36 protein-coding genes, 1 tRNA gene and 2 pseudogenes (2 of these 39 running past the window's edge) are annotated in these 57,671 nt (G+C 71.5%); 14 read left to right on the forward strand and 25 right to left on the reverse strand.

Going from position 1 to position 57,671, the window contains the following annotated elements; all coding sequences use genetic code 11:
* Both ABD339_RS17215 and ABD339_RS17220 read right to left on the reverse strand, forming a co-directional pair.
* Window positions 1–5,719, reverse strand: partial view of a type I polyketide synthase gene (locus tag ABD339_RS17215; RefSeq protein ID WP_344566962.1) — the 5' portion only. Its footprint begins 4,475 nt before the window's first position; the window shows 5,719 of its 10,194 coding nt (coding positions 1–5,719); its start codon is at window positions 5,717–5,719; its stop codon lies beyond the left edge, outside the window.
* A complete protein-coding gene (locus ABD339_RS17220; protein WP_425576019.1) occupies window positions 5,716–13,431 on the reverse strand; it encodes an SDR family NAD(P)-dependent oxidoreductase in 7,716 nt (2,571 codons plus the stop codon). The genes ABD339_RS17215 and ABD339_RS17220 overlap by 4 nt, the downstream gene beginning before the upstream one ends.
* A gap of 314 nt (window positions 13,432–13,745) precedes the next feature.
* Between ABD339_RS17220 and ABD339_RS17225 the strand changes: the two genes are divergently transcribed.
* Window positions 13,746–14,687, forward strand: a complete 942-nt coding sequence (locus tag ABD339_RS17225) for a phosphotransferase enzyme family protein (RefSeq protein ID WP_344566965.1) — start codon at window positions 13,746–13,748, stop codon at window positions 14,685–14,687.
* A gap of 44 nt (window positions 14,688–14,731) precedes the next feature.
* On the opposite strand, the gene ABD339_RS17230 is transcribed toward ABD339_RS17225, so the two are convergent.
* The 3 genes and pseudogenes from ABD339_RS17230 to ABD339_RS33840 all read right to left on the reverse strand — a co-directional run.
* Entirely contained in the window at window positions 14,732–15,151 is a 420-nt protein-coding gene (locus ABD339_RS17230) for a helix-turn-helix transcriptional regulator (RefSeq protein WP_344566966.1), read from the reverse strand.
* A gap of 22 nt (window positions 15,152–15,173) precedes the next feature.
* A pseudogene (locus tag ABD339_RS33835) lies at window positions 15,174–15,422 on the reverse strand (cupin domain-containing protein); the annotation flags it as partial.
* A 95-nt stretch (window positions 15,423–15,517) separates the two neighbouring features.
* Window positions 15,518–15,820 (reverse strand): annotated as a pseudogene (locus tag ABD339_RS33840) (cupin domain-containing protein); the annotation flags it as partial.
* 177 nt (window positions 15,821–15,997) lie between these two features.
* On the opposite strand from ABD339_RS33840, the gene ABD339_RS33845 reads away from it, so the two are divergent.
* Together ABD339_RS33845 and ABD339_RS17245 are read left to right on the forward strand one after the other, a co-directional pair.
* Window positions 15,998–16,573 (forward strand): alpha/beta fold hydrolase, encoded by a 576-nt coding sequence (locus tag ABD339_RS33845; RefSeq protein ID WP_425576015.1) that lies wholly within the window; start codon window positions 15,998–16,000, stop codon window positions 16,571–16,573.
* A gap of 471 nt (window positions 16,574–17,044) precedes the next feature.
* A complete protein-coding gene (locus tag ABD339_RS17245) occupies window positions 17,045–17,710 on the forward strand; it encodes an NIPSNAP family protein (RefSeq protein ID WP_344566968.1) in 666 nt (221 codons plus the stop codon).
* Window positions 17,711–17,834: 124 nt separating this feature from the next.
* Here the strand turns inward: ABD339_RS17245 and ABD339_RS17250 are convergent, their stop codons facing one another.
* Window positions 17,835–18,584 (reverse strand): dienelactone hydrolase family protein, encoded by a 750-nt coding sequence (locus tag ABD339_RS17250; protein WP_344566969.1) that lies wholly within the window; start codon window positions 18,582–18,584, stop codon window positions 17,835–17,837.
* 371 nt (window positions 18,585–18,955) lie between these two features.
* Window positions 18,956–19,032 (reverse strand) — tRNA-Met (locus ABD339_RS17255).
* Between the two features lie 301 nt (window positions 19,033–19,333).
* Between ABD339_RS17255 and ABD339_RS17260 the strand changes: the two genes are divergently transcribed.
* Complete coding sequence (locus tag ABD339_RS17260) at window positions 19,334–20,737, forward strand: sensor histidine kinase (protein ID WP_344566970.1); 1,404 nt, start codon at window positions 19,334–19,336, stop codon at window positions 20,735–20,737.
* A 1,247-nt stretch (window positions 20,738–21,984) separates the two neighbouring features.
* Here ABD339_RS17260 and ABD339_RS17265 read toward each other — a convergent pair.
* The gene (locus ABD339_RS17265; protein WP_344566972.1) at window positions 21,985–23,859 is read right to left on the reverse strand and encodes a CASTOR/POLLUX-related putative ion channel; all 1,875 of its coding nucleotides are present in this window, start codon (window positions 23,857–23,859) and stop codon (window positions 21,985–21,987) included.
* Between the two features lie 230 nt (window positions 23,860–24,089).
* On the opposite strand from ABD339_RS17265, the gene ABD339_RS17270 reads away from it, so the two are divergent.
* Window positions 24,090–24,659 carry a GrpB family protein gene (locus tag ABD339_RS17270; RefSeq protein ID WP_344566974.1) on the forward strand — a complete coding sequence of 190 codons (570 nt, stop codon included), beginning with the start codon at window positions 24,090–24,092 and terminating at the stop codon, window positions 24,657–24,659.
* A 249-nt stretch (window positions 24,660–24,908) separates the two neighbouring features.
* Here ABD339_RS17270 and ABD339_RS17275 read toward each other — a convergent pair whose 3' ends face one another.
* Together ABD339_RS17275 and ABD339_RS17280 are read right to left on the reverse strand one after the other, a co-directional pair.
* Entirely contained in the window at window positions 24,909–27,098 is a 2,190-nt protein-coding gene (locus tag ABD339_RS17275) for a glycoside hydrolase family 6 protein (RefSeq protein WP_344566976.1), read from the reverse strand.
* Between the two features lie 873 nt (window positions 27,099–27,971).
* Window positions 27,972–28,565, reverse strand: coding sequence for a helix-turn-helix domain-containing protein (locus ABD339_RS17280; RefSeq protein ID WP_344566978.1), 594 nt, complete (start codon window positions 28,563–28,565; stop codon window positions 27,972–27,974).
* Between the two features lie 109 nt (window positions 28,566–28,674).
* Here ABD339_RS17280 and ABD339_RS17285 point away from each other — a divergent pair, with 109 nt between their 5' ends.
* Window positions 28,675–28,809, forward strand: coding sequence for a hypothetical protein (locus ABD339_RS17285; RefSeq protein WP_344566980.1), 135 nt, complete (start codon window positions 28,675–28,677; stop codon window positions 28,807–28,809).
* 262 nt (window positions 28,810–29,071) lie between these two features.
* Window positions 29,072–30,583, forward strand: coding sequence for a carotenoid oxygenase family protein (locus tag ABD339_RS17290; protein ID WP_344566982.1), 1,512 nt, complete (start codon window positions 29,072–29,074; stop codon window positions 30,581–30,583).
* A gap of 27 nt (window positions 30,584–30,610) precedes the next feature.
* On the opposite strand, the gene ABD339_RS17295 is transcribed toward ABD339_RS17290, so the two are convergent.
* Together ABD339_RS17295 and ABD339_RS17300 are read right to left on the reverse strand one after the other, a co-directional pair.
* Window positions 30,611–30,811, reverse strand: coding sequence for a hypothetical protein (locus ABD339_RS17295; RefSeq protein WP_344566984.1), 201 nt, complete (start codon window positions 30,809–30,811; stop codon window positions 30,611–30,613).
* Between the two features lie 295 nt (window positions 30,812–31,106).
* Complete coding sequence (locus ABD339_RS17300; protein ID WP_344566986.1) at window positions 31,107–32,036, reverse strand: SDR family NAD(P)-dependent oxidoreductase; 930 nt, start codon at window positions 32,034–32,036, stop codon at window positions 31,107–31,109.
* Window positions 32,037–32,112: 76 nt separating this feature from the next.
* Between ABD339_RS17300 and ABD339_RS17305 the strand changes: the two genes are divergently transcribed.
* Window positions 32,113–33,102: an AraC family transcriptional regulator gene (locus tag ABD339_RS17305; protein WP_344566988.1), complete on the forward strand. Its 990-nt coding sequence runs from the start codon at window positions 32,113–32,115 to the stop codon at window positions 33,100–33,102.
* 95 nt (window positions 33,103–33,197) lie between these two features.
* Here ABD339_RS17305 and ABD339_RS17310 read toward each other — a convergent pair whose 3' ends face one another.
* The 12 genes from ABD339_RS17310 to ABD339_RS17365 form a co-directional block, all read right to left on the reverse strand.
* Window positions 33,198–33,323: a hypothetical protein gene (locus tag ABD339_RS17310; protein WP_344566990.1), complete on the reverse strand. Its 126-nt coding sequence runs from the start codon at window positions 33,321–33,323 to the stop codon at window positions 33,198–33,200.
* A 232-nt stretch (window positions 33,324–33,555) separates the two neighbouring features.
* Window positions 33,556–34,326, reverse strand: a complete 771-nt coding sequence (locus ABD339_RS17315; RefSeq protein WP_344566992.1) for a maleate cis-trans isomerase family protein — start codon at window positions 34,324–34,326, stop codon at window positions 33,556–33,558.
* A 37-nt stretch (window positions 34,327–34,363) separates the two neighbouring features.
* Window positions 34,364–34,858 (reverse strand): MarR family winged helix-turn-helix transcriptional regulator, encoded by a 495-nt coding sequence (locus tag ABD339_RS17320; RefSeq protein ID WP_344566994.1) that lies wholly within the window; start codon window positions 34,856–34,858, stop codon window positions 34,364–34,366.
* 71 nt (window positions 34,859–34,929) lie between these two features.
* Window positions 34,930–35,787 (reverse strand): alpha/beta fold hydrolase, encoded by an 858-nt coding sequence (locus tag ABD339_RS17325; RefSeq protein ID WP_344566997.1) that lies wholly within the window; start codon window positions 35,785–35,787, stop codon window positions 34,930–34,932.
* Window positions 35,788–35,830: 43 nt separating this feature from the next.
* Window positions 35,831–36,484: an isochorismatase family protein gene (locus tag ABD339_RS17330; RefSeq protein ID WP_344567000.1), complete on the reverse strand. Its 654-nt coding sequence runs from the start codon at window positions 36,482–36,484 to the stop codon at window positions 35,831–35,833.
* Complete coding sequence (locus tag ABD339_RS17335) at window positions 36,481–37,239, reverse strand: SRPBCC family protein (protein ID WP_344567002.1); 759 nt, start codon at window positions 37,237–37,239, stop codon at window positions 36,481–36,483. The genes ABD339_RS17330 and ABD339_RS17335 overlap by 4 nt, the downstream gene beginning before the upstream one ends.
* Entirely contained in the window at window positions 37,212–37,763 is a 552-nt protein-coding gene (locus ABD339_RS17340) for a (2Fe-2S)-binding protein (protein WP_344567003.1), read from the reverse strand. Before ABD339_RS17340 ends, ABD339_RS17335 begins: the two co-directional genes overlap by 28 nt.
* Complete coding sequence (locus ABD339_RS17345) at window positions 37,763–40,156, reverse strand: xanthine dehydrogenase family protein molybdopterin-binding subunit (RefSeq protein ID WP_344567004.1); 2,394 nt, start codon at window positions 40,154–40,156, stop codon at window positions 37,763–37,765. The genes ABD339_RS17340 and ABD339_RS17345 overlap by 1 nt, the downstream gene beginning before the upstream one ends.
* Window positions 40,153–41,031 carry an FAD binding domain-containing protein gene (locus ABD339_RS17350; protein WP_344567009.1) on the reverse strand — a complete coding sequence of 293 codons (879 nt, stop codon included), beginning with the start codon at window positions 41,029–41,031 and terminating at the stop codon, window positions 40,153–40,155. Before ABD339_RS17350 ends, ABD339_RS17345 begins: the two co-directional genes overlap by 4 nt.
* 94 nt (window positions 41,032–41,125) lie before the next feature.
* On the reverse strand, window positions 41,126–42,598 hold the full coding sequence (locus ABD339_RS17355; protein ID WP_344567011.1) for an MFS transporter: 1,473 nt from the start codon (window positions 42,596–42,598) through the stop codon (window positions 41,126–41,128).
* A 41-nt stretch (window positions 42,599–42,639) separates the two neighbouring features.
* Window positions 42,640–43,923 carry an FAD-dependent monooxygenase gene (locus tag ABD339_RS17360; protein WP_344567013.1) on the reverse strand — a complete coding sequence of 428 codons (1,284 nt, stop codon included), beginning with the start codon at window positions 43,921–43,923 and terminating at the stop codon, window positions 42,640–42,642.
* A 70-nt stretch (window positions 43,924–43,993) separates the two neighbouring features.
* Window positions 43,994–45,025 carry a 2,5-dihydroxypyridine 5,6-dioxygenase NicX family protein gene (locus ABD339_RS17365; RefSeq protein ID WP_344567015.1) on the reverse strand — a complete coding sequence of 344 codons (1,032 nt, stop codon included), beginning with the start codon at window positions 45,023–45,025 and terminating at the stop codon, window positions 43,994–43,996.
* Between the two features lie 814 nt (window positions 45,026–45,839).
* On the opposite strand from ABD339_RS17365, the gene ABD339_RS17370 reads away from it, so the two are divergent.
* A complete protein-coding gene (locus ABD339_RS17370) occupies window positions 45,840–46,430 on the forward strand; it encodes a GOLPH3/VPS74 family protein (protein ID WP_344567017.1) in 591 nt (196 codons plus the stop codon).
* Between the two features lie 275 nt (window positions 46,431–46,705).
* Here ABD339_RS17370 and ABD339_RS17375 read toward each other — a convergent pair whose 3' ends face one another.
* Window positions 46,706–47,638 (reverse strand): zinc-dependent alcohol dehydrogenase, encoded by a 933-nt coding sequence (locus ABD339_RS17375; protein ID WP_344567019.1) that lies wholly within the window; start codon window positions 47,636–47,638, stop codon window positions 46,706–46,708.
* Window positions 47,639–47,718: 80 nt separating this feature from the next.
* Here ABD339_RS17375 and ABD339_RS17380 point away from each other — a divergent pair, with 80 nt between their 5' ends.
* From ABD339_RS17380 to ABD339_RS17405, 5 genes are all read left to right on the forward strand, one after another.
* Window positions 47,719–48,504: a TetR/AcrR family transcriptional regulator gene (locus ABD339_RS17380; protein ID WP_344567021.1), complete on the forward strand. Its 786-nt coding sequence runs from the start codon at window positions 47,719–47,721 to the stop codon at window positions 48,502–48,504.
* Window positions 48,505–49,375: 871 nt separating this feature from the next.
* Entirely contained in the window at window positions 49,376–50,209 is an 834-nt protein-coding gene (locus ABD339_RS17385; protein WP_344567023.1) for a PIG-L family deacetylase, read from the forward strand.
* A gap of 2,108 nt (window positions 50,210–52,317) precedes the next feature.
* The gene (locus ABD339_RS17395) at window positions 52,318–53,742 is read left to right on the forward strand and encodes a tryptophanase (protein ID WP_344567061.1); all 1,425 of its coding nucleotides are present in this window, start codon (window positions 52,318–52,320) and stop codon (window positions 53,740–53,742) included.
* A 102-nt stretch (window positions 53,743–53,844) separates the two neighbouring features.
* Entirely contained in the window at window positions 53,845–54,888 is a 1,044-nt protein-coding gene (locus ABD339_RS17400; RefSeq protein WP_344567025.1) for a methyltransferase, read from the forward strand.
* Window positions 54,889–54,938: 50 nt separating this feature from the next.
* Window positions 54,939–57,671: the 5' portion of an amino acid adenylation domain-containing protein gene (locus ABD339_RS17405; protein WP_344567026.1), read on the forward strand. Its footprint extends 408 nt past the window's final position; the window shows 2,733 of its 3,141 coding nt (coding positions 1–2,733); its start codon is at window positions 54,939–54,941; its stop codon lies beyond the right edge, outside the window.

Genomic DNA, 57,671 nt, shown 5'->3' on the forward strand with positions numbered 1-57,671 from the left:
TGCGTGTCGCGCGCAGGCTTTCCGGCACGATCCCCGCCGACTCGACGGCCTCCCATGCCGCCTCCAGCAAGAGCCGCTGCTGGGGGTCCATCGCCAGCGCCTCACGAGGGGGGATCCCGAAGAAATCCGCGTCGAACCCCGCCGGGTCGTCCAGGAATCCGCCCTCCCGCGCATAGGTCCTGCCGGTCCGCTCCGGGTCCGGGTCATAGAGGCCGGACAGGTCCCAGCCGCGGTCCGCGGGGAACCCGGTGATCGCGTCGCGGCCCTCGGCGACCAGCCGCCACAGGTCCTCCGGTGTCGCGACGCCGCCCGGATACCGGCAGGCCATACCCACGATCGCGAGGGGCTCATCCACCGCCTCCACCGGCCCGGCGGCAGGGCGCCGCCCCTGGCCGGGGACTGCGGCGAGCAGGCCCTCCAGATGCGTGGCGAGCGCGGCGGACGTCGGATGGTCGAAGGCCAGCGTCGCGGGCAGGCGGATGCCGGTCGCCGCGGCGAGCCGGTCGCGCAGCCGCACCGACATCAGGGAGTCGAAGCCGAGTTCGCGCAGCGGGCGCTCCCAGCCGATACGGGCGGGATCCGGCTGTCCGATGGCGGCGGCGACCTCGGCCCGCACCAGCTCTCGCACGGCCCGCTCGCGGCCCGCCGCGGGGAGGCCGGCCAACTGTCCGGCCGCGGCCGTGACGTCCGCCCCAGCCTGGGCCGTACTCCGCGCCGCGGCCCGGACTTTGCCCGCCAGCCGCTCGAAGAGGGGCGCCGGCCTGGCCGCCGTGAACACCGGCAGGAACCGCGACCATGCCGCGTCCACCAGTACACAGTCCCCGCCCAGCGCAACGGAACGGGCCAGCGCCGCCACGGCGTCCGCGACCGGCAGCGGCACCAGCCCCTGACGGCGAAGCTGCCGCTCCCGTCCGGCATCCACCATGCCGCCGCCGGCCCAAGGGCCCCACGCGAGCGAGGCCGCCGCAAGCCCACGGGCCCGCCGCCGGGCGGCCAGCGCGTCCAGCGCGGCGTTGGCCGCGCCGTATCCGGCCTGGCCGGCCGCGCCCCAGGTGCCGGACACGGAGGAGAAGAGCACGAAGGCGTCCAGCCCGGCATCGGCCAGCACCTCATCCAGCACCTGGGCGCCCCCGGCCTTCGCGGCCATGACCGCGCGCATCTCCTCCCGCCCGGTCTCCAGCAGCGGCGTCTGCGCGGGCAGCCCCGCCGCGTGGAAGACCGCGCGCACGGGCGCCCCGCCCGCCGCCGCCTCGCGCACCAGCGCGGCCATCGCCTCGCGGTCCGTGACATCCGCCGCGACGGCCCGGGCCTCGGTGCCGGTGGCGGCCAGTTCGGCCAGCAGATCCGCCGCGCCGGGAGCCCCGGGACCCCGCCGGGAGACCAGCACGAGCGAGCAGCCGCCGAGCCCGGCCACCCAGCGGGCCACCTGTGCGCCCAGCGCCCCCGTGCCCCCGGTGACCAGGACCGTCCCCGAAGGCCGCCAGTCCGCAAGCCCTCCCGCCGGTCCTGCGGCGACGAGACGCCGGGCGGACACCCCCTCGGGCCCGATACGCACCTGGTCCTCGCCGCTGCTTGCGGACAGCACCCCCGCCAACCTGTCCGCGACCGGTCCGGTGCGGACCTTGGGCACGTCGGCCAACCCGCCCCACTGGCCGGGAAGTTCCAGCGCGGCGGCCCGGCCCGCTCCCCATACGGCAGCCGCTTCCGGGTCGTCCTCGGCGTGGTGGGTGACGCACCAGACCCTGGCGGTCACCCCCGCGTCGGCCAGCGCCTGCAACGCCGTGAGCAGATCCTCCGGGCGACGGACGAAGCACAGGACACCCGCGAACGGTCGGGCGGGCAGCAGCGCGGCGAGTTCGGCACGGCCCCGCTCCGCGTCGAACGTGACGGTGACGGCGTGCTCGACCGGCGCCGCCGCCCAGGAGGGATCGGCGGATGCCGTCATCAGGACCAGCCAGGTGCCCGCGGCCCGTTCGGCGGGCGGGGCGCCGGGCACCTGCTGCCAGGTCACCTCGTACCGCAGCCGGTCCACCTGAGCGGGCAGGCGGACGGCCGGCGGGCCCGTGTCCACCTCCCGTAGTACCAGGCTCTCGACGGTGAGCACCGGCTCCCCGGAAGCGGCGGCGGCATCCAGCCGCACCGCCTCGGAGCCGGTCCGGAGCCGGACACGCAGCTCGCGAGCGCCCGGCGCGTGCACGGTGGTACGGCCGAAAGCGAAGGGCAGCCGGACCTCTCCCGAGCCGTCGGCGGCGACCGCCAGGGGGTGCAGGGCGGCGTCCAGCAGCGCGGGGTGGAGCACGTGGCGCGTATCCCGGCAGTCCTCGGGCAAGGCGACATCGGCGTACAGCTCTGCCTCCGAGCGCCACACGGCGCGCAGCCCGCGGAATGCGGGCCCGTACGCGTAGCCGCGCGCGGCCAGCGACTCGTACAGCTCCTCTGCCGGGATCTGTTCGGCCCCTTCGGGTGGCCATGCGCCGCCGGCCCACCCGGCGTCCGCGCCCGGCGTACCGGCCCCGCCCGGCGCCGCCGCCAGCGTGCCCGTGGCGTGCACCACCCAGCCGGAGCCCCCGCCCTCGCCCCCTTCTCTGACCCCGTTCCCGGTGTACTCGGCTTCCCCGGCTTCCCCGGCTTCCCCGGCTTCCCCGGCTTCCCCGGCTACCTCGGCTACCTCGGCTTCCCCGGCTTCGTTCCGGCCCCCGTGCCGGGCGCGGATCACCAACTCCCGGTCGCCGTCGTCCTCCCCCGGCGCGGCGACCCACACCTGCACCTCGCAGCCCGTGGCGGGCAGCGGCAGCGGGGTCCGGACCACCAACTCGGTGACCTGCTCGCACTCCGCATGCCGTGCGGCCGTGCAGGCGAGTTCCAAGAACCCCGTACCGGCGAGGAGGACGGTGCCCGAGACGGCGTGGTCGGCGAGCCACGGCTCCGTCGAGGGCGACACCCTGCCGCTGAGCACCAGGCCACCCGCGGCGGGCAGTTCCATGGCACTGGACAGGAAGGGGTGGCCGACAGCATCGCCCCCGGTCCCCTCCGGCGGCGCCGAGGGGAGCCAGTAGCGCTGCCGCTGGAAGGCGTAGGAGGGCAGGGCGACAGGCGCGGCGGGCGGAAAGAGCGCGGGCCAGTCCACGCCGATGCCATGGGTGTGGACCTCGGCGAGGGCGTGGAGGAAGGCGCGGGTCTCCTCCTGGTCGCGCTGCGCCGCTGCCACGGTGGTGTGCCCGGTGGCGATGAGGGGGGTGAGGGCGGCGTCCGGCCCGATCTCTAGCAGGAGGTGGGTTTCGGGGAGCTGGGTGAGGGCGCGGTGGAAGCGGACGGTGCCGCGCGCGTGGTCGCGCCAGTAGGCGGCGGCGGTGACGGGGTGGGCACTGTCGGCGGTGGGAACGAGCGGGATGCCGGGTGTGCGGAAGCTGAGCTGTTCGAGGACGGCGGTGAACTCGTCGAGTACGGGTTCCATGAGCGGGGAGTGGAAGGCGTGGCTGACGCGCAGCCGGGTGGTACGCCGTCCGTCACGCTGCCAGCGGGCGTCCAGCGGCCCGATCTCCTCCCGCGGACCGGAGACGACGACGGCCCGGGGGCCGTTGACGGCGGCGAGGGCGACACCGGGGGTGAGGGTGGGAGCCACCTCCTCCTCTCCGGCGGCGATGGCGAGCATGGTTCCGCCTGGGGGGAGGTGTTGCATGAGGCGGGCGCGGGTGGTGATGAGGCGGGCGGCGTCGGCGGGCGTGAGGATCCCGGCGGTGGTGGCGGCGGTGATCTCGCCGATGGAGTGGCCGACGAGCGCGGCCGGGGCGAGGCCGAACGCGCGGCAGAGCTGCGTGAGGGCGTATTGGTGGGCGAAGAGGGCGGGCTGGGCGTAGTGGGTCTGGTTGAGCAGGGTGGGGTCGGGGTCCCACATGATGTCGCGCAGTGGGCGGGGAAGGTGCGGGTCGAGGTGGGCGCACACTTCGTCGAGAGCTGTCGCGAACTCCGGGAAGTGCTGGGCGAGTTGCTGCCCCATCCCGGGACGCTGGGCACCCTGCCCCGAGTAGAGGGCGGTGAGGTGTCCGAAGCCGGCCTGGGCGGTGTCTTGGGTGGGAGCCAGGTTGTTGAGGTTGTCCAGGATGTGGGTGGGGTTGCCGGTGATGGCGGCTCGGTGGGGGAAGTGGGTGCGGTGGCAGGCCAGGGTGCGGGCGGTGTGGTGGAGGGGGAGGTCGGGGTGGTGGGTGAGGTGGTGGTGGAGTGCGGCTGCCTGGTCGTGGAGTGCTTGGGGTGTCTTGGCGGACAGGAGGAGGGGGAGGGCCGTCTGTGCCCAGGGTGGGGCGTCGCCGGGTGGGGGAGAGGTGTCGGCGGGGTCGGGTACGTGCTCTTCGATGATCACGTGTGCGTTGGTTCCGCTCATCCCGAAGGAGGAGATTCCGGCTCGGCGGGGGTGGTTGGTGGGTTTCCAGGGTTGTGGGTGGGTGAGGAGGTGGAGGGTGCCTGGTGTCCAGTCGATGTGGGTGCTGGGGTGGTCGGTGTGGAGGGTTGGGGGGAGTGTGCGGTGGTGGATGGCCTGGATGGTTTTGATGATGCCTGCGATGCCTGCGGCGGCTTGGGTGTGGCCGATGTTGGATTTGAGGGAGCCGAGGTGGAGGGGGTGTTGGGGGGTGTGGGCTTGGCCGTAGGTGGCTTGGAGTGCTTGGGCTTCGATGGGGTCGCCGAGTCGGGTGCCGGTGCCGTGTGCTTCGAGGAGGTCGATTTCGTCGGGGGGGAGGTGTGCGTGGTGGAGTGCTGCTTGGATGACGCGTTGTTGGGCGGGGCTGCTGGGTGCGGTGAGGCCGTTGGAGGCGCCGTCCTGGTTGACGGCGGAGCCGCGTACGAGGGCGAGGATGTGGTGGCCGAGGCGCCGTGCGTCCGACAACCGCTCCACCACCAACACCCCCACCCCCTCCGACCACCCCGTGCCCTTCCCGTCGTCCGAGAACGAACGGCACCGGCCGTCGGGGGAGAGCACCCGCTGGCGGCTGTACTCGATGAAGAACGTCGGCGTGGCCATGACCGCCACCCCGCCCGCCAGCGCCAGGTCGCACTCCCCGTTGCGCAGCGCCTGGCAGGCCAGATGCAGCGCCACCAGCGAGGACGAACACGCGGTGTCCACCGTCACGGCCGGCCCCTCCAGGCCGAAGAGGTAGGAGACCCGGCCCACGGCCATGCTGCCCGCGCTGCCCGTGTGGATGTAGCCCTCGAACCCCTCGGGGGCCTTGGCGAACCGGCCGCCGTAGTCGTGGTGCATCACACCGGTGAACACACCGGTACGGCTGCCGCGCAGGGTGCCGGGCACGAGGCCCGCGTCCTCCATCGCCTCCCAGGTCGTCTCCAGCAGCAGCCGCTGCTGCGGGTCCATCGCCAGCGCCTCACGGGGGCTGAGCCCGAAGAACTCCGCGTCGAAGAGGTCGATACCGGTGAGGAATCCCCCCTCGCGGGTGCAGGACTTGCCCACGGCCTCCGGATCCGGGTCGTAGAGGTTGGCCACGTCCCAGCCCCGGTCCGTGGGGAACCGGGTGATCGCATCCCGGCCCTCGGCGACCAGCCGCCACAGATCCTCGGCGCGGCGCACCCCGCCCGGGTAGCGGCAGCCGATGCCGACGACCGCGACGGGCTCGGCATCGCGCGTCTGGGCCTCCCGCAGCCGGGAGCGGGTCTTGTGCAGGTCGGTGGTGACCTTGCGGAGATACTCGACGAGCCGGCTTTCCTCTGTCATGTGTCGCACCTGCCCGAGGAGGAGGGGTCGGGTGTCCCGAACTCGGAGTCGATGAACCGCATCAGTTCATCCGCGCCCGCCGACTCCAAGACGTCGGTGGCCGGGACGGGAACGGCGTCCAGCTCCGCGAGCCGTCCCCGCAGCGACTCCAGCCGGGTGGCGAGTGCCATGCGCTGGCCCCGCCCCGTGGACGGGGACAGCGCATCGCGCTCGATCCGGTCGAACGCCGCCAGCAGCGAGCCGTCCACGGGCCCGCTCTCCCCGGCGTCGAGGCGCGAGCGGAGATAGGCGGCCAGCGCGTTGGGCGTCGGATGGTCGAAGACCAGCGTGGCGGGCAGCTTGCCGCCGATGAGACCGGCGAACCTGTTGCGCAGTTCCACGGACATCAGCGAGTCGAAGCCGACATCCTTCAGGGCCCGGCCCGCGTCCACCCGCTGCGGGTCGGACTCCCCGATGAGCGACGCCACATGGGTGAGGACCTCCTCCAGCACTGCTGCCTCACGTTCGTCCGGGGACAAGGCGGCGAGCCGCTCGTGGAGGGATCCCGCGCCCGTCACCGGATCCCTTGCGGGCGGCGGGTCGGCGAACCCGGCCAGCAGCGGACTGGGCCGCGCGGCGGTGAAAGCGGGCAAGAAGCGCGACCAGGTCACGTTCACGAGCACCGTGTCGGTACCCGCGGTGACGCTCTGCCCGAGGGCGTGCAGCGCGCCCGGCACCGACAGCGGAGCGAGCCCCCGCCTGCGCAACTCGCGCTCGTCGCGCTCGGTCAGCATGCCCCTGCCCGACCATGGTCCCCAGGCGAGGGCCGTCGCCGGCCGCCCCCGCTCGCGGCGGCGCCGGGCGAGCGCGTCGAGGCAGGCGTTGCCCGCGGCGTAACCGGCATGGCCCGCCGCGCCCCAGATCCCGGAGATCGAGGAGAACAGGACGAAGTCGTCGAGGTCGGGAAGCAGTTCATCGAGCAGCAGGGCCCCCTCCACCTTGGCCGCCGTCTGCGCCGAGAGCTGCGCGGGGCTCGCCTCGCGCAGCGGCACCTCGCTCACCACCCCGGCGGCGTGCACCACCGTGCGCACCGGCGCGCCCTCCGCCTCCAGCCCGGACAGCAGCGCCGACAGCGCCCGGCGGTCCGTGACATCAACAGCGCTCGCCACGGCCGGGACCCCGGCCGACGTCAGCTCCGCCAGCAGATCCGCCGCGCCCGGGGCCGCCGCGCCCCGCCGGGACAGCAGTACGAGACGCCCCGCGCCGCCCCGGGCGGCCAGCCACCGGGCCACGTGCCCGCCCAGCGCTCCGGTGCCGCCGGTGATCAGCACGGTTCCCTTCGGTTCCCAGGCGGTGGCCGGTGCCGGCGCCGGTGCGGGGACCAGTCGCCGGGCCCACAACGCACCGTCCCGCACGGCCAGTTGGTCCTCGGAACCGTGCCCGGTGAGGACTCGGGCGAGCAGCCGTCCGGCCGTCTCGTCGATCTCCGCCGGAAGATCCACCAGACCGCCCCACTCCTCGGGCAGCTCCAGGCCGGCCACCCGTCCCAGCCCCCACACCCCGGCCGCGTGCACCTCGGTCTCCGGATCGTCGGCCGCCCCGACCCCGACCGCACCACGGGTGACGCACCAGAGCGGGGCCCGCACACCGGCAACCTCGTGGAGCGCGCCGAGCAGCTCCTCCGCGCGGGCCGCGTACACCAGGATCCCGTCCGGGGCGGCCGAGCGGTCCCAGGAGGCGAGGCTGAGCGTGCGCCGGCACACCGGGCCGAGGCCGGGCGGCGGCTCGCCCAGCACCAGCCAGCATCCGGGCACCTGCCAACTCCCCGGCCCCTGCCCGCTACCGGGCGCCCCCGGACTTCCGGCAGCCGCCTCGCCCGCCGTTCCAGGACCGGGCAGCCGCTCCCAGACGACGGCGAACCGACCCGCTTCCCCGGCCGCACCCGCCGCCGCCAACTGCGCCCGCTCCACGGCCCGCAGCGTCAGCGACTCCAGGCTGAGGACCGGCGCCCCAAAGGAGTCGGTGATTCTCACCGTGGCCGTGCCCCCGCCCGACCGGGCCGCCCGCACCCGCACCCGCAGCCGCTGGGCGTCGGCGGCGAACAGCGCCACCCCGTTGAACGAGAACGGCAGCCGCACCTCGTCGCCGTCGTAGAGGCGGCCGGTCAGCGGCAGTGTGTGCAATGCGGCGTCCAGCAGCGCCGGATGGATACCGAAACCCCTCGGCTGCCCCTCGGGCAGCACGACCTCGGCGAACAGGTCCTCACCCCGCTCCCACAGGGCGCGCGTCCCCCGGAAGGCCGGGCCGTACTCGTAGCCGCGTGCGGCGAGGTCCGCGTAGAAGTTCTCCCCGGGCACCGGTTCGGCGCCCTCCGGCGGCCAGTTGGGGCCGGCCCAGTCAGCGGTGAACGCGCCCGTCCCGGCGGTACGCGCCGCCAGCGTCCCCGTCGCGTGCAGCGTCCAGTCCTCACCCTTCCCGCGGGTGCGGACGCGCAGCTCGCGCTCGGCGCCCTCGTCCGGCGGCGAGACCCACACCTGGAGGTCGCGCGCCTTGCGCCCGGGGAAGACCATGGGCGCGCGGAGCACCAGTTCGTCCACCGACGCCGCGCCCACCGCGCGGGCGGCTTCGAGCGCCAGCTCGACGAATCCCGTGCCGGGCAGCAGTACGGTGCCCATCACCACATGGTCCGGCAGCCACGCGTCACCGGCCGGATCCAGCCGCCCCGAGAGCAGGACGCCGCCCGTATCCGGCAGTTCGGTACGCAGCGCCAGCACCGGGTGCGACCGCGCGTCCGCCCCGGGCGAGGGACCGGTCCCGGCCGGTGCGCTGCTCCAGTAGCGCTGCCGCTGGAAGGGATAGGTGGGCAGATCGGCGGGCGGGACGGGCAGGCCGGAGGGACCGGGTGGGAAGAGCGCCGGCCAGTTGACGGCGGCGCCGTGGGCGTGCGCCCGGGCGAGGGCGTCCAGCACGCCGTGGGTCTCGCCGTGGTCGCGGCGGGCGCTGGGCAGCACGAGATGGCCCGTCTCCACCATGGGGGTGAGCGTGGCACCGGGGCCGATCTCCAGCAGGACCTCGGTCTCCGGCAGCGCGGCGACCGCTTCGTGGAAGAGCACCGCCTTGCGTACGTGGTCCACCCAGTAGTCCGGGCTGGTGACCGGGTGGGGACTGTCGGCCGAGGCGCTGACCGGAATGACGGGCTGGGCGAACCGCAGGCTCTCCACCGTGGCCCTGAACTCTTCCAGCATGGGTTCCATGAGCGGGGAGTGGAAGGCGTGGCTGACGCGCAGCCGGGCCGTACGCCGCCCGCGCTCGCGCCACAGGCTGCCGATCCGCTCCACACTCTCCTCGGTCCCGGAGACCACGACTCCGCTCGGGCCGTTCACCGCGGCGATCCCCGCCTCGCCGGGACCTGCCGACTCGGTCAGCGACGCGGCGACCTCCTCCTTCCCGGCGGCGATGGCGAGCATGGTTCCGCCTGGGGGGAGGTGTTGCATGAGGCGGGCGCGGGTGGTGATGAGGCGGGCGGCGTCGGCGGGCGTGAGGATCCCGGCGGTGGTGGCGGCGGTGATCTCGCCGATGGAGTGGCCGACGAGGGTGGTGAACGTGAGGCCGAGGGACTGGTAGAGGCGGGTGAGGGCGTATTGGTGGGCGAAGAGGGCGGGCTGGGCGTAGTGGGTCTGGTTGAGCAGGGTGGGGTCGGGGTCCCACATGATGTCGCGCAGTGGGCGGGGAAGGTGCGGGTCGAGGTGGGCGCACACTTCGTCGAGAGCTGTCGCGAACTCCGGGAAGTGCTGGGCGAGTTGCTGCCCCATCCCGGGACGCTGGGCACCCTGTCCCGAGTAGAGGGCGGTGAGGTGTCCGAAGCCGGCCTGGGCGGTGTCTTGGGTGGGAGCCAGGTTGTTGAGGTTGTCCAGGATGTGGGTGGGGTTGCCGGTGATGGCGGCTCGGTGGGGGAAGTGGGTGCGGTGGCAGGCCAGGGTGCGGGCGGTGTGGTGGAGGGGGAGGTCGGGGTGGTGGGTGAGGTGGTGGTGGAGTGCGGCTGCCTGGTCGTGGAGTGCTTGGGGTGTCTTGGCGGACAGGAGGAGGGGGAGGGCCGTCTGTGCCCAGGGTGGGGCGTCGCCGGGTGGGGGAGAGGTGTCGGCGGGGTCGGGTACGTGCTCTTCGATGATCACGTGTGCGTTGGTTCCGCTCATCCCGAAGGAGGAGATTCCGGCTCGGCGGGGGTGGTTGGTGGGTTTCCAGGGTTGTGGGTGGGTGAGGAGGTGGAGGGTGCCTGGTGTCCAGTCGATGTGGGTGCTGGGGTGGTCGGTGTGGAGGGTTGGGGGGAGTGTGCGGTGGTGGATGGCCTGGATGGTTTTGATGATGCCTGCGATGCCTGCGGCGGCTTGGGTGTGGCCGATGTTGGATTTGAGGGAGCCGAGGTGGAGGGGGTGTTGGGGGGTGTGGGCTTGGCCGTAGGTGGCTTGGAGTGCTTGGGCTTCGATGGGGTCGCCGAGTCGGGTGCCGGTGCCGTGTGCTTCGAGGAGGTCGATTTCGTCGGGGGGGAGGTGTGCGTGGTGGAGTGCTGCTTGGATGACGCGTTGTTGGGCGGGGCTGCTGGGTGCGGTGAGGCCGTTGGAGGCGCCGTCCTGGTTGACGGCGGAGCCGCGTACGAGGGCGAGGATGTGGTGGCCGAGGCGCCGCGCGTCCGACAACCGCTCCACCACCAACACCCCCACCCCCTCCGCCATGCCGAAGCCGTCCGCGTCGGCGGAGAACGACTTGCAGCGGCCGTCGGGTGCCAGCGCCCGCAACCTGCTGAATTCGATGAACAATCCGGGCTCGGCCATCACGGTGACCCCGCCCGCCAGGGCCAGGTCGCACTCCCCGTTGCGCAGCGCCTGGCAGGCCAGATGCAGGGCCACCAGCGAGGACGAACACGCGGTGTCCACCGTCACGGCCGGCCCCTCCAGGCCCAGCACATAGGACAGCCGGCCCGAGGCCATGCTGGATGCCGTACCCGTCACCACATAGCCCTCAAGGTCGGGCTGGGCCTGGTGTGCCGGCCGGCCGTAGGGCAGATTCATGACTCCGGTGAACACGCCGGTACGGCTGCCGCGCAACGAGGTGCCCACGAGCCCGCCGCGCTCGATCGCCTCCCACGCCGTCTCCAGCAGCAGCCGCTGCTGCGGGTCCATCGCCAGCGCCTCCCGCCGCGCGATGCCGAAGAAGGCCGCGTCGAACTCGTCCACGCCGTCCAGCAACCCGGCTTCACGCTGGTAGAAGGTGCCCGGCCGGGCGGCGTCCGGATCGTAGAGGGCCGCGAGGTCCCAGCCGCGGTCGGCGGGAAGCGGAGCGATTCCCTCCCGTCCTTCGGCCACCATCTCCCACAGGTCCTGCGGCGAGCGCACCCCGCCGGGCAACCGGCAGGCCATGCCGACGACGGCGACCGGCTCACTCCACGGGACCGGCGCACTCGGGCCGGAAGCGGCTGCGGGCCCGCCCCGCCACGCCGCGACCGCCGCGGACGAGGAGGCAGCCGTGGCGGCCGTCGCCGCCGCTGATCCCGGCGCGGCGGGCGCCCCGGCGTCGCCGTCGAACAGCAGGCGCAGCAATTCCTCCGCCAGCGCGCGCGGGCTGGGATGGTCGAACAGCGCTGTCGCGGGCAGCCGCAGCCCGGTGCTGTCCACCAGACGGTGCCGGACGCGCAGCGCTTCGACCGAGTCCACGCCGAGCGACCTGAAGTCCGCTTCCACCTCGTGGGGGGAGAGCGCCTCGTGGGGGGAGCGTGCTGCCTCGTGAGGGGAGAGGGCCGCCTCCTCGGGACAAGGGGCGCCGCCCGCCCCCTCCCCGGCCGCACCCCGCCGGGACAGCGCGGCGGTGACCAGTCGGACGACCGCGGACAACCGGCCCGCCTCCTCCAGCCCGGCCAGCCGCTCCCGCAGCGGGTCGGCCCGCTCGTCCGCCGAGTCGCGGCCGAAGCGGTAGGGCGGCAGCGGGACACGCTCGGCGCCGGGGAGGGCCGTGGCCCAATCGGGCGCCGCGCCGTGCAGCTGGGCCTCGGCCAGCGCGCCCAGGAACCGGCCGTGGCCCGCCTCCTGGCGGCGCATCGTGTCCAGCACGACCACGCTCCGGTCGGCCCGCGCCGCCGTCTCCTCGATCGGCATGGCCAGCACGGGGTGCGGGCTGATCTCCACGAACAGCCGGTGCCCCTGTGCGAGCAGTGCTTCCGTGACCTGCTGGAAGTGCGCCGTCCTGCGCAGGCCGAGGAACCAGTGCTCGGGGCCGAGGCCCGCCGTGTCCAGCGGCGCGGCCGTGGTCGAGCCAAAGACCGGTACGGCGGAGGCGCGCGGCCGGACCGACGCTGTCTGGCTCACCATCCGCTCGCGGATGCCGTCCATGTGCCGCGAATGTCCGGCGATCCCGATCGGCAGCCGCCGCGCCCACACCCCCCGTTCGGCCAGCCTTTCCAGCAGCGTGGCCGCCGCCTCGCACGGGCCGGAGACCACCGTCGAACGCGGCCCGTTGACGACGGCGCTCTCCAGCTCCAGGCCCCACCCGGTGATCAGGCCGCCCAGTTCCCCGGCCCCCAGCGCCACCGCGACCATGTCGCCCTCGCCTTCGAGGAGGGCCAGCGCCTTGCTGACCACGGCGACCAGCCGGGCGCCCTCCGGCAGGGACAGGCCACCGGCGGCGGTCACCGCCGCGATCTCGCCGAAGCTGTGCCCCACCATCGCGGACGGGGTGACGCCGTGCGCCTGCCACAGCTTCGCCAGCGAGACCATGACGGCGAACAGGGCGGGCTGGATGACATCGACCCGGTCCATGGGCACAGCACCCGAGAGGATGTCGTCGAGTTCGACGTCCAGGTGGGGACGGAGCGCGCGCCCGCACTCCGCCAGGTGCTCCCTGAAGACCGGTGCCGTCCCGGCCAGTTCCCGCGCCATGCCACGCCACTGGGCCCCCTGACCGGGAAAGACGAACACGGCGCCCGACTCGCGCCCGGACTCGGAGCACACTGTCACCTCGCCCGCTGTGCCGGCCGCCACCGCGCGCAGCGCCGCGATGGCCGAGTCCCTGCCGGTGGCCGTGACCACGGTGCGGTACGGCCACAGGGTGCGGGCGGAGGCCAGGGTGAAGGCGACATCGGGCAACCGGATGCCCGGGTGGTCCAGCAGATGACCCGCCAGATCCCCGGCGAAGGCCCGCAGACCGGCCTGGCTGCGGCCCGATACGAGCAGCGGCACCGGGACCTCGCGGCCTCCGGCGTCACCGGACGGGGCAGCGGGTCCAGCGGGCCCGGCACCGGAACCGGAGCGTGGCACGGGTCGCGCACGGGGGGCCGGTGCGTCGCGCGGGACGCGTGGGGTGAGGGCGGCGAGCCATGCCGTACGTTCCCCGGGGGAGAGGCGCAGGGGACCGTAGCCGCCGGAGCCGGATGCCGCCCGGGACAGCGCCACCGCGGTGGCGCTGGGCCCGTCGTACACGACCGCCAGGCTCACCCGTTCCTCGCCCAGAGCGCCGACGGCGGCCTCGAACAGGTCCCCGTCCGCCACCGGGCGGATCCACAGCCCGGGGAGCCCCGCCCACTCCGGCGGACCTTCCGGCTGCGTGCCGAGGAACACGGCCACCGGATGCGCGGGGGAGGGGACGGCACCGGCGTCCTCGATCGCCCGCCAGGCGGTTTCCCAGACCGAACAAAGTTCCTCGCGGTGCGCGATACCGGTAACGAGGACGTCACGAGTTTCTTCCACCACGAAAGAACTCTCCTGAAGGGGTGAAATCGGATCGTGCGGGATCTGGCCCCGAACGGGAGCACAGACAGATAACCAAGTTCGCGCGGCCCGTCACCACCCCTAGGTCCCCCTAGGGAATCCCCTGTTCGCCGTAGAGGCGATGTGCGATTCCTGCTCCTCTTCGTGGGGTGCGACTTTCCGCAATAGCATGAGCCGTGGGCGGGTATCGGCTGCCGTGCTGCCTTGTAGGTGTTGTCGCGGCCGATGTGGCGGAAGTCGGAAGCGTGGCCCGACGGAAAAGGAACGTGGCTCGACGGAAAATGGGGAGAACTATGCCGATCTTTGACCCACTGCCGCAGGCCCCGGCCACCGACGAGTTGCCGCTGCATTTGTGGGAGGCCGAGGGTTTCACGGTGGCGCCCTGGCCCGAGGGCACCTGGCAGACCGGCTACAACTCGCACACCTGGCTGCTGGAGCGGTCCGGCGCGCGCGTCGTGCTGAAGGCCGTACCGAAGGCGCAGGCGGTCAAGTTCGCCTCCGGTCTGCGCGCGGCGGAGCTGGCCGAGCAGGCGGGCATCCCGGCCGGCGCCCCCCGGCGGACCCGGGCGGGTGACCTCGTCGCCGAGCACGGGCCCTGGTGCTGGGGGCTGCTGGAGTACGTCGCGGGCCGGCCCCCCGAACCCGGCAATCCGCAGGATCTGGCGCGGGCCGGGCACACCCTCGGCCGGATCCACGCCGCACTGCGCGACATCCCGCCGCTGCCGCAGACCCTCGTGTGGCCACATCTGGACTGGCTGCTCGCCGAACAGCCGTTCCTTGAGGGGCGCGAATGGATTCAGCAGGCGATCCGCGAAGGACTGGAAACAGCGGCCTCGGAAAATCTTTCTTCCGGTGTGATCCACTGCGACCCACGGCTCACCGAATTCCGTTTCGAGGAAGACCGTGCGGGTCTTCTCGACTGGGGTGAAGTGATGCACGGACCGCACGTCTTCGACCTCGCGGGCACATTGAGTTTCCTCGACGAAGAAACGGACCCCGCGACTTTCCTGGCCGGCTACCTGGAAACCTCGCCCGCCCCGGCCTGTGACTTCACCAGTCTCCCCGTCATGCTCAAGGTGCGGGCCGCCACGGAAGGCTGGATCTACGCCAGCCGCGAGTACCACGGAGTCGATCTCGGACAGAGCCTGGAGTACAGCAACGCCAAACTGATCGAACGGGCCCGGGACAACGTCCGCGCGGCCGGGGAACTGCCCCCGGACGCCTATCTGCCGTAGCGGCGCGAGCGAGCGGGACACGAGGGACACGGGGTACGCGACGCTCAGGAAAGGCAGGCACGCGGAACGCCCTCCGCGACGCGGTGGGCCGCGCGGTAGTGGCTGGGCGCGATCCCGCGGATGCGGGTGAACGCGCGGGAGAGCGCGAAGGGCGAGGTGTAGCCGACACGGCGGGCTATGGCGGGCAACGGCTCGTCGCCCTCGCGCAGATACGCCGCGGCGAGGTCGATGCGCCACCGTGTGAGGTAGGTCAGCGGCGGCTTTCCCATGGCGCGTGCGAACCGCCTGGAGAGCGTGGCGCGGGAGGTGCCCGATTCGCGGGCGAGATCTTCGAGCGTCCACGGATGGGCGGGGCAGCGGTGCACCACGGCCAGGGCCCGCGGTACTTCGCCGTCCCGGAGAGACGGGGGCACCCCGCAGCCGCCGCCCCCGCTGCCCGCTCCGCGCGCCGCCGCCGTCGTCATCTTCGGCGCTGAGCCAGGCTCGCAATACCTGAATGAACAGGACGTCCACCAGCCTGCTCACCACGACATCCGCACCGGGAGAGCCCCGGTGGGTCTCGGCCGCCAGGAGCCCCACCGTCGCATCAAGTCCCGTGCTCGCGCCCGGCTCTCGGCCGGGCCCGGCGGACACGCGCAGCACGGGCGGCAGCAGGCGCGCCAGCGGACGGGCGGCCCCCGTCTCGTGCCGGTAGCCGCCGCACAGCACCGTGGTCGCGGGGCCGCCCCCCGACAGCCCCGCACTCTCCGGTGCCGGTGCCGGTGCCGGTGCCGGTGCTGCGGTGCCGGGGCCGCACCGACACCGGGAGCGTACGGCTCGCCCGGCCGCGCCCCAGGTGCCGTCTGCATACGGCCCCGCCGGGTGGCGGCCAGGCCATGGCCTCGGCCCTCCGGCAGCAGCACGAGGTCCCCGGCCGTGAGGCGGAGCGGTTCGGCGCCGGGTCGGCGCAGCCAGCACGACCCGGCGGTGACCGCGTGGAAGACGGTCGCGGAGACCGGCCGTGCGCGTATTCCCCAGGGCCCGGACGCCTGGAAGGTGGCCGCTCCCGCGGTACCGCCCCGGGGGCTCGCGGCCAGCTCACTGATGAGGTCCATGATGAGATCCTCGGCCATGGGGATGACAAGCACGGCCATGGCTCCGGCCGGTCCCGCATCCCTACCGTGCTTCCCGTGAACCACTCCAGCGGCAATCCTCCGCACCAGACCACCGGCACTCCCGTGGACAACACCCCGGGCTGCCCCGCGAACGGCCCAACTGGCCCATCACTTACCGGCGTTACCCACCGGCACCTCCGCGTCGGCGGCCTGCGTATGCACCTGGCCGAGGCAGGATCGGGCCCACTGGTCGTGCTGCTCCACGGCTTCCCCGAGTCGTGGTACTCCTGGCGTCATCAGCTGACCGCACTGGCCGCCGCGGGATTCCATGCCGTAGCCCCCGACCAGCGCGGCTACGGCAGCACCGATCGCCCCCACGGCGTCGAGGAATACACCCTGCTGCACACCGTCGGGGACGCCGTGAGTCTCCTGGACGCACTCGAAGAGCGCACCGCCGTGCTCGTGGGCCATGACTGGGGCGGCGCCGTGGCGCTGGAACACCGCGCTGCTCAGGCCCGACAGACTCCGCGCTGTGGTCGCAGTGGGTACCCCGCACGGGCCGCGCCCCGTCACCCCGCCGGTCGCCGCTCTGCGCGCCGCCGCCGGGGACAACCACTACACCGTCTACTTCCAGCAGCCCGGAACAGCCGACGAAGAACTGGCCCGCGACCCGTACGCCACCATCCGGCGAGCCCTGTGGGGCGCCTCGGGCGACGCCAATCCCTGGCGCCACCTCCTCCCCGAGGACGGCGGACTGCTGGACACCTGGCCCGAACCCGCACAGCTGCCTGACTGGTTCACCGAAGCCGACGTCCACACCTACGCGGAGAGCTTCGGCCCCCAGGGCTTCACCGGCGCGCTCAACTGGTTCCGCAACATGGACCGCAACTGGACCCTCACCCGCGCCTGGCCCCAGCAGGTGATACCCACGCCCGCGCTGTACATGACAGGAGACCGTGACCTCGCCCCCAGCCTGCCCGGCGGCGCGGAACTCCTGTCCGGCCGCTCCCCCTACGTCCCCCGCCTGCGCGCGACCGTGCTGCTCCCCGGCTGCGGACACTGGACACAGCAGGACCGTCCGGCCGAAGTCAACGCGGCACTGCTGGACTTCCTCCACGCCCTGTGACCGGGCCCCGACACACTCCGGACGGCACGCTCCCGGCGGGCGAGGGGGCACCCCGCGCGATGATCGCCGGCTGCCGTATGTTCGGTGGCCGCGGCGCGCTCGTGCCGTGACTGGGCCACCTGTCGGAAGGAGGAGGGATGGCAAGGCAAGCGCCCATCACCTCTGAAGACGTTCCCGCGCACCAGCGGGCCGTCGGGTACGAATGGACAACGGTCTCCAGCGCTCTGGTCAACGGCGCACGCGTCGCCGAAGCCGTGGGTTCATGGGCCGGTGACGCGCGAGACGGCGGACGCTGGCTCGGCGGGTGGACCTCGGAGAACGGCGAACTCGGACGCATCTGGGTCCTGCGGTCGTTCCCCGACGAGGAAGCTCTCCTCGCCGCCCGGCACGCCATGCGGCTCGGCGGGCACCCCCTCTCCGCGACCGGCGAGGTCACCGGCATCGACGTCGCGAGCTTCGCCGGGCTTCCGATGATGCCGAAGGTGGAGGTGGGCGCGCTCGGGCCGGTCTACGAGATCCGTGACTACACCCTGGTCCCCGGCGGCCTGCCCGGAACGATCGAGGGCTGGCGCCGGGCACTCCCCGCCCGCGACCCCGTCGATCCGGTCACGGTGGTGATGTACGCACTCGACGGCCCCGAACGCATCGTGCACGTATGGCCGTTCCACGGCCTCGACGAACGCGTCCGCATCCGCCGGGAACTCTACGCCGAAGGGACCTGGCCGCCGCCCGGCGCCCCGGAACTCATCGAAAGAGCGACCTCCGCGATCGCATGGCCCATCCCGGGCTCGCCCCTGTCCTGACCCCGGGCCCGCCCCTGCCCTTGACGCCACGCGGGCCGCCGAGCGCCCCCTGGGCGAGCCGGGGCATCCCGGACGAGCCGCGTATACGGCGGCCGGGATTCCGGCCGCCCCGAGCGTCAGCCTGTCAGCCGTCGGCCAGGGCACGGTCCAGAAGAGGAAGCAGCCGGTCCCAGTGGCGCTGCAGCCCCGAGGGACTGAAGGCGTCGGTGTCGGACATGGTGAAGCCGTGGATGGTCTCCGGGTAGACCTCGGTGGTGTACGCGACACCCGCGGCATCCAGGGCCTGGTTGAGTTCGCCGATGGCCTCGGGGGTCAGATCGCCTTCGGCGAGACCGAGATGGACTCGGGCGGTGAGGCTGGAGACGAGCCGGTGCGGGCTGTCGGCCGCGTCGGTGACCAGGAAGCCGGGGTGGAAGCCGGCGACGGCGGCCACCTGACCGGGGTGGGCCGCGGCCGTGCGCATCGCCAAGGCGGCCCCCATGCAGTAGCCGATCGTGGCAACCGGCCCGGCGCTGACCTCCGGCTGAGAAGTGAGGAACCCGAGATAGGCGTCGGCGTCGCGCAGGACACGCTCTGTCGTGTGCGCCTCGATCAACGGCATCAGCTCGGCGAAGACCGTGGCCCGGACCTCTTCTCCGATGTGCTCGGGAAGGTCGATCACCGGCGCCGGACCGTGCCGGTAGTAGAGGTTGGGGACGAGTACGTAGTAGCCGTGCCCGGCCAGCTCGCCGGCCATCTCCTCCAGCACGGGCCGCACACCGAAGGCGTCCGGGTACAGCAGCACTCCGGGGTGCCGCTCGCCGCCGTCGGGGAAGGCGGCGAACGCGTCCGCCTGCCCGTCCGCGGTGGGAATCTGCAGTGCCTTGGTGGGCATGGCGGATCTTCCTTCCTTGGATTGAGGCCGGTGCACGGCCTCAGTCGGAGTCGAGGGCGGTCGGCGGCCGACCGGCATCGACCTATCACCGGGCAGACCGGCATGAACGTAGCAGTGCCGATCAGCCCGGCCGACGGCGGGAGGCGGCCCAGACGCGTCCCCTGGCCCCCGGACAACGAACGGCCCGCCGCTGCGGACGAGACCTCCCTCTCATGCGGAAGTCCGGCCCGCTCCGGGTCAGTTGGGGGAGCGCCGAGAGTGCGGAGCGGCAGCCTCCACAGGAGGCCGGCCGGACCCTTGTGCGGTCCTGGCTCAGGTTGCGCCCACATGCTTCCGGCCCCCACGACACGTTGTCGTGGGGGCCGGAAATTTGGTAGCGGGGACAGGATTTGAACCTGCGACCTCTGGGTTATGAGCCCAGCGAGCTACCGAGCTGCTCCACCCCGCGCTGTGAGACCCACTCTACGGCACGGAAGGGGGTGGTCTCGACCGGCGAAGCCCGGACCAGCGACCGGAATCACGGGAGCGGGATCACGGGGCGGGATCGGGGGATCGGGATCGGGATCGGAGGCGGCCACGAACGCGTCCCCAGTCCGCGGATCCCGCGCAGGACCCTCGAAGGAACCGGGCGCCCGGGAACCGTGTACCGACTGCTCCTCTCCACACGAGCGAACCGGGGGTATCGCCCGGAGCCAGGACCTGGCCCGCCCACCGTCCGGGGCACGCGCGCTGCCGTATACGCTCGGCCGGTGACCTTGGGGAGCCTTGCCGGAGAGACCAGGACGGCGCGCTGGCCGAAGCTGCGTCGCCTCCTGCGCCGCCCCGTGGTGGGCGACTGTCTGACCACAGCGATCGCCGTGTGGCTGTCGGTGGTCGAAACCCTCGACAATCCCCGCCTGGGACCGCTGACACCGTGGCTCAACCTCACGGTCGGGATCCTCGTCGCCTTGACGTTGCTGGCCCGAAGGCGCGCGCCCGAAATGGTGCTCGCGGTATGTCTCGCCGCACACTCCGTGCAGCTTTCCGTCTTCACACTCTTCTTCGCCCTGTACGCGGAAGGCGCCTACCGGGGCCCGCGGCAGCGCGGCGTGGCCTCAGCCGCGGCGCTGGTCAGTCTCCTGGTCCTCGTCTCGGCGCACACCTCCCTCTGGCACGAACCGCGGCAGCTGGTGAGCCAGCAGAGCTTCGCCTACCTGCTCACGGTGCTGGTCCCGTTGCTGTTCGGCCTGTACACGGGGGAGCGCCGGGCCGCGCTGCGAGCCTGGGTGGACCGGGCCGAGCGGGCCGAGCGCGAACAGACCCTGATCGCCGACGCGGCCGTGGCGGAAGAACGGCGGCGGATCGCCGGCGAGATGCACGATGTGGTCTCCCACCAGGTGAGTTTGATGGTCGTCCACGCGAACGCGCTGCATTATGTCGCCGAGGACCCGTCCGCCGCCAAGGAGGCGTCGGACACCATCGCCACCGCCGGACGGCAGGCCCTGACCGAACTGCGGGAGATGATCGGCGTGCTGCGCCGGCCGCAGCCCGAGGACGAGCACCGCCCGCCCGCCGCGAGTACCGCGCCCGCACCCCCGCAAGCCGCTGCGGGGAGCGCGCCGGGTCCGGCCCCGGCGCCCTTCCCGCAGGAGCCGGACGCCGCGGCACCGGAAGCACTCGGTGCGCCTGTCTCCGGGCCGGGCACCGGAGCCCGGACCGGGGCGGAGACCGGAACCGGCAGTCGCCCGGCACTGGCCCGGGTACCGGCGCTGATCACCTCTTCACGCGGCGCCGGACTGCCGGTGGAGCTGCGTACCACCGGGCAGCCGCGGCCGTTGCCGGAGACGACCGAGCGCGCCGCGTACCGGATCGTCCAAGAGGCCCTGACCAACGTGCACAAACACGCACCGGGCGCCGAGACGGAGGTCAGGATCGACTACCGCGACGACACCGTGCGGGTCAGCGTGCGCAACGACGCTCCGCCCGATGACCGTTCCGGGGAGAGCACGGCCTCGGACGGCACACCGCTGCTGCCCAGCGGCGGCCACGGACTGATCGGGCTGCGGGAACGTGCCCGGCTCGCGGGCGGCGGCATCGAGACGGGGCCCCGGCCGGGCGGCGGTTTCCTGGTGGCGGCCCAACTCCCCGCGAAGGCCGCCGCGAACGCACCATGACGGGCGGGAAGACCAAGGGCGCCCCGAGCACCTGACAGCGGGCGGCCGGGCCGGTGCGATACCGGCCCGGCCATCGACAGCCCCGGCCCGCCCAGCGGGGGATCGCCCCCGTCCCTGTCCCGCACCGCCCCCGGTTGAGGCGCGTGGCAGACCGGTGTGGCGGTGTCAGCCTGAGACGTCGCGGCGGATCCGGGCGGTGATCCGGTGCCAGACCGTGCGGCGCCTTGCGGATGTTCGGGGCGGGGGCTGGGCGGGCTCCTCGGGCGGCGCGGGTGCCTCGGGTTGGGCGGGTTCCGCCGGTTTCCGGCATCCGGCGGCTTCGGCGTGCCGGCGGGGGCGGGGCGGGGCGGGATTTGCGGCGCGGTTCACTTCGGCGCGTGCCAAGGCGGCAATCGCCCGGAAAGGGTCGATGGGCATGGTTCTCCTGCGGCAGATGTGCTGAGGCGGAGCGATCGCAGTCCGGAGCCCCGGTTGGCCGGGGAACCCGGGCGGCGGGCGCCGATCAGCAGCGCAGGATCTGTCGCCGGGTCGCCGGCGGGCGCTGGCCCACCTTCGCGGGCGGCCATCCCGCGGCAGCGGCCGGGCGTGGCGGCAGTTCGCTGACCGGCGGGAAATCGACCGCGGGCAGCGGGGCGTGGCACAGCCTGTGGCCGGCCGAGGCCGCAGGACACACATGAGAGGGGCCGTGGCCAGGGTGGTGGTGGCCGCGCGGCGCGGTGACAACGGCCCTCTCATGGCAGGGGGCCGCGGCAGTGGCCGTGACGCCGGCCCCGCCTTCCGGGCATCCGAGTTCCTCGGCAGCCGGGTAGGGGCCACCGAGGAAGAGCACCGTGAGCAGCAGCACGAATACGGCCGTGAGACCCGCGGCCGACCGGTGCGCGTGGAGGGCGGGGCGGCCACGCATCGCGGGGCGGTGAGGGGCGACGGGCAGCTTTCGAGAGGGCACCGATGCTCGCCTCCCGCCGTCCCGATGGCACCTTCTGCTGCCATGGTGGAGGTGGCGGGGACCGAGCGGCCTGGCAGTCACCCGTACGAGGTCCGCGTTTCACCCACACGACCCAACGCCGCCGGCCGCGACGACCGGCAGTCGGCGAAGTCAACTCCCGGCCTCGGCCCCCGACATCAACTCTCCCGAGTCAGCCCTGCGGACTCTCCGGAGCCGGCCCTGCGGCGCGGAGCGGTGGCCGGCACTTCACCACGCGGACCGCCGCTCGCCCCGGCCGGGATTCCTTGCCGCCGCCCCCTCCTCATGCTTCCTCGGCGAGCACGATGACGTGATCGTCCTCGTGCAGGCTGAGCGGAGCGGACTTGGGCGGATTGAGGTGTACGCCGTAGGACGGGGAGTCGTCGCGCTGCGCGTTCAGCCGGTACCCCAGGGCCGTCTCACCGTGCCGTCGGGCCGCCTCTATGAGGGTGGTGAAGTTGGCGTCGGCGCCGGGGTTCAGGTAGCGCGTCGCCGGTTTCAGGTAGATCTCGGAGCCGGCGGGGTCGAACAAGTCGATCAGCACGTCGTGGAGATGCCGGTTCTCCGTGAGCTGCGTCAGCAACAAGCTGATCAGCTTGGAGCTGACGATGAAGTCGTCCGCCTTGGTGACCTGGGCGACCTCGCGGTTGCTGTCCTCGTTCATCTCCGTGACGATCGAGTACGGGTCGCCGAGCCGGTCTTCTATGTCGCGCAGGTGAAGCAGCGTCACCAACGTGTGGTTGTCGGCCTGCTCGGGATCGGCGCGCTCGTCGGAGAGAACCAGGACGTGCTGGTAGCCGCCGGGATCCAGGGCCTCCAGGGAGCGTCTGCTGGTCGGGCGGCAGTGCTTGTGCGCCACGGTGAGATTGCGGCGCCGCTCTTGTGTGGCCGCCTCGGGACAGTGCGATGCCGCGATGTCCAGCTCCGAGCCGGGCTCGGTGAAGCTGTCGAGCAGGTCGATGATTTTCGGGACGCGGCCGTTCCACCCGATCAGCAAAGTCCGCTCCGGGGCCCGCGCCCGGTCGTGGGCGCAGGCCAGCGCCTCCTCGACGATCTGTGCCGGGCGCCGGTCGGCGAGCCTGATGAACAGGTCGTCCTCGGCGAGCACGATGACGCCGTCCCCGTCACCGATGACCGTGTCGGACGGCGGGTTCACCAGGACCTCCCCGCTCGCGCGGCGCAGCCCCGCGGGCACGCCGAGTTCGTACCGGTGCAGGGCCTCGCCATAGGTCACTCCGGTGAGCGAGGGCTCGGCGCAGATGTAGAACTCGTTGCCGTAGAAGCTGAGCACTTCGTTGCAGACCGTGGACAGCCCCGCCTGCCGGTGGGACTGCACGATGAAGCGGACAGCGATGTCATCGGCGTCGATCACCAGGCCGTGCTCGCCCGCGGCCAGACGGGCCGCCGCGAGATTGTCCGAATCCTGCACAGCGGCTACCACATGCGGCCGAGTGCCCCGCCAGGAACGGTTGTTCAAGACCAGCAGCGTCTTGATGACCATCGTGTCCGCCTCATCGGGATTCGCCGGCGGCAGCACCATGATGGCCTTGCTGGTGTCAGGACTGACCAACTCCAGGTCGGCGCGCTTGAGCGGGTTCCCCGACCGGCAGATCACCCGCGTCCGCCCGGTCGCGGGGACCCGCGCCCGGATCTGGTCCTCCATGTCGATCTTGTCGTGGTCGGCGAGCACCACCACACAGGAGCGACGCTCGCTCTGGTTGGCCTCGACCAGTTCCTCGATCACCGTGAAGATCTGTTCCGACCACCCCAGGACGATCGTGTGGCCCCGCTCGAAGAGCTTCGACTTGCCCTTGCGCAGCCGTTCGATCCGGGCGTTGAGTCCGGCGGTCAGCACACCGATGAGCGCGCTGACGATGAAGATGCCACCGATCGTCACCGTCAGCATGAGGGCCAGGAAGACAGGGCGCCCGGTGTCGCCGCCCATGGTGCCTGGATCGAGGGTGCGCAGCAGGCTCATCCACGCCACGCCGAGCCACCCGCCATGCGCTTCGGTGTCCTCGTCGGTGAACAGCACCACCAGCGAGGCGACCGCCACGATCAGTGCGGCCGAGGCGAGCGCCAGCCAGCCGATCAGAGCGGGCGTCCCACGGTCCATCGTGCCGTCGAACCAGTACCGCAGCCGTTCCCGTAACCGCACGCGAAGTCCTCCACTCCCTTGGCACACCCTGCACCACCAGGGATGTTTTCATGCAAGGGATCTTCACGCAGGGGCCGGCCCAGCGGCGCGACGACGAGCCACGGGCCAAGTCGGCAAGACCACCGCTGCGCGCCACGGGCACGCCTGCCGGCCGGCTGCCGAGATGCCGCGCGCGTTCACGTTGACGCGGCCGGCTCCGGCCCCGCGGGCTGGGGGTAGCGTGGGCCGGCATGCCGTTTCCCGATGAGCGTCAGCAGGCCGAAGTGATCGACTACCAGCCGCAGTGGCCAACGGAGTTCGCACGGTTGGCCGGACAACTGAGCGAGGCCCTGGACGGCCGGTCGGCTGCCATCGATCACGTGGGATCGACCTCGGTGGCGGGTCTGCCGGCCAAGGACTGCATCGATGTGCAGATCCGGGTGGAGAGCCTCGATGAGGTCAAAGATGTAACGCTGCTTGCCGCGCTCGGCTTCCGATGCCGGCCCGAGCCATGGAACCGCTCGGAAGTCTCGGCCGGAGTCCACTGCCGGAAACTTGTCTTCGCCCCACCGGCCGGCGCCCGCCCCTGCAATGTCCACCTCCGCGAGAGCGACGGCCAAAACGCCCGCTACGCCTTGCTGTTCCGTGACTTCCTGCGTGCCGACGAGCTCTCTCGCCGGGCGTGGGGGACGTTCAAGCGGCGACTGGCGACGAGCGTGCCGGACTTGATGGCCTACGGACAGATCAAGGCTCCCGCGACCGACATCTTGATGGCCGCCGCCGAGAGTTGGGCGGCCGACTCCGGCTGGAGCGCCGTGTGATCCCCGCCGGTTCTGCCGAAAGCAGCCCTACGGCGCCGACGGGTTCTCAAGCAGGGGGTCGCGGCCGGCGCGGGGGAACGGAGTCCGGCACAACCGCGCCGGCCAACCGCGCTGGCGCACCCGGCCGCATGAGGGCCCGAGGCCGCATGCGAGAGCGCGGGGCCGTATGAAAGCGCGGCAGCGGGGACGCAGGTGCCGCGTCCCCGCCCGCCGGCGAGGACGAACGAGGACGCGGGGCGTGCGGGCGGTCTACGGCTCGGTGCCGAAGACCAGGGAACCGTTCACATAGACGGTGATCCGCGGCATGTCGGCGTACGACGTACCCGTGCCGTGGCTCCAGTCGTCGCTCTCGTCGAAGTTCGACCAGTCCGTCTTGTTCAGCCGCAGTTGGATGTCGCCGCTGTCCGCACCGGCGGCCAGGCTGCCGGAGGAGAAGGAGACCTGCGCGTAGTGGTCGGCGCCCGTTCTGGCGGACGACAGCGCCGTCACCGAGGACTTCACCGTCGAGCAGCCCAGCTGCGCGTAGTCGCACGAGGTGGAGAACGCAGTGGCGCCGGCCTCCTTGGTGAACCAGTACCGCACGGTGACCTTGCTCAGATCGGCCGCGGACGTGCCACCGTTCACCAGCCGCAGGCCCGGCTTGATCTGCGAGTCCTTGGGGGCGGAGTCGTTGTTCTTGTACTGCGCCTTCAGGCCCGACGGGCCGCCGGGGCCCGACGCCTGTGTCGTGGCCGGCGCGGCGGAGGACGCCGCGGAGACGTTGCCCGCGGCATCCCGCGCCCGCACCGTGTAGCGGTAGGAAGTGGAGGCCGCCAGGCCGGTGTCGGTGTAGGACGTGGTGCTGGTGCCGCCAGCCTTCACACCGTTCCGGTACACGTCGTACCCGGCCACGCCGGTGTCGTCGGTGGAGGCCGACCACGTCAGGGACACGCTGTCCGCGGTGGTGCCCGAGACCGTCAGACCTGTGGGAACGCTCGGCGCGCGGGTGTCGCCGGGCTCGCCGGGGTTCTCCCCGCCGTCACCGGCCGGCGGGTAGGAGTTGGCCAGGAGCTGGCGGAACTGGGCCGAGAACCAGTGACCCGCCAGCGGGGCATCCGCGAGAGCGCCGCTCATGTTGTGTCCGTTGCGGCCGTTGCCGGTGTACGTCGGATCGCACATCCGGTCGAAACCCTTGCCCTCGTCGTTGTCGATGGCCTTGCTCGAACCGTCGGATTCACCCGGCGGCTTGGCCCACACGTACGCGTCGATGCCGGATGCCGGAGCGGCGCTCGGCCGCTCGCCGAGCCCGGCGCCGGACTGGTTGCACCAGTTGCCCGCGTGGATACGACGGTCTACGCGCCCGCCCTCGACATACGCGTCAACGGACGTCGTGGGTCCGGGACCGGAGGGCCGCTGGGCACCGCCCCAGCCGTTGCGGGAGGTGTCGACGAGCATGCCGATACCGGAGTCGAAGCCCTGCGCGACCAGCACCGAACGCAAGCCCTGCGCGTAGGTCTTCTCGTCCACGTACTGGTTCCAGTCCACCCACTTGGACTGGCGCACGGTCGTGCCGTTCACGGTGTCCGTCACCTTGAAGTGGGGTTCTTCGAGCGCCGAGTAGTTGGCGGTGTTCACGATGAAGCCGTGGACATCGTCCACGGTCGCACCGTTGGCGGTGGCGGCCTTCTTGAACTCCTGGGCGGCGGGGACAAGGTTGCTGTCCCAGCCGAGCCAGCCGTGATGGGCGGCATCGACGTAGTTGTAGACATTGGGGATGTCGCCGAGCGAGGCGAGGGCGTAGCCGACGCCCTTCTCGTAGTTCCCGTTCGCCTTCATCGTCGCGCACGCCTCCGTGGACCCCTCGGTGCCACCGGCGTTCGTGACGAGGTTGGGCAGCGAGTCCGGCTCGATGACGGTGACGATGCGCAGGCTCGCGTACTTCGAGTCGCCGAGGATGTCGGCGATGGGGTCGATGTACTCGCTCTGGTAGCGGCCGATCTCGGTGGGTCCGAGCTCGCCGTTGGAAGCGAGAGCCGAACAGTCGCGTCCGGGCAGGTCGTAGATGACCAGCTGGACGAGGTCCGCGCCCTGCGCGAGCGCGGTGTCGAGGTGACCGCGCAGGCCGCGCGCCTCGGACGTGCCCTCGATGGCGGCGATGCGGTCCAACCACACGAACGTGGGCTGGTCGGCGACGGCGTCCCCGCCCGGCTCCGCCGAAGCCTTGGCCGACCAGTCGGGGTTCACATACGGAGTGGCGCCCGCATACGGGTTCTCGACGCGCGCGGCGGCCTGGGCCGGTGCGGCGAGGGCTCCGAGAGCCAGGCCGGAGCTCAGGAGAGCGACGGCGAGACCGAGCGCGGAGGCGCGGCGTCCACGCCGACGCCGCGGACCGGTGGGCGGACGTACGGTCCGGGCCCCGTGCCGGTCTCTTCTGCGTAACGACAAGACGTGCATGAACATGCTTGCTCCTCACATGACGATGCCGCGGTGCGATGGGTGGAAATGCGTCCAGTGCTGTGGTGCGGCGGAACACGCCCCGCCCCGTACCGGAAGCGCGTACGGGACGCAGCGGAATCACGAAGTGTGCTATGGGAGCGCTCCCAAAATCGTCGGAGAGCCGCCTGGTGTCAAGACATGAAGGGGCACCTCACTGAAAGACGCCTTCGCCCCAACGCCCGTGCGTCGCCCCTGAGTCGAGTGCCGGCACGAGGTTCGCGCACGCCACGGGCGGGTCGGAGCCGGGGGTGCCGTGCTCCTGGCCCAGGGGCGGGTTCAGGTCGACTGGGAGGCCGGGCCCCCGGCGGCAGCACGCTGACGAGACCGCGGATCTGCGACCGGGGCCGTCGTCGCGAGCTGTCCGCCCGGGGCGGGCGCACGGGTGGGCGGGCTCGCCCCGATGGGCCGAGGAGGCCGAGGGCTTGGACCGGCCGCACCTCGGCGTTGCCGAACCAGTGGGGTGTGCGGGTATCGAACTCGGCGGCATTCCCGGGGCCCATGATCAGGTCGCTGTCGCCCCGGCCTCGGTACCGGCATCCACGGTGCCGTCAAGGCCGCCCTCGAATCCCTTCCCCGCGTCTGGGCCGCCGAGTACGCCCCCGCCGGTGTCCGCGTCAAAGCCGTCGTCGCGGTCCCACCCGTGCCGACGGCACCGCCGCCTTTCGGGACGCCTTCGAGGCCGCCGGAAACTCGGTGGCTCTCAAGAGGCTCGCCGACGCCGGAGTGCCTCGATCCGGAGAACGGCCAGGCAGGCGGGGCCCGTTCCCAGGCCGACCGGAGGGCCGGAGCGCCACCCACGCGCAAGTACGCGCTCCACACCGTCATTCACGGGCGCCGTCATTCACGGGTGTCTTGAGCGTCGTGGTCGCCGTTTTCGCGCTGGTGACCGCGGCGGGCGTCGCGGTCGAAGATGCCCAGAACTTCGCAGGGGCCGCCCGCGGCGCCGATCGCGTGCGGGAGCATGGTGGGGAACTCGGCGGCCTGATTGGTCTCGATGCGGAAGCGGCGGTTGCCGAGCATGAGCGTCGCGGTGCCGGAGAGGACGACCAGCCATTCGCGCCCGGGATGGGCGCGCATGCGCGCCGGATTCTCGGGTGGTGGTTCGGTCATGCGCTGGCGCATCACGGTCGTACCGGGCTCGTTCTTCATGGGCCAGCGCATCAGGCCGCGGACGCTGTCGATCATCGGGCTGGTGATGATGTCGTCGGCGGCGGTTTCCACGAGCTGGTCCAGCGAGGTGTCCAGAGCACGGGCCAGGGTGACCAGCTGATCCAGCGCGAGACGCCGCTGGCCGTTCTCGATACGGCTCAGTGAGGACTGGCTGAGGTTGGCGCGGGTGGCCAACTCCTCCAGGGACCAGCCCTGGGCGACCCGCAGGGCACGGATGCGTTTGCGTACGAGACTGTCGAGCTCTCCGTCTTCTTGCGCCATGGGCAATATCCTATGCCTTTTATGCATACGGAGTGGCGTCCGCAAGCCCGGCCTGTGCGCCTTCGAGGTGACCTGTGCCCGACTGGGAGCGCGTCCGGAGGACTGTCTGTTGGTCGATGACGTCGCGGTCACCGCCGAGGCCGCCCAGGAGGCGGGCACGCAGGCGCACATATTCGAGAAGAACACAGACACTGTCACCCGCATCGCGGAGCATCTGGGCGGGGCGGGGCCGTTCTCGTGGTGACGGGGATCGCCGGCGGCGGGGGAGCAGGGGGTCAGCAGGCTTGGCCCGTCGCGCCCGGGGCCGAGCGTCCTGGGTGAGAAACCGCGGGCCGCTGTGCCCGCCTTCCGGTGAAGAGTCGCCCTGCGAAGTGGTGGTGTCAGCACCACCTCCGATCCGGGGTCTGGCGCGACTGCTACACGGGCGTCCGGGGAGGAGAGTTGCTCCCGTCACCACGAGTCCGGCCGAGAGAGCCGGGCCTCGATAAGGGGAACGGGGAAGCATGATGGCAAGTCACACGCGGCGGAGACTTCTCAAGGGCACCGCGGTCGCGGCTGCGGGCAGTGTGGTCGGGAGCGGCCTTGGGGCCGGCTTCTTCACCGCTGCGGCGCAGGCGAGTCCGGCAGCCGGGAAGAGCGGAGCGAGCGGAGACACCCCGTTCGTGGAAGGCGCTTTCGCGCCGGCCACCGAGGAGTTGACCGCCTTCGACCTCAAGGTGACCGGCCGCATTCCGCGCGATCTGGACGGCCGTTACCTGCGCAACGGTCCGAACGCACTGGGCCTTGAGGACGTCCGCGCTCACCACTGGATGCTCGGCGACGGAATGGTGCACGGGGTGTGTCTCCGCGGCGGGCGTGCTGAGTGGTACCGCAACCGTTGGGTGCGGTCCTCGCAGGTGACGGAGAAGCTGGGGGAGACCTATCCCGGCCGGGTACCGCCGGACGACTTCGCGTGCAACACACATGTGATCCCGTACAAGGGCCGCATCCTGGCCATGCAAGAAGGCGGGCCGCTGCCGTACGAGCTGGACGGCGAGCTCAACACCGTGCGCCCGTACGACTTCCGCTCCACCCTCAAGGGCGCGTTCACCGCGCACACCAAGTACGACGCGGCGGCCGACGAACTGCACGCGATCGCCTACTACCCGACCTGGGACCATGTGCGGCACGTCATGATCGACCAGAGGGGCCGGGTGGCGCGGACGACACGGGTTCCCGTCGCGGACGCGCCGATGATGCACGACTTCGCGCTCACCGAGAAGTACGTGGTGATCGTGGATGTGCCCATCACTTTCGACGCTCCCGCCGCGGAGGCGGGCGCGCTCGTGCCGTACGTGTGGAACGACAGGCACCCCATGCGCATCGGGCTGCTGCCGCGTACCGGCGGCACCACGCGCTGGTTCGAGATCGACCCGGTGTACTACTCGCACACCCTCAACGCCTATGACGAGGGTGACACGGTAGTGCTGGAGTACATCGGGTTCCCCGCGCCGTTCTACGCCGCCGGCCGAGGCATGGGCGGCCCCTGCGCGACCGGCTCCCCCACGCTCGACCGCTGGACGATCGACCTGCGCGCGGACCGGGTTCACAGCACCCGGCTGGATGACCGTCCGCAGGAGTTCCCCCGCATCAACGAATCCCTGGTCTCACGCCGGCACCGCTATGCCTACACTGCGAGTGCAGCCGAGATGTGGCGCGCGTACGAGACCGCCGACGGGGTGCCGCCGGATGAGAGGTTCACCAACTACCTGGTGAAGCACGACATGCTGCGGGGCAGCAGGCAGCTTCACCGCTTCCCCACGGGCGCGGCGGTCAGCGAGCCGGTGTTCGTGCCCCGGCGCGGGGCGCGGGCCGAGGACGACGGTTACGCCCTGTCGTACGTGAACGATCCCGACCGCGGCGCAACCGACCTGGTGATCCTCTCGGCCCAGGACTTCGGCGGCCCCCCGCTGGCCCGGATCCACCTGCCGGGCCGGGTACCGCTGGGATTCCATGGCAGCTGGATCGCGGATGCTTAGTGCGGCATGCCTGTCGGCGACGGCCTGTCAACACGGGTCGGCGGCAGGAGTGAGGCCGAGGCGCCGCATGAGGAAGCTCAGCCAGTAGGTGTTGTGGAGCACGGCTTCGCAGTCGCCGGATGCCATGCCGTGTCCCACTCCGTCCCAGATGCGCAGAAGGGCGGGTGTACCAGGGCCGGAGGCGGCCCGGGTGCGGGCGACGGACTTGCGGACCCGGCCGGGGGACACGCGGAGTCCACGGCTCCTGCGTACACGTGGAACCACGGGTAGCGGGTGTCGTCATCGACCAGCGGTACGGCGACCTCGTCGCCAGGCCACCCGGAAGCCCGCGAACTGCTGCGCCGGCACCTGCACTCCCGGTTCACCGGGGACTTCGCGGCACGCCTGTCCTCGCGTCGGCCGACCAGGACGACGTGCGTGCGGACTTCCGCAGAGGGGTCACGGCCCTGCCGCACACAGAGGGACCGGCAACAGACGGCTGACCCCGTTCAGCGGGACGGTGGCCGATGCGGGGCTGCGGTCGTCACCCTTTGAGGAGTCGCTCGCTCAGCTCCCACAGCCGCCGTGCCGCGTCCGGGTCGATGGCGTGCGGCACAACGTTGGCCGAGGCGATCGCGGCTGCGTCGAAGACGGCGGGCCCGGCGCTGTCGTCCAGCGGTGAGATGTCGTTGTTTCGCAGGTAGACGCCGCCGATACCAGCGAGCAGGGGGCTGGTCGCCGTGAACACGATGGTGCCGGCGCCCTGCTGCGGCGTCTTCTTGTCGCGGTCGGGATCGATGATCGGCCGCCCCGATGCGTCGGTGAGCCCCATGGCCGAGTGGACGCTGCCGCGGATGTCTTCACCGGCCCCTCGCCGGTCCAGCTCGACTGCGAACAGGATGTTGGCGGTTTTGGACTGCCCGTAGGCGAGCATGGGGTCGTAGCCGGTGGTGAAGTGGGGGTCCTCCCAGCGGATGCCGCTCAAGCGGTGGCCGCCGGAGCTGACGTTGACGACGCGGGCGCCTTGTGCGGCGCGCAGTGCGGGCAGCAGCTCCAGGGTCGGCTGGAAGTGGCCGAGGTGGTTGGTCGCGAACTGCGACTCGTAGCCGCGCGTATCCCGTACCAGAGGGCCGCCCATGATGCCGGCGTTGTTGATCAGGATGTGCAGGGGGCGACCGGAGTCGAGGTAGCGGGCGGTGAAGGCGTCGATCGACGCGGGGTCGAGGAGGTCGAGTTGGCCGACTTCCACGCGTGCGGTTCCGGTCAGCGCGCGGGCGGCCCGGTCGCGGTGGCGCGAGCCCACGGTGACGGACGCGCCGGCGGCGCTGAGCGTGCGGGTGGTCTGCAGGCCGAGTCCGACGTGACCGCCGGTGATGACGACGTTGATGCCGGACAGGTCGATGCCTTCAAGAACGTCCGCGGCCGTCGAGGCCGCGGTGAAGCCGGAACCGAGAGGATGCTGTTTTGGATTCATGCCATCACTGTGGCGGCGCTTGCCCGGACTATGAATAATTGAAGGTCCGGTTTTCTTTCGCGAGAGTATGGACACGATGGCTGATCAACTGTCCGAAGTATTCGACCTCGTGGAGCTCCAGGGGCAGATGACCGGCGGGTTCGAGGTGCGGGGGCGCTGGGTGTCGCACGGTCTCGTCGATGACCCGCTCAAGCTTGTCGCGGTGGCGCGCGGCCAGGTCTGGCTGTCCACCGAGGGCCTCGAAGCTCCACTCAAACTGGAGTCCGGCGATGTCGCGGTCCTGAACAACAGGACGTGGCTGCGCGTTGAGGGTGGTACCGGCGACGGACCACCCCGCGAGATCTTCCCCGACCCGGGCTACCGCACCGTCCGCGACGACACCGGCGGCGGGGTCAGCGGCGACGACAGCCGCGACGGCGACGTCCCGGACATCGTCGTCGGCTGTCGCGTCGATCTCAACCCGACCGGCCGGGCGCTGCTGTTGCAGGCGCTTCCGCCGGTGGGCCATGTCCGGGCATCGACCGCGACCGCCACCGACCTGCGCCGCATCCTCGATGCCCTGGTCGAGGAGGCGGCCGAAAGCCGGATCGGCTCGGCGTTCGCCGTCCGGCAGTTCGGCCAGCTTCTGATCCTCGAAGTGGTGCGCGCCTACCTCGACCAGGCACAGCCACCACCCGGGTGGCTGCGGGTGGTGCGGGACGAGCGGTTGCGCTCGGCGCTCAGTCTCATGCACGCCGATCCGGGGAAGCCGTGGCGACTGGAGGAGCTGGCACGCGCCGCGGCGATGTCGCGGGCCACGTTCGCCGAACGCTTCCGCGCCATGGCGGGCGTACCGCCGTTGACCTATCTCCACCGCTGGCGGATGCTGCTGGCCCAGCGGGCCCTGCGCGATCGGGATGTCCGCATCGGCTCGCTGGCAGCGGAACTGGGCTACGCATCTGACAGTGCCTTCAGCACCGCGTTCAAACGGGAGCTGGGGGAGGCGCCGCTGCGCTACCGCGACCGGGCGCGCGGCGAATCGGCCGCCCGCACCGGCCCGGCAGCCAGTCGGCTGTCTGGTCCATGATCTCGTCGGTCACCGTGCCTGTTCGCACGCCGCCGTGGCCGGCCCCGACGGGTGACCGCGCCGGCTCGCGGCCCCGGTCCGGTCCTGTGGTGGATTCAGCGCCGGTGGTTGTTGCTGGTGTGGTCGCCGCCGAGCCAGCGGGCGAGATCGGCGTGCGCCGTCGCGCGCCGCTCGGCGTCGGTCTTCTCGATGTCGGGATGGTCGACGGTGAACTCCAGCATCAGGCCGTTGGGGTCGGTGATGTACAGCGGGACACAGAACCCTGGTCGATGACGTAGGCGTCCTTGTCGGAGTAACCGGCCGCGGAGATGCGCTTCCGCATGGCCTCCTGGGTCGTGTGCTCGACCTTGAAGGCGATGTGGCCCCAGGGGGAACCACCCCGCCGCAATCCCGGGCCGGAATCCCGCGCGCAACCCCGGGCCGCGATCCCCCGGCCCGGTCCGCGCAGGCGGGTCAGGCGGCAGGCCCGAGCGGTGTGTCACCGCTCAGCAGCCGTCCCGCGCCGGGCACCACCGCCGGCACTCCCAGCTCGGTCAGGAGGCGGTGTGCCGTGGCGGTGGCCGCCGAGAGCACCGGCAGTCCGGAGGCTTCCTCCACGTGCTCGATCGCCGACAGCGAGGGCATCTGCACACAGGCCGACAACACGATCGCCTCCGCGCCCGTCAGGTCCAGCCGCCGCCAGTGCTCGCGCAGGTCGTCCGGGTTCAGCCGGGCCACCGCGAGATTGTCCGGAACCTCCAGGCTGAGCGAGTCCACCACCTCGGTGCCCGCCTCCTCCAGGTAGTCGACCACCATGCCCGTCAGCTCCTTCATGTACGGGGTGATCACCGCGACCCGGCGTGCGCCCAGCGCCTCGACGGCGCTCAGCAGCGCCCCGGCGCTGGAGACCACCGGGGCCGCGCAGCCGCCGGCGTCCAGACCGGCCCTGATCTCCTCCTCGGCGACGCGATGATGCCCGGGGCCCTGCGCCATGATGGCCACCAGGCACGCGGAGGCCACCACGTCGGGCTGGGCGTCGGCGAGTTCGAGGGCGGCCCGCTCGGTCTGCGCGTTCATCCCGCGCAGCTCCTCGGGAGTCACATGCCGCATCCGCATCCGGCTGCTGTGGAAGAGGAAACGGTCCCCGGGCAGGGTCTCCTCGCGGGCCCGCAGCATGCGCGGCAGTTCGGTCTCCATCGTCAGGTTCGAGCTGGGGACGATCATGCCGATGTGGTGGTCTGTCACGGGTTCTCCCTCTGTGGTGCGGGCGCGCTCGTGCGCCCTATACGTTGCCACCGCCCAGCCGCTCCCAGTCGTCGGCGAGGGCGGTCAGCTCCCGTAGGAGCCGGTCGCGGCCGGCCGGGTCGTACTGTTCGAGCAGCCGCTCGTCCAGTTCCCGCGCCCGGCCGTTGGTCTCACGGAGCATGCGTTCGCCCGATTCCGTGAGGTAGAGCAGCTTTCGGCGGCCGTCGGCCGGCGACGTGCGGCGCTCCAGCAGCCCGCGCTTCTCCAGCCGCCGGGCCATGTCCGCCATGGTGGAGGTGTCCAGCGCGACGGCGGAGGCCATCGAACTCTGGTCGCTGCCCGGGTTGGCGTGCACGGTGGTGAGCACCGCGAACTGCGGTCCGGTCAGCGTCGGATCGACGGTGCGGACCCACGCCGCCAGATACGCCTGGTAAAGGCGCCGCACCTGGTATCCGGGCGCGGCCGTGAGCACGGCGGGGGCGACGGGCGGGCCGCCCGTGCCCGGCGCCGTGGAAGGGGTCTTGTCAGCCATGAGCCCACTTAAGCACGACAGTTGAGAGGTCTCGCGGGCACGGGTGGGGTGTGCGGCCGGTCCCCGACGGCTCAGCCCAGGAGCCCACGCAGCGCCTCCCGCAGCAGCCCGAGCGCCGTCTCCGGGTTGTCCCAGAAGAGCATGTGTCCGGCGTCCGGAACCTCGGTGAGCGCGGCCCCGGGCAGGGCTCGGGCCGCCTCCGCCGCGCCCTCGGCGGTGACGACCGGGCTGTCGGCGCCGTACAGCAGTGCCGTCGGGACCGGGACCGAGGGCCACCAGTCGAAGAAGTCCTCCCGCTCGAAGCCCTCGTGGGTGCCCCGGATCGCGGCCTCCCCGCAGCTCGCCAGCCAGCGCGCGCGCAGTTCCCGCTCGCGGGCCGGCCAGCGCGGCCAGGAGCGGCCGACCTCCTCGGCGTCCGTGCCGCGCCGGGCCTGGGCGAGCTGACCCAAGAAGGCGTCGAGCGTCGTCGGATACGGTCCCCGGCCGGGCCCGCTCATCGGCGGGTCCACCAGCACGGCGCCCGAGAGCGCGGCCTTGCCGCGCACGGCGGTGACGGCGGCGATGCGGGCGCCCATCGAGTGCCCGAACAGCAGCGGCTCCCGCAGGCCGAGTCCGGTGACGACGGCCTCGGTGTCTTCGGCGTACGCGCCTAGGCCGTAGCCCTCACCGTCGTCGGAGAAGCCGCGGCCACGTACGTCCAGCACCAGGGGGCGGACGAGATCGGTCAGCTCGCGCGCCACGAAGTCCATGGTGATGGCGGGGCTGGTGATGCCGGGGAGCATCAGGAGGGGGACGCCGGAACCGCCGTAGTCCAAGGCGTGCAGCCGGACGGTGCCGTTGCTCGCCCAGCGGCTGGTCGCCGGTACATCGGCGAGGTCGGCTGCCGCCTGGGGGGTGAGGAAGCGCGCGGGTGCGGGCGCAGAGGACAAGAGTGCTCCTGGTGAGTGTGGTGCGCTGCGGGGTGGTCCGATATCAGCTGGGGGAGGGGAGTCGGCGCAGATACTCCAGTGCGTCCTCCTGGCCGATCACGTCGCCGTACTTGGCCTGGATGTCGAAGAGGGCCGCGTCGTGCGGCCCCTGGGCGCGGTCGCCCGCGCACGCGCGCGGCACCAGCACGGGGAACCCGGACTGCACCGCGTCCACCGCCGTGGCGCGCACGCACCCGCTGGTGGTCGCCCCGCACACCAGCGCCGTATCGACGCCCAGCCCGGTCAGTGAGGCGGCGAGCGAGGTGCCGAAGAACGCCGAGGCCCCCTTCTTGAGGACCAGCAGGTCCTCCGGTCGCCGGGGCAGCCGCGGATCCAGCTCCACCGCTTCGCTGCCCGCCACCAGTGCCCGCATGCCGGTGGCCTTCGCCAGCCAGGTCACCGATCCGCCGGCCGCCTCGGCGGGGCTGTAGGAGATCGCCGTCCAGACCACGGGCACCCCGGCCGGCCGCGCGGCGGCCACCAGCGCCGAGGTGGCCTCCACCACGCCGGTGAGGTCCGAGCCGGTGGGGAAGGTGTCCTGGGTGAAGCCGCGGGTGAGGTCCACGACGATCAGCGCGGGACGTGTGCCGCGCCGCACCGGCGCGCCGAACCCGGCCCGCTCGTAGGTGCTGTCCGTCTCGGTGCCGTACGCGCTCACCTGCCGCACCTGCCCGCCTGCTTCTCGCGGGCCGGCACCCGGCCCAGCAGCCAGCCCTCGAACAGCCCGAAGGCGAAGGCGCCGACGACCGGACCGTACTTCGACAGCGCCGGACCGACGATCATCGACAGCCCGTTCAGCTCGTCCTGACCCGCCGACTGCGCCGCGAGGGCGGGCAGGGGCCGCGTCCGCGGGGCCTGCGCGGCATCCGCCGGCGCGGGTACGGCTCCGGAGCCGGTTCCCGGCGCGTGGACACCGCCCTGCGCCGCCTCCTGTCCGGGGGCGGCTCCCGGTGTGGCTTGCCGCGCGCGGTCCTGGTCGAGCAGCGTGCCCAGGTTGCGGGCGAACTGCTGGAGGATCTTGTCCGAGACCGTGGCCACCGCGCCCTTGCCGAACTGCGCGATCTTGCCCCGGATCACCAGATCCGTCTCCAGCCGCAGCTCCGAGCCCTCGGCCGTCTCCGCGACCTCCAGCCGGACCGCCGCCTCCGCGTCACCGCTCCCGTGGGTATCGGCGCCGCGCGCCTGGACCCGCAGCGTACGGCGCTCCTCGTCCACCTCCACGAAGCGGACCGTGCCGGCGTAGGCCGCGGTGATCGGGCCGACCTTGACCTTCACCCTGCCCTGCCAGGCGTCGCCGTCGCGGCCCTCCAGCGCGGCGCCCGGCATGCAGGAGACGACCCGTTCGACGTCGTTGACGAGCGTGAAGACCTCCCCGGGGGGTGCCTTCACCGGGACGGTGTTGTTGAGCTGCATGAACCCTCCTCGCGGATCGCCGCCCGGCGCCGGGCGGCACAGTCGTCGATCGCCTCGACGATCGTCTGGTAGCCCGTGCACCGGCACAGGTTCGCGGCCACCATCTCGCGGATCTCCTCCTTGGTGACCTCCGGCCGCGCGGCCAGCACACCCTCGGCCAGCATCAGGAAGCCCGGGGTGCAAAAGCCGCACTGGAGTGCGTGGTGCGCGGTGAACGCCTGCTGCAGATCCCCGAGTTCACGTCCGTCCGGGCCCTCGCCGAGCGATTCGACCGTACGGATCTCGCAGCCCTCGGCCTGCGCGGCGAACATCAGACAGGCCCGCGCCGGCGCCCCGTCCACCAGCACCGTGCAGGCGCCGCAGATGCCGTGCTCGCAGCCCACATGGGTGCCGGTCAGGCCCAGGTCGTGCCGCAGCACATCGACCAGGGTGCGCCGCGACTCGGCCAGGACCTCGTGCCGCTCGCCGTTCACGGTGAGGCTCAACAGGTTCTGGTCCGGCGGCTGATGGGTGATCTCCGGCATCAGGCGTGCTCCAGTGCGCTCGCGACGGTCTCGGGGGTGATGGGGGTGTTGTCCAGCTCCACCCCGGTGGGGCGCAGCGCGTCGTTGACGGCGTTCAGTACCGCGGCGGGCGCGCCGATCGTGCCGCCCTCGCCCGCGCCCTTGGCGCCGGTCTCGGTGAAGGCGCAGGGTGTTTCCAGGTGCTGGATGCCGATGTCGGGGATCTCCAGCGCGGTCGGCACCTTGTAGTCCATGAAGCTGGTGGCCGAGGGCTCGCCCTGCGCGTCGTAGGTGACCTGCTCGAACAGCGCTCCGGCAATGCCCTGGGCGATACCGCCCCGGCACTGGCCCTCCACCACCTGCGGGTTGATGGCCACACCGCAGTCCTCCACGCACACATAGCGCAGGATCTCCACCTGCCCGGTGCCCTCGTGCACTTCGACGACGACGCCGTGGGTGGCGTTGGAGAAGGTGCCGTCGTTGAAGACGTCGAAGGACGCCGTCGCCGCCAGGCCGGGCTCCACCCCCTTGGGCAGCAGGTGCGCTTTGAGGTAGGCGATGTCGGCGATCTCCCGGTGGCTCATCCGCCCGCCGCCGTCCGCGCGGCGCACCCCGCCCCGGGCCAGCTCCACCTGGTCGGGCGCCAGGCCCCAGTGCGCCGCCGCGATCAGCCGCAGCTTCTCGCCGAGCTTGGCCGCCGCCAGCCGTACCGCGCTGCCGCCGACCGCGATCGAGCGGCTGGCGAAGGTGCCCCAGCCGTAGGTGATGCGCTCCGTGTCGCCCTGGTGGACGCGGACTCGCGCCAGTTCCAGCCCCAGCTCGTCGGCGGCGATCTGGGCCATCGTCGTCTCATGGCTCTGCCCGTGGCTCATGGTGCCGGTGGTGACGGTCAAAGCGCCGGTGGTGTCCATCCGGACCTCGGAGATGTCGAAGCCGGGAACAACCTCCATCTTCCGCTGTGCGAAGGCCGTGGAGCCGTATCCGGTGCGCTCGCTGAAGCAGGAGTAGCCGATCCCCAGATGGCGGCCCTCGGCGGCGAAAGCGGCGTCTCGCCGCTCGTACCAGCCCTCTTCGCGCAGCGTCCGCTCACACAGGTCCAGCGACTCCAGGTAGGAGCCCGGGTCGTAGGTGACGTTGTTGACGCCCGTGTAGGGGAAGTCGGTGATGAGGTTGCGTCGCCGGATCTCCACCGGATCCATGCCCAGCTCCCGCGCGGCCCGCTCGAAGAGGCGCTCCACCACCATCACGTACTGCGGCCGGCTCACCCCCCGGTAGGGCGCGCTGGGTGCTTTGTTGGTCGTCACCGCGCGGGCCCGCACCCGGTAGGAGGGGACCTTGTAGACACCGGGCATCTCCGCCGACGCCATCAGGGGCTCGATACCGGCGGTGAACGGATAGCACGAGTAGGCGCCCATGTCGCAGACGATGTCCGCGTCCAGGCCCAGGATCCTGCCCTCCGCGTCGAAGGCGGCCCGCACGTCGTAGTGCTGCTCCCGGGCCAGGAAGGAGGCGGTCAGGGCATCCTTGCGATCCTCCGTCCACTTCACCGGCCGGCCGAGCCGCAGCGCCGCCGCGGCCACGGCGATCTCCTCGCGCCCCACCACGCACTTGAGGCCGAAGCCGCCGCCCATGTCGGGCACCAGCACCCGCACCGCCCGCTCGTCCAGGCCCAGGCAGCGGGCCGCGACGGTACGCACCTGGTGCGGGACCTGGGTGGAGGTGCGCACCACCAACTGCTGCTCGCGGTCGTCCCAGGCGGCCACCGCGCCCCGGGTCTCCAGCGGAAGGGCGTTCTGCCGTCCTGTACGGGTCTCGACGTGCACCACGCATGCCGCCTCGTCGAACACCTCGTCGATACCTGCGGAGGCGAACATCGACACATCCAGCAGGGTGTTGGCCGCCGCCTCCTCGTGCACGAGCGGGGCGCCGGGGGCCAGGGCCTGGGCGTCATCGACGACGGCGGTACGCGCGTCGTAGGTGACCTTCGCCGCCTCCAGGCCGTCCTCGGCCGCGTACGGATCCCGGGCGATCACGACCGCCAGCGGCTCCCCAGCGAAACGCACCCTCTCGCCGGCCAGCACCGGCATGCCCGTCGGCACGAACTCCTCGGCCGGCCGCCCCAGCCGCGCCGTGATGTCGCCCAGCGCCAGGTCCTCGGCGTCGAACGCGGCGACCACCCCCGGCACCTCGCGCACCGCCGACAGGTCCAGCGAGGTGACGATGCCGGAGGCGATCGTGGCCCGCACGAACTGGGCGAAGAGCATTCCGGGGAGCCGCAGGTCGTCGGTGAAGGAGCCGCGGCCGGTCAGCAGCCGCGGGTCCTCGCGCCGCCGCGCCGAAGTCCCCACGAGGCGCGCGCCGTCGCCGGCGCGCGGGTGCCCGCTTTCGTTTCCGCCGTGGTTTCCGCCGTTCATTGTGAGACCGCCTCCTCGCAGGCCCGGGCCACCAGGGTGCGGGTGAGCCCTCGCCGGTATTCCGCGCTGCCGCTCGCGTCGCCGGGCGGGTCGATGGCGAGGGCCGCCGCAGCGGCCACCGCCTTGTACAGCGCCGGCCCCGCCCTGCCGCCCTGCGCCAGCACCGCCTCGGCCTCCGGGACCCGCACCGGCAGCGCCGCGACCCCGCCGAGCGCGACCCGGCCGCCGCACACGGTGCGGCCGTCGGCCGCCAGGTCCACATCGACGGCGGCGGCGACGGTCGCGAAGTCGCCGTGCCGCTGTGCGAACTCGGTGAGCGCCGCGTACGGCGCGGGGGAGGGGAAGACGACCTCGGTGAGCACCTCGTCCTCCTCCAGCGCGGTGGTGTAGTAGCCGAGGAAGAAGTCCCGTGCGCCGATCCGGCGCTCGCCGGCCGGCCCGTGGGCGACGAGTACCGCGTCCAGCAGCACCGCCAGCAGGCACCACTCGGCGGTGGCGTCGGCGTGCGCCATGCTGCCGCCGACGGTGCCGCGGGTACGGATCGGCAGATGGCCGACCCAGCGCATTGCCGTGCGCAGCACCGTGAAGCCGGGTCCCAGCAGCGCGTCGGGCGCGGTCTCCACCTCGTGGTGAGTGGTGAGCGCCCCGATGTGCAAGGCGCCCTCGGCGTCGGTCCGCAGGCCGCGCAGCCCGTCGAGGCGGCTGATGTCGACCAGGTGGCCGGGCCGGGCGAGCCGGAAGTTCATCATCGCGACCAGGCTCTGGCCGCCGGCGACCACCTTCGGCTCGCCGCCGGCCGCCGCCAGCTCGGCCAGCAGCCCGGCGGCACCCGCCAGATCCCGGGCCCGGTGGTAGGTGAACGGGGCGGGCTTCATGACCCAGGGCCCTCCTTCGTCGTCCGCGCCGTCATCCCGCGCGGGTGGTGCGTACGGGCGGCGCCGTGGTCCGCGGCGTTCATACGGGCGGCACTCATGTCCGGGTGGTGGGTACGGGCGGTGTGCCGCTGCCGTCCGGAGGGGGAGGGGCGGCGGGTTCGGCACCCTGCCCCGGCGCGGTCTCCACACCCTGCCCCGGCGCGGTCTCCACCGCGTCCAGTTCCCGGCCCTTGGTCTCCGGCGCCGCGACCGCCATCCACACGACCGCGCCGAGGACGACCACGCCGAGCACCGCGAAGGTCAGCGGCAGCCCCAGCAGCGGCCACATCAGCGAGCCGAAGAGCATCGGGGCGAAACCGGTGCTGATCCGGCTCACCGACGAGGCCCAGCCGAAGCCGCTGGCGCGCAGCGTGGTCGGGTACAGCTCGGAGACATACGCGTACAGCGCCGGGATGGTGAGCTGGATCAGGAAACCGAAGACCGCGATCCCGATCATCGCCGCCGTGCGGACCTCCAGCACCAGCGCGAAGCCCACCAGCGCCGCCGTGGCCACCGGCGCGGAGAAGCCGATCAGGCGTTTGCGCCCGACCACGTCCACCAGCCACGTCGAGGCGAGGACCCCGGCGATGCCGACGGCGCTCATCAAGGTGGTGCCGGTGAACGAGGCGGTGTCGCCGTAGCCCTCCTCCTTGAGGATCGAGGGCATCCAGGTCAGCGCCGCGTAGTAGACGAGCATGATGGTGACGAACAGCAGCCAGGCGACCGAGGTGATCCGCGGGCTGTAGCGCCACAGCAGCCGGAACTGCTCGACGCCGGCCCGCAGTCCGCCGGCCCGGCGCCCGTCGGGGGCGGTGGGCTCAGGCGGCGCCGGCGGAATGCCGTAGGGCTCCGGCGCGGCGCCCGTGGCGGCCACCAGGTCGTCGATGACGGCCCGCGCCTCCACCTCCCGGCCCTTCTTGGTGAGGTAGACGGGCGACTCGGGCACCCCGCGCCGCACCCAGAACAGCAGCAGTGCGGGCAGCACCATCGTGCCCATCATCCAGCGCCAGTTGCCTGCCAGGGGGATCAGCACGGTCGCGACCAGCCCGCACAGCGTGACGCCGATGGGCCACCACAGGTCCAGCGCGGTCAGGATCCGCCCCCGGTACTTCTTCGGCGAGAACTCGCTCACCAGCGCGTAGTCGACCGGTATGCAGCCGCCGAGCCCGACCCCCGCCAGAAAGCGGAAGAGCAGGAAGATCCCGTAGTCGGGGGAGAGGGCGCCCAGCACCGAGAACACCGCGAAGATCAGCAGCGTGGCGCTGAACGCTTTCTTCCGGCCGATCCGGTCCGCGATGGCGCCCCAGACGATGGCTCCGACCGCCATGCCGACCAGGTTCGCCGTCGCCACGAAGCCGCGTGCGCTGAGACCGAGGTCGAACTCCTTGCCCAGCAGCGGCATCAGGAAGCCGTTGAGCGCGATGTCCCATGCGTCGAACAGGTAGCCGAGGCCACCGATGATGAAGATCTTTCCTTGGACTCCCCATCTCCACGGGAGTTCCTGGACAATCTGATCGCCTGTCTTCACGCGCTCGCTCCAAAGGGGGTCGGGTCGGCGTGGGGGATGGGTCAGTGCGAGAACTGGTAGGAGAACGCGGTCATGTCGGGGTCACGCAGCGGGGTGCCGCTCCACAGCCAGTCGTAGGAGACGTCGGACTCGCCGGTGAATCCGCCCCGCAGCAGCGCATCGCGCTCGGCCTGCTGAGGGCCGTCCGGGTAGTGGTAGAAGGTCTTGTTGCGCAGTGACGCTTCCTGCACCATCCCGGCATGCTTGGCCCGCCGGTCCACATAGCGGCGCAGCCCCTGCTCGATTCCGCCGGCGGTGACCGTGCCCAATTCCTCGGCCAGCACGGCGGCATCCTCCATCGCCTGTGAGGCGCCCTGCGCCTGGTAGGGCAGCATCGCGTGGCAGGCGTCCCCGAGCAGCGCCACCCGGCCGTCCTGCCAGACCGGGTCGCGCCGGCGGTAGTAGAGCGCGAAGCAGGAGACCGAACCCTCCCCGGCGTGCGCGGCCTTGGACAGCATCGCCGGAACCCGGTCGTCCCACCCGGGGAAGGCGGAGGCCAGCTCCTCGGGCGAGGAGGGCACCGTCCACTTCTCGGCGACCTCCTCGGTGCACGGGACGATGGCGACGATGTTGAGGAACTCGCCGCCCCGGATCATGTAGTGGACCAGATGCCGGTCGGGGCCGTACCAGATCGTGGACTGGAAACGGTCCACCAGCCAGCGGGTCGCGGGATCGGCGGCGATGGAGTCCCCGGGGATCAGCGCGCGATAACACATCTCTCCGGAGAATTCGAGGGTGTCCTCGGCGCCGATGAGGTCCCGCACCCGCGATCGGATGCCGTCCGCGCCGATCAGCACATCGCCCGCGTACCGCCGCCCGTCCCCGGTGACCGCGGCCGGCCGCAGCGGGTCACCGCGGTCCAGCCCGGTCACCCGGCTGCTGGTACGCAGCGTGACCACCGGGCCCGCGCCCGAGGGGTCGGTGCAGGCATCCATCAGGACGCGGTGCAGGTCGGCGCGGTGGTAGTGCCAGTACGGCGCGTTGTAGGTGTCCTTGCAGTGCCGGCCCAGCGGGGTCAGGCCGACGATGCTGCCGTCCTTCCAGCGGCGCCGCACCTGATCGAGCGGCTCGGTGTGGATGGCCTCCAACTGGCTGCGCAGGCCGAGCCCGAGCAGCAGCCGGCTGGCGTTCGGCGCGGTCTGGATACCCGCGCCGACCTCACCGAGCTGGTCCGCCTGCTCCAGCACGGTGACCCGCACCCCGCGCTGCCGCAGCGCCAGCGCGGCGGTGAGACCGCCGAGACCTCCGCCGACGATGGTGGCTTCAAACGACTGACTGGGCGCCAACGCGGTTCTCCTCCTGGCGTGTTCGAACGGGATACGCTGCCGGCCGCCCGTCGGGGGCGTGCCGGATTCCTCAGCGGTCGGTCAGCTCGCCGTCCACGACCACCTCGGTGCTATCCACCGCGACGGTGCAGCCGCGCATCGCGATGTCGAGGTGGGCATAGGACTCCCGGCCGAGCACGGGGTGCGGTCCTGTCGACCACAGGAAGTTGCCGGCGAAGGCGCGGGCGTCCATGCCCATCAGGTCGCCCTTGCCGTACATCGCGGTGGCGAACCAGTCGGCGGAGCGCATCAGTCCCCAGCCCATGTGCGAGAGGAAGCGTCCCCACTGGTCATCGGCGTCCTCGAAGAAGGTCTCCAGCATCCGCGCCTCGGCACCGCCCTCGACCTTCTCGATGTGACCACCCGCGATGTGCAAGGTGACCGGGGTGTGCACGTACTCCTTGAACGGCAGCAGGATGTCGCCCTCCGCCAGCACGATCCGCCCGTCGGAGATCTCCGGCCAGCACAGCACCATCGTGCTCGGCCAGTGGTCCCAGCGGCCCGGGTCGTCGGCGAACCCGGTCTGGAACTCCGGCTTCGACCCGGCCAGTTGCACGGTCAAGTCGGTGCCGGCCGCCGAGGTGACGCGCATGACCTGCGAGGACTTCAGCAGCTCGGTCTCGCGCAGCACGAGCTGCTTGTCGCTCTCCTTGGGCAGGTTGCGGATCAGCACGTCCGGCGCGTCGCAGACGAAGATGATCCGCGTCCCGGCCCGGAGGATCTCCTGCTGCACGGGCGCGTGGATGAAGCCCTCCTGGGTGAGGTCGACGACCAGGTCGGCCGACTTCAGCAGGTCCTGGGCAGCCGTGTCCTCCAGCACGGAGGCCAGCCCGGGCCCGGCACCCGTGTGCGTGCTGGGCATCGGCGCCGGGCTGCCGCCGGGCACGGTCGCCGAGATGACGCGCGCCCCCAGCGACTTGGCGGCGCCGAAGGCCGCGGCGACGTAGTCGCCGCGGCTGTTGGGTTCGGACAGGACGACGACATGCTCACCGTCCGAGACCTTGCACAGCCGCAGCTCGCGGGTGAAGGCGTCCAGGAGATCGACGGAAGACAGGTCAAACACGAGGGATCCCTCCAGGGGTGTGTCCGGGCAGACGTGAGTCACGCGGCACGGAAGAACGGCGGAGAGGGTTGGGCGCAGGCGCGAATCACCCCTGGACAGGGGCTGTGACCAGCGCGGATGTCGGCCGGGAGTGCTTCCCGACAGAGATAATCCGAACACGTACTAACTTGCCTTGGCAAGGGTCGTGCAGCGACTTCACGCAGGGATCTTCCGGCGCGCCCTCGCCCCGCCGGGCGGGAGCGGACCGAGGACGGCGCCGGGACCGGCGACGCGACGAGCACGCGCACACGGCCCCGCAACCCGGAGGTGATGCGGGCGCGGCATCACCTCCCCGTGCCGGACCCGCTGGTCAGCCCCGTGCCGGGGCGACAGCGCGGAGGCGCGGGGTGCCCGGACGCGGAATCCGGCTACGCGGCCTCGCAAGGGGCGCGGACGGATGGCGCCACGGCGGCGAAGGGAACCGTGGCCACCCGTGGTCCGATGGCTGGTTGCGGGACCACGTGATGGCATCGGCGCCACAGCGGACCAGAAGACGCGCGAACCGGGCCGGTTTCCCCTTTTGGCAGTCGGCGACCGGCAACCGGGCTCCTGGGCCCAGCACCCCGCCCGACTCGCCCGACGCCACTGCCCGCTCGGGAATCCGTCTCGCATCCGGTCGTGCGTACGGTCCGACTCCCGCCGCCCCGCGGAACGCCTCGACCGCGCGGCCGGGCGATACTGGCCGTGCCCGTATCCCCGCCGTCAGCACGGCCCCGAACGTGAGCCGGGCCGGTAGGGGACGCACCTTTGTCGATGCCTCCGAGGGGAGCCGTTCATGACCACGGCGAAGGATTTGTTCATCGTCGCCATGGACCCGGAACATTCCGTGGGACAGGGTGACCTGTCGCTCGCGCTCGCCGGAGCCGAGCTGATCGACCTCATCGGTGCGGGGACGGCTGCCGTGGACGGCGACCGCATCGTGCCGGCCGGATCGCCGATGCTCGATGACCGGCTGTTGGGCGAGGCTGCGGCAGCGCTCACTCGGCAGGCACCCTACGAGCGGATCGAGGACTGGCTCTGGCGCCGGGGCAGAGACCTCTCGGCCACGTATCAGGCCGCCTTGGAGGAGGACGGTGAGCTGACGCGGAAGCGAAGCGGCCGGCTGCCCTTCGGCCCGGAACACATGGAACCCGTCGACGCGTCCGCGCACCGGGCCGACCGCTGGAGGGAGGACCCCGTCCTGGCCGCTCTCGCCTCGGTCGTCGGCATCGACGCCGGTCGGTCCGAGGACGGGCCCGGCCTCGATGACGAGGCGGCGACCGTCGTGGTGGCCGTCGTCCAGGACGCGGTGACGGAACTGGAGGCCGTACGCCAGAGGCGGTCCATCGAAAAGGCGGCCTTCGCCAACATCTGGCGCGGACCGTGAGCCGGCCCGGGGCGCGCTTCGGCCGGACGGGCCCGGTCGGCGGGGAGTCCGGGTCCGCGGCCGGAGCGCTCGCCGCGGGCGGCACCGGAGTGGCCGAGCGTGGCCTGGGCTACGTCGTGGCCGGACCTGGCGAGGCTGGTCCCACCGCGTCATCCCCGTCACCGCCGTCGGTGCCTTCCGCACCCTCCGCCTGGACCTCCAAGCCCAAGCGCCGGCTTGACCTTTTGCAGATGCCGCCGATGGCTCCGACCAGGCGGTGAGTGGCAGGAGTGCCGTCAGGGGTGAAGGACGACCTTGATGGCCCCGGCGGCCCGGTCACCTGCGACGCGGAACGCTTCTGCGGCTTCGTCGAGGGAGAAGCGGTGGGTGATCACCGTCTGCGCGATCGTGGGGTTGCCGGCGAGCAGTGCTGCGGCCTGCTCGGTGTCGCGGATGCCGTCGTGCCGGCCGTAGGCGATGGAGTGGACATAGGTGAGTTCCTTGACCAGGCTGACGATGCCCGGGAGGGGAACGGTGTGCTGGTATACGCCCAGCAGTACGACGCGGCCACCGGGGCGGGCCAGCTCGGCGCAGCGGGCGAGACCGGCCCCGCTGCCCGCGGCGTCGATCACGACGTCGTAGACGCCTTCAGCCGAGCCGGCTCCGAGGCGTTCCGCCGCGATCCTCTGGTGCTTGTGGCGTACCTCGATATCGACGTCGAAGCCCTCCTGCCGGGCCGCGGCGGCGGCCAGCAGCCCGATACTGCCGCCACCGACGACTGCCATCCGCTCCCCTGAGACGAGCGCCGCGCTGCGGACGCCGTGCCAGGCCACTGACGCGGGCTCCACGAGGCAGGCGTCACGTACGTCGAGGCCGGACGGAAGCGGGACGAGCATGTTCTGGGGAACCGTCACGGCGTCGCACATGCCGCCGTCCCGGAATATGCCGAGAGTTCCGTGCTCCGAGGCGCTGCACCGCTGGGGATGGCCGAGGCGGCACTGGGCGCACTCTCCGCAGTGGACCGTGGGCTCGACGGCGTAACAGCGGCCGTCGGCGGCGGTACCGGCGAACTCGTGACCATAGGTGTAGCCCTGAACGCCACCGGCCGCGAAGTCCACGTCGGTCCCGCAGATGCCCGCCGAAGCGACGGTGAGGCGTACACCGGGCGCTTCCGGTTCGGCGGCCTCGGCCACGAGGATGCCCTGATCGGTGTTGCGTACTGCGCGCATGGGGGTCCCTTCAACCACTAAGCGAACATCGCTAACTTATGTTAAGTGAACGGTGTTCGCCTCACGTCTATCCTTGCCCGATGCATGGACCCACGAGGACAACCACGACAGGCCAGCTGCCGCCGGAGGGCCCGCGCACGAACAAACGGACGGAACCGAGACCGGGCACGGCGGCCTGGTGGCTTGCCCGGGAGAGCGAACCCGCGCGGCAGCGGCGGCGCAGATCACTGACCCCCGATGCCGTCCTCGACGCGGCAATGGCCCTGCTCGACACGCGTGGGGCGACCGCTCTGACGATGCGCAACATCGCCGAGACCCTCGGCTGCACGCAGGCGTCCCTCTACCGTCACGTGCGCAACCGCGAGGAACTGGTGACCCTGCTGGTCGATCGGGCACTCAGCGTGGCGAGTTCGGTTCCGCCCGACGAGGCGGACTGGGCCGAGAAGGCGGCGTGGTCCGCACGCCTGTTCCGCGAGCACCTGCGCCGGCACCCCGGCGTGGCCTCACTCCTCCGCGGCACCGAGAGGCTCGGCCCCAACTCGCTGGCCGGGATGCAGTACTCCCTCGAACTCTTCATCGGCGCGGGCCTCAGCCCCCGCCTCGCATCCGCCGCCGCATCGTCACTGGCCACCTTCATCCTCGGCTCGGTGCACCTCAACCTCGGCCTGGACAGATCGGATCCCGAAGAGAGCCGGCACCTACGCCTGCTGTACCGCTCCCGGGACCCCGCAGCCCTCCCCCTGCTCGTCCAGCACGCCGACACCCTCGCGGAGGTCACCAGCGACGACGAGTTCGAAGTCGGCCTCAACGCGTTGCTGACCGGATTCCGCGCCCTGATCCAGAACGCGGATGTCGCACACGGCTGAGGGCTGTGCCGCATTTCGGCGAGCGGCTGGGCAGGTCTCCTTGGCCGGACTGTTTGCCGGGTTCCGGGTTCCGGGTTCTGGCGCAGGTTTTGGCGACCTGTTGCGGTGTGTGATGTAGCCGTCCGATTCAGAGGTGTCGCGGGGCTGTTGGCCGGGAGCCGGTCCGTGCTCGGGGATACCCCGGCGCGCGTGGGCAACCGGGGCCGCTCCCGGACAGGCAACCGGGCCCGCCCCCCGTGCGGCCGTGTCCGCGCGCCGGGTTGTCTTGATTCAGCCCGGCGCGTCCATAAGGGCGGTGACATGAGCATCCAGCCGTTCTTCCACGACTCGCGTCGTCAGCGATCTCGCGTTCGCGTGCGCGCAATGCGGCGCTGCAGTGGGCGACCTGCGACCTGCCAGAACCGGGGCGCGTCGGAGTGGAGCCCGGGTGCGGGGTCGTCGTCCCGCAGGGCGGTTAGCAGGTCGTCGCGGACGGTATCCACTGCGCAGTCACTTGGCCACCGGCGGCAAGGCCCTGCACCTGCATTGCAAGGGCCTCAAGTTTCGCTTCGGTATCGGCTTCTCGTGGCCGGTGCCGGGCGGGAGACGGGATCCGGCATGGCGCTGGGGCATGCGGGCCGCCCGGGGAATAGGGGGTCGGACCGGCGCTGTTGCACCCGCCGGGGTGCAGGCTTGTCACGGCCGGGAGACCGGCGCGGCACGGGGGCGGAGGGGCGAGGACAGAGGGAGAACACAAGATCATCCGCTCCGGGAGAACCCGGGCTGCCGGATACGCGGGCCCCGCGTATCCGGTCCGGGACGTCTCAGCCCCAAGACGTCTCGGACCAGGATATTTCGAACCAAGATGTATTTTCGCAGGAGGGCTGTATCTATGACTGACGGGCCGTTGACGCTTATGGCGGTGCACGCTCACCCTGATGACGAGGCCACCGGGACCGGCGGGATCCTCGCGCGGTACGCCGCCGAAGGTATCCGCACGGTACTCGTGACGTGTACCGACGGCGGTTGTGGTGATGGACCGGGAGGTGTCAAGCCGGGAGATCCCGAGCACGATCCGGCGGCCGTCGCCATGATGCGCCGTCAGGAGCTCCAGGAGAGCTGTGAGGTCCTGAAGATCAGCGACTTGGAGATGCTGGACTATGCCGACTCCGGAATGATCGGCTGGCCGAGCAACGACGCCCCCCGATCCTTCTGGCGGACCCCCGTGGAGGAAGGCGCCGCCCGGCTCGCGGAACTCATGCGCCATTACCGGCCGGACGTGGTCGTCACCTACGACGAGAACGGTTTCTACGGCCACCCCGACCACATCCAGGCCCACCGCATCACGATGGCAGCGCTGGAGATGACCGGACTGACACCGAAGGTGTACTGGACCACGATGCCCCGCTCGATGATGCGGCGGTTCGGGGAGACCATGCGCGAGTTCGGTGAGGACATGCCGGAGCCGGACCCTGCCGAGGCCGTCGCGATGGCCGAGATCGGCCTTCCCGACGACGAGATCACCACGTGGGTGGACACCACCGCCTTCAGCGGCCAGAAGTTCGACGCCCTGGCCGCGCACGCCAGTCAGGGCGAGAACATCTTCTTCCTCAAGATGGGCAAGGAGAGGTTCGGCGAACTGATGGGCACGGAGACCTTCGTACGCGTCCAGGACCCCACCGGCACGGCCGCACCCGAGAACGACCTCTTCGCCGGACTGCGCTGATCCACCCGTCCCGGGCCCCGGAGAACCCCACAGCCCGGGGCCCGGAGAACCCCCGGCCTCTCCCACGGACGGGGCTTCGGCCGTTCCCTGCCCCGTGCGAGAGGCCGGGCTTCTGCGGAGGCAGCCGGGCGCGGGTCAAGTCCGGAGGGAGTCGTGCGGCGCAAGCCGGGGGGCGCCGAAGATCTGAGACGGCTGTGCCCTCTGCCCAGGTGATCAGGCAGGGGCGCGGGGCGGGAGTCGGCCGAGGTGTCCGCGCCCGTGGTGATCCAGGTGGAATCCGTCCACGGGCAGGTTCTTGTTCGTGGAGTAGTTCTTCCACCAGCGCACCCTCGCGTCCCGAGCGCTTGCGCCGACGACGTGTCCGTAGAAGTCCCCCAGGCCGTAGGTGTCGTACTGCCGCAGGCCCGGCTCTTCGGGGTACGCGGCGGGGGCGGCACGCCAGTCGCAGCCCTGGCGGATGAGGCATATTCCTCCCGCCAGATCCGCGGGCCGCTGGCCGAGTGGCGAGGCGGCGGCCCGGATGGGCGGGCTCCCCGGGCGCGTAGCCGCCGTGTGTGAGTGACGCGCGTCCGGAATCGGCTCGGGGATCCCCTTCCGGGGGCTGCCGGGCCAGTCGGGCGCCCGGCGCGCACGGATGCCACCCCGCCCGCACTTGCGGGGCGGGAGCGGCCGTCGCGCTGGAGGGTGAGGTCACGGCGGACCGGTTGCGGGGCGCTCCTGGACCGCTTCTCACGGACCCGGCGCGGCGGGCGGGACTGACGGAGACGGCCCGTTCACGCGAACGGCCGGATGCGGCGGACAGGCTCGTGAATGTGCTCCTGTCCGCCGCATCCGGCTGACCACCAGCCCGACCTGCTCTAACAGGAGATCCGGCGCGCGTGCGGATTGCGGGGTCAGGGTTGCGGCGGTATTGGCGGTATCACTCAGCCTTCCCGGCGGGCCCGTCCTCCAGGCGCCGTTCGGGCCGGCGCCCCAGCCGGGCGGCCGCCTTCGCCCGGTCCATCGAGTACCGCAGGTCATTCGCCGACTCGTCGGAGGTGCAGGCGGCCGCCTCCTCGGCCGCGCCGCAGACGCTCAGGAGACGACCCGGCAGCTCCCGGCCGGTGAGGTCTGTGCCGCCGCCGAGGATGCAGACCTCGCACAGCGACGGCCCCTTACCCGGATTTCACAAGAGAACAAATTCTCAACGCGTTCACGCGCCCGGCGGCGGAAGCCCCTTCCACTCCGGCAGCGCACCCGCTGTCCTGGCGTTGTACACCGTCATCGGTGCGCAGCGTCCGACGGATCGGGGCGCGGCGCCCGACGGGAGGAGACGGGCCATGACGCCGGATTCACCAGACAGCTCACCGTCACCCATGGAACAGATAGCAGGCCCCGGCACGCTGGACACACCGCCCTCAGCCGACCCGCCCCGCCCCCGGCTGAGAACCGCACCAGCGGGCGCCCGGCACCGAGCTCAGGCGTGGCGGATCCACACCTCGCGCCGCACCGGGCGCCCGGCCGGCATCGTGACGCGCCGGCATGCGGCACCGACCATCAGACGTATGGGCACAAGCTGACCACCGGGCAGGTCGAAGAACCCCGCACTGCGCCAGGAGGTCGGCCTGTCCGGTTGCCCCGCCCATGGCGCGGCGGTCCCATGGCGCAGCGGTGCACGACCTCGTGGCGAACTCGCCCCCTTCGACCACCCGGTCCCACACCGACAGGCGGCGCTCAAGGCCCGCCGGCGAATCGGCTCACGGGGCAGCAGCCGTGCTCGGGGACGGGACGCTGACCGGACGGCGCGCCGAAGTGACCCACGGCGGCCCTGCGCGGCACCTCCAGCAGGCCGGGGCCGCCAGAGACAGGAAGAGAACAGTGGTCACGTTGTCCGCCGGTGCCCTCCAGGAGCCGAGCCGCCCAGCACCTCTTTGACCAGAAACCGCCCGCGGTTTCCCGTCAGCGCGTGCGCGGGCCACCAGCGTGCCCAGCGTCTTCGCCGACGGCAGACAGTCGGCCCGCCGTGAGGGATCGCCGACGGGCGTGCCCGCCGCGGTGAGGCAGAACCACCCACGTCGAGAGGCAGCCTTTCCATGAGCACATCAGGTACATCAAATGCGTCGAAGCCGATGGAGCCCCCGGCACAAGCGCGGCACCCCGCGGAACCCTGGCGGATCAAGAGCATCGAGCCCCTCCGCCTGACAAGCCCCGAGGAGCGCACCGCGGCTTTGAGTGCGGCCGGCTACAACGTGGGCCTCCTCCCGGCCGAGTTGGTCTACATCGACCTCTACACCGACTCAGGAACCAGCGCGATGTCGGACCGGCAGTGGGCGGCTGTGATGCTCGGCGACGAATCGTATGCGGGAGCCCGCAGCTTCTATCGCTTCGAGGCGGCGGTGCACGAGTACTACGGCTACGAGGAGGTGATTCCCACCCATCAGGGGCGTGCGGCGGAGAGCATCCTCTCGCGCTGCCTGATCAGGCCGGGCCACCACATCCCGGGCAACATGTACTTCACCACCACGCGCGAGCATCAGGAACTCAACGGCGGGACCTTCCACGACGTCATCATCGACGAGGCCCACGACCCGACGGCGGACCTGCCGTTCAAAGGAAACGTCGACCTCACCAAGCTGCAGCAGCTCATCGACAAGGTCGGGCCCGAACAGATCCCCTACGTCTCCCTGGCCGCGACGGTCAACATGGCCGGAGGCCAGCCGATCAGTCTCGCCAACCTCAACGAGGTCCGCGAGCTGACCCACCGGCACGGGATCCCGGTGATCCTGGACGCCGCCCGCGCGGTGGAGAACGCCTGGTTCATCAAGCAACGCGAGCCCGGCTGGAGCGGGCGGACCGTGGCGGAGATCCTGCGGGAGATCTGCGCGCTGACCGACGGAGCCACGATGTCCGCGAAAAAGGACAGCTACGCCAACATCGGCGGCTGGCTCGCCGTACGCGACCCCCGCCTCGCCGAGCAGGCACGCAATCTGGTCGTCGTCCACGAGGGCCTGCACACCTACGGCGGAATGGCCGGCCGCGACCTGGAAGCGGTGGCACAGGGCATCGGGGAATCGGTGCAAGAGGACAGCATCCGCACGCGTGTTGAGCAAGTGGCCTACCTGGCAGACCGGATCGCTGCAGCCGGGGTACCGATCGTGCGGCCAGTCGGCGGGCACGCGGTGTGCCTGAACGCGACCGACTTCCTCCCGCACATACCGCGCGAGCAGTTCCCCGCGCAGACACTGACGTGCGCGCTCTATCTCGACGCCGGGACCCGCTCCACCGAGCGGGGCGCGGTGTCAGCCGGCCGCGACCCGGCCACCGGCGAGAACCGGTACCCGCCTTTGGAACTGGTCCGGCTCGCCATCCCGCGCCGCGCCTACACACAGGGCCATATGGATGTGGTGGCCGACAGCGTGATCCGGCTGCACGAGAGGCGGAAGACACTGCGCTCGGGGGTGGAATTCACCCACGAGCCATCGACGCTGCGGTTCTTCCAGTCCCGATTCCGGCCACTATCGGCCGAACCGCTGTTCGGCACGGTCACCCAGTAGACACAAGACCTGCCAGGCCCCGTCAAGGCCACATGACGCCCCTGTCGCCCACTGCCAACGGCCAACTACCGACAACCGACAACCGTCCGTGAGGAGTACACCATGCCTGAACTGTCCCCCAACCCCTCACCACCAACGCCCACAGCCCTGATGCAACTCGCCACAGGATTCTGGAGTTTCAAGAGCTACGCAGGCGCCATCGAGATCGGCCTGTTCGACCTGCTGGCCGACAGGCGCGAGCTGACAGTGGAAGAGGTGTCAGCCGGCCTGGGAATCGCCCACCGCCCGGCCGACCTGCTCCTGGCCGGCTGCGCCTCACTCGGCCTGCTGGACAAATCCGGTCCCCACTACCGCAATTCGGCCCTGGCAGAAGAATTCCTGGTCAAAGGACGGCCCTACTACTTCGGCGGATTCGTCCGCTACCTCGACTCCCGGGAATACCCCGCATGGCAGCACATCGTCGAGGCCCTGCGCACAAACCGCCCCACCACCTGGACCCCGGGCGCACAAGAATCCCTCTTCGACACCGAAGACCCTGAAACACTTCAACTGTTCTGGGACTGCATGTACTCCATCTCCACCCTCACCGCCCGGACACTGCCCGAGGTCTACGACTTCACCCGGCACACACGACTGCTCGACGTCGGCGGCGGCGCCGGAGCCATCCCCATCGAACTCTGCCGCCGATTCGGCCACCTGTCAGCCACCGTCTTCGACCTGCCCCACGTGTGCGACCTGGCACGCACAAAGATCACCGAAGCCCAGCTGAACAGCCGAATCGACGCGATGGCAGGCGACTTCAACCGCGACCCCGCCCTACCAGGCGGCCACGACGCCATCATCTTGAGCATGATCCTGCACGACTGGGACGAGGAAAGCGGACGCACACTGCTGCGCAAGGCCCGAGCCGCCCTCCCCGCCGACGGCGCAGTACTGATCTGCGAGCTGCTCCTCAACGACGAGCGCACCGGCCCACCAGACGCGGCCCTGATGGGAATGAACATGCTCGTGGAGACCGAAGGCGGCAAAAACTACTCCGCCGCCGAATACCGCGACTGGCTGCTGGACGCCGGCTTCGCCCGGGTCGAGACCCTGCCCGTCGAAGCGGTCGGCGCCAACGGCGTAGTCATCGGCCACGTCAGCTGAACACACCCACACCCACCACCCCGCTGCCCCTGCCAACCTGGAGGAGAGCCATGCACCTGCCCGAGCGCCCAGCCGGATACGACCGCGCCCGGCACGGAGTACACCTGCTCAGCTCCCCAGAAGTGATCGCGGACCCGTCCATCTACATCGGCGCGATCGCCGAACTCGGTCCGCTGTTCTTCGACGAGGTCGGCTCGGTCTGGGTGTGCTCCGGCTACACCGAGGCAGTCGAGATCCTGCGCGACCACGACCGCTTCTCCTCCGTACGCGAACACGACCACGCCGCACTGCGCGAGCGAGGTCTGCACACCTCCGCCGCCCTGAGCGCAATGGTGCACGAACAGATGCTCTTCCTCGACCCCCCGCAACACAGCACCATCCGCTCGGCGCTTGCCGGACAGTTCTCCGGCAAGCGGATAAGGAACCGGGAAGACGGCCTGCGACAGATCGCCGACCGCGCCCTTGAAGACCTGCCCACCCAAGGCGTCCTGGACCTGGTCGGCGACTTCGCCGCGAAACTTCCCCCCGCCCTGGTGGCCTTCCTCCTCGGCATGCCCGGACGAGAAGAGGACCTGACCCGATGGGCCGAAGCCTACGAACGACTGCTGGGCAACCTCTCCGCGCTCCAAGCACCCCCCGACCCTCAAGTGGACCAGGACCTGACCGAGGCCCTCTCCGCACTGCAACAGGAAGCACAAGACCGTCTGCACGCCCCCGGTGACGACGTGATCAGCTCCCTGACAGCCCCCCTGGGCGACCGGACACCGAGCGATGACGAACTGTTCGCCATCGCCGCGAACTGCATCGTCCTAGTAGGCGGCGGATACCAGACCCTGCCCCACCTCATCACCTCGGCCCTGCTGGCCCTGCACGACGACCCCGCCGGCCAGCAGAAACTACGCGCACACCCCGAAATGATCCCATCGGCCGTCACCGAGACCATGCGAATCAACGGATCCAGCCAATACGTCGCACGCAGGGCCACCACCGACACGAGCATCCACGGAACGCCCATCGCGGCAGGCGACAACATCCTCGTCCACCTGGCCGCCGCCAACCTCGACCCCCAGACCTTCACCTCACCCGGGACACTGGACCTGACCCGGCACGGCCCCAAACATCTCGGCTTCGGCACCGGACGCCACGCCTGCCCAGGCGCAGGCTACGCCGAACGCCTCGCCACTTTCGCCATCGAGGGCTTCCTCGCCAAATACCCCACCTACGCCCCGGAACCCGGGCCCGACGCACTGTCCTGGGGCCTCCACGGCAACACCCGTTGCCTCGACCACGCACACATCCGCGTCCCCCCCACCACACCAGCCAAAGCCACCACCCCCATCCAAGCAACCGAAGAACACGCCCACCCCGACGACAGCACCCCCACGCGGCCCCCGGGCAACCCCCCGCCCGCGCAGTGCTGGCACGAGATCTTCGAACAGCAAGCCCAGTTGACACCCGAAGCACCCGCAGTACAAGACCCCCACTCCACCATCACCTACCGCGAACTCGACCAGCGGGCCAACACCCTGGCCCACCGGCTGCGCCACCAGGGCGCACAACCAGGCACCACGGTCGCCGTAGTGATGGAACGCTCCACCGAATTCCCCCTCGCCGTCCTGGCCGTCGCCAAAACCGGCGCAGCATTCCTCCTCGCAGACGTCACCTGCCCCCGCGAACGCCTGAGGACCATGCTCATCGACGCCGACGTGCGCCTCGTCATCAGCGACGGCACCCTCCCCGCATCAGCCTTCCCCGCCCCCACGACCAGCACCCACACCCCCAACTCCCCGCAGGACACCCCCCTGACCGGCGTCTCAGCCGGCGACAGCGCCTACATCGTCTTCACCAGCGGCACCACCGGCACCCCGAAAGCCATCGTGATCAACCACGAGGCGACCACCAACCTTCACCTCGCCCAGCGCGAGATCTTCGGCCTGCAACCCGGCGACCGAGTCCTGCAATTCCTCTCCCCGAACTTCGACGGCTGCATCGCCGACCTCACACTCGCACTCCTGTCGGGCGCCACCCTCGTCGTCGCCCCGGCCGACCAACTCACCGTCGGACCACCACTGGCCCGGCTACTCGCCTCCCAGAAAATCACCACAGTGATCCTCACCCCTTCCGTATGGTCGGCACTGCCCGACCAACCCCTGCCCGACCTGCACATCGCCGCAGCCGCAGGCGAACGCCTACCGGCAGCGTGGGCGCAACGATGGGCAGCACCAGGACGTCGCCTGCTCAACCTGTACGGCCCAGCCGAGACCGCCGTCCTGGCAACCTGGCACGAATGCACCCCAGGCGAGGAACGACCGCCCATCGGCCGGCCTGTCGCCAACAAACAGGCATACCTCGCCGACGACACCCTGCTGCACCCCCTCGCCCCCGGCCAGGAAGGGGAACTGTGCATCGGAGGCATCGGAGTCGGCCGATACCTCAACCAGCCGGACCTGATGGAAGAACGCTTCATCCGCAGCCCCCACACCCCCACCCGGCCGAGCGGCCTGCTCTACCGCACCGGCGACATCTGCCGCCAGCGCCAGGACGGCACACTCGACTACCTCGGCCGACGCGACCGCCAAGTCAAGATTCGCGGCCAGCGCCTCGAACTCGACGAGGTCGAACGCGTCCTGGAATCCGCCCCCGGTGTTGCCGACTGTCACGTACACGAACAAGACGGCCGCCTCCACGCCCTGATTACGCCCACCGGCCCGGACCTCGACGAAGAACTGATCCACACCCACCTGGCCGACCACCTGCACAGCGCCATGCGGCCCCAGACCCTC

The organism is Streptomyces axinellae, from assembly GCF_039532135.1.
Taxonomy (GTDB): Bacteria; Actinomycetota; Actinomycetes; order Streptomycetales; family Streptomycetaceae; genus Streptomyces; species Streptomyces axinellae.

What these genes read in the sequence shown, in the direction of transcription:
- ABD339_RS17270 (WP_344566974.1), top strand. Translation starts at nt 24,090, where the DNA reads ATGCCGTTTCCCGATGAGCGTCAGCAGGCCGAAGTGATCGACTACCAG.
- ABD339_RS17350 (WP_344567009.1), bottom strand. Translation starts at nt 41,031, where the DNA reads ATGAAGCCCGCCCCGTTCACCTACCACCGGGCCCGGGATCTGGCGGGT.
- ABD339_RS17290 (WP_344566982.1), top strand. Translation starts at nt 29,072, where the DNA reads ATGGCAAGTCACACGCGGCGGAGACTTCTCAAGGGCACCGCGGTCGCG.
- ABD339_RS17340 (WP_344567003.1), bottom strand. Translation starts at nt 37,763, where the DNA reads ATGCCGGAGATCACCCATCAGCCGCCGGACCAGAACCTGTTGAGCCTC.
- ABD339_RS17400 (WP_344567025.1), top strand. Translation starts at nt 53,845, where the DNA reads ATGCCTGAACTGTCCCCCAACCCCTCACCACCAACGCCCACAGCCCTG.
- ABD339_RS17320 (WP_344566994.1), bottom strand. Translation starts at nt 34,858, where the DNA reads ATGGCTGACAAGACCCCTTCCACGGCGCCGGGCACGGGCGGCCCGCCC.
- ABD339_RS33845 (WP_425576015.1), top strand. Translation starts at nt 15,998, where the DNA reads ATGCACCTGGCCGAGGCAGGATCGGGCCCACTGGTCGTGCTGCTCCAC.
- ABD339_RS17305 (WP_344566988.1), top strand. Translation starts at nt 32,113, where the DNA reads ATGGCTGATCAACTGTCCGAAGTATTCGACCTCGTGGAGCTCCAGGGG.
- ABD339_RS17245 (WP_344566968.1), top strand. Translation starts at nt 17,045, where the DNA reads ATGGCAAGGCAAGCGCCCATCACCTCTGAAGACGTTCCCGCGCACCAG.
- ABD339_RS17300 (WP_344566986.1), bottom strand. Translation starts at nt 32,036, where the DNA reads ATGAATCCAAAACAGCATCCTCTCGGTTCCGGCTTCACCGCGGCCTCG.
- ABD339_RS17280 (WP_344566978.1), bottom strand. Translation starts at nt 28,565, where the DNA reads ATGGCGCAAGAAGACGGAGAGCTCGACAGTCTCGTACGCAAACGCATC.
- ABD339_RS17385 (WP_344567023.1), top strand. Translation starts at nt 49,376, where the DNA reads ATGACTGACGGGCCGTTGACGCTTATGGCGGTGCACGCTCACCCTGAT.
- ABD339_RS17345 (WP_344567004.1), bottom strand. Translation starts at nt 40,156, where the DNA reads ATGAACGGCGGAAACCACGGCGGAAACGAAAGCGGGCACCCGCGCGCC.
- ABD339_RS17370 (WP_344567017.1), top strand. Translation starts at nt 45,840, where the DNA reads ATGACCACGGCGAAGGATTTGTTCATCGTCGCCATGGACCCGGAACAT.
- ABD339_RS17275 (WP_344566976.1), bottom strand. Translation starts at nt 27,098, where the DNA reads ATGTTCATGCACGTCTTGTCGTTACGCAGAAGAGACCGGCACGGGGCC.
- ABD339_RS17310 (WP_344566990.1), bottom strand. Translation starts at nt 33,323, where the DNA reads ATGCTGGAGTTCACCGTCGACCATCCCGACATCGAGAAGACCGACGCC.
- ABD339_RS17395 (WP_344567061.1), top strand. Translation starts at nt 52,318, where the DNA reads ATGGAGCCCCCGGCACAAGCGCGGCACCCCGCGGAACCCTGGCGGATC.
- ABD339_RS17250 (WP_344566969.1), bottom strand. Translation starts at nt 18,584, where the DNA reads ATGCCCACCAAGGCACTGCAGATTCCCACCGCGGACGGGCAGGCGGAC.
- ABD339_RS17225 (WP_344566965.1), top strand. Translation starts at nt 13,746, where the DNA reads ATGCCGATCTTTGACCCACTGCCGCAGGCCCCGGCCACCGACGAGTTG.
- ABD339_RS17335 (WP_344567002.1), bottom strand. Translation starts at nt 37,239, where the DNA reads ATGCAGCTCAACAACACCGTCCCGGTGAAGGCACCCCCCGGGGAGGTC.
- ABD339_RS17375 (WP_344567019.1), bottom strand. Translation starts at nt 47,638, where the DNA reads ATGCGCGCAGTACGCAACACCGATCAGGGCATCCTCGTGGCCGAGGCC.
- ABD339_RS17380 (WP_344567021.1), top strand. Translation starts at nt 47,719, where the DNA reads ATGCATGGACCCACGAGGACAACCACGACAGGCCAGCTGCCGCCGGAG.
- ABD339_RS17230 (WP_344566966.1), bottom strand. Translation starts at nt 15,151, where the DNA reads ATGACGACGGCGGCGGCGCGCGGAGCGGGCAGCGGGGGCGGCGGCTGC.